Source organism: Streptomyces malachitofuscus (assembly GCF_055571035.1).
The window spans coordinates 1-57,671 of record NZ_JBVIGA010000038.1; the positions used below are offsets into that span (position 1 = coordinate 1).

Annotated in this window: 6 protein-coding genes and 1 pseudogene (1 of these 7 running past the window's edge); 3 read left to right on the forward strand and 4 right to left on the reverse strand. The window is 75.5% G+C overall.

Annotation, left to right across the window (positions count from 1 at the left end; all coding sequences use genetic code 11):
• From ACZ44S_RS36170 to ACZ44S_RS36180, 3 genes and pseudogenes are all read left to right on the forward strand, one after another.
• A partial coding sequence (locus ACZ44S_RS36170) for a type I polyketide synthase (protein WP_466937103.1) occupies positions 1–18,534 on the forward strand: 18,534 nt, incomplete at its 5' end.
• A 210-nt stretch (positions 18,535–18,744) separates the two neighbouring features.
• Complete coding sequence (locus ACZ44S_RS36175) at positions 18,745–28,710, forward strand: type I polyketide synthase (protein ID WP_466937113.1); 9,966 nt, start codon at positions 18,745–18,747, stop codon at positions 28,708–28,710.
• 54 nt (positions 28,711–28,764) lie between these two features.
• Positions 28,765–39,582: pseudogene (locus ACZ44S_RS36180) on the forward strand (type I polyketide synthase); the annotation flags it as partial.
• Between the two features lie 97 nt (positions 39,583–39,679).
• Here ACZ44S_RS36180 and ACZ44S_RS36185 read toward each other — a convergent pair.
• The 4 genes from ACZ44S_RS36185 to ACZ44S_RS36200 all read right to left on the reverse strand — a co-directional run.
• The gene (locus tag ACZ44S_RS36185) at positions 39,680–40,714 is read right to left on the reverse strand and encodes a ketoacyl-ACP synthase III family protein (protein WP_466937105.1); all 1,035 of its coding nucleotides are present in this window, start codon (positions 40,712–40,714) and stop codon (positions 39,680–39,682) included.
• On the reverse strand, positions 40,704–53,138 hold the full coding sequence (locus tag ACZ44S_RS36190; RefSeq protein ID WP_466937107.1) for an SDR family NAD(P)-dependent oxidoreductase: 12,435 nt from the start codon (positions 53,136–53,138) through the stop codon (positions 40,704–40,706). The genes ACZ44S_RS36185 and ACZ44S_RS36190 overlap by 11 nt, the downstream gene beginning before the upstream one ends.
• A gap of 303 nt (positions 53,139–53,441) precedes the next feature.
• Positions 53,442–57,533, reverse strand: a complete 4,092-nt coding sequence (locus ACZ44S_RS36195) for an AMP-binding protein (protein WP_466937109.1) — start codon at positions 57,531–57,533, stop codon at positions 53,442–53,444.
• 10 nt (positions 57,534–57,543) lie between these two features.
• Positions 57,544–57,671, reverse strand: partial view of an ABC transporter permease gene (locus ACZ44S_RS36200; RefSeq protein ID WP_466937111.1) — the final stretch only. It continues 724 nt past the right edge of the window; 128 of the gene's 852 nt are visible here — the last part of the coding sequence; its start codon lies off the right edge, out of view; its stop codon occupies positions 57,544–57,546.

A 57,671-nucleotide genomic window follows, 5' to 3' on the forward strand; every position in this document is an offset into this window, starting at 1 on the left:
GTGGCGGGTGTGATCAAGATGGTGCAGGCGTTGCGGCACGGGGTGTTGCCGGCGACGTTGCACGCGGACGAGCCGTCCTCGCATGTGGACTGGTCCTCGGGTGCGGTACGTCTGCTGAGTGAGCGGCGGGTGTGGCCCGATGTCGATCGTCCGCGCCGGGCGGGTGTCTCGTCGTTCGGTCTGAGTGGCACCAACGCCCACGTCATCCTCGAACAGGCCCCCGAGCACACCGTGGAGCCGGCCGAGCCCGTCGCCATGCCGATGGTGCCCTGGGTGCTATCCGGGCGCACCGCCGACGCCCTCCGTGCTCAGGCCACCCGTCTCCTGCAAGCCGTACGCTCCGAGCCCGAGGCCGACCTCGCCGAGATCGGTGCCGCTCTCGCCACCACGCGTACCGCGTTCGAGAACCGGGCTGTGGTCTGGGGCCGTAGCGACACCGAACTCCACGCCGCCCTCAGCGCGTTGGAGCGGAGCGAGTCCGACCCCCACGCGGTCACGGGCACGGCGGACGAGGGCCGCACGGCGTTCCTGTTCCCGGGTCAGGGTGCGCAGCGGCCGGGTATGGGGCGCGAGCTGTATGAGGCTTTCCCGGTGTTCGCGGAGGCGTTCGACACGGTGTGCGCACACGTCGGGGAAGAGCTGCGGGAGGTCGTCTTCGGTGACGACGCCGAGCGGCTGCACCGCACCGAGTGGACGCAGCCTGCGTTGTTCGCGCTGGAAGTCGCGCTGTTCCGGCTGGTGGAGTCCTTCGGTGTGCGCCCGGACTTCCTGATCGGTCACTCGGTCGGTGAGATCGCCGCCGCGCATGTGGCCGGGGTGATGTCGCTGGAGGACGCCTGTGCGCTGGTCGTGGCGCGTGGCCGGCTGATGCAGCAACTCCCCGCGGGTGGCGTCATGGTGGCCGTCGAGGCGGCCGAGTCGGAGGTGCTGCCGCTCCTGGCGGACCTTGCCGGTGAGGTGTCCCTCGCGGCAGTGAACGGCCCCCGGGCCGTGGTGCTCGCCGGAGCCGAGACGGCCGTCGAGCAGGTGGCCTCGACGCTGAGGGAGCAGGGCCGGCGCACCACCCGTCTCCGCGTCTCGCACGCCTTCCACTCCCCGTTGATGGAGCCGATGCTCGACGCCTTCCGCGAGGTGGCCGAACGCATCACCTACGCACTCCCGGCCCTCCCCGTGGTGTCGAATGTGACGGGCCGGCTCGCCACCGAAGGCGAGTTGGCGTCCGCCGAGTACTGGGTGCGGCACGTTCGTGAAGCGGTGCGTTTCGCCGACGGTGTGGACGCTCTGGCGGCCGCGGGTGTGACCCGTTTCCTGGAGATCGGCCCCGACGGCACCCTCACCGCCCTCACCCGTACCGTGCTCGGTGACGCCGCCGACCGTGTCGTCTGCCGCCCCCTCCAGCGCAAGGACCGGCCCGAGACCGACGCGCTGTACGCGGCCGTGGCCGCGCTGCACACCGCCGGGGTCCCGGTCGGCTGGGACGGCGTCTTCGCCGGGGTACGTCCCGCGCCTCTGCCCACGTACGCCTTCCAGCGCTCCCGGTACTGGCCCGAGCCGCGCCGGGGAGCGGACGCCGCGACCGGTCCGGGATCCGTGGCGACGGCCGGGGAGGAGGCGTTCTGGAACGCCGTGGACCGGGGCGACGCCGAGGAACTCGCCGGTGTGCTGGGCCTCGACGGCGGCGCGCTGGACGGAGTAGTGCCCGCGCTCTCCGCCTGGCACCGTGAGCAGGCGCAGCGGACCGAGGCGGACTCCTGGCGCCATCGCGTACGGTGGGACCGCCTGGAGCCGGCCAACGGACATACGGTTCCCGGGCGTTGGCTGCTGCTGCAGTCCGGTGACGGTCCGGCGCTGCCCGGTATCGAGGAGTTCGTGCCCGGGGTCGAGCGCGTGGACTGCGACGCCGTTGCGGAGCGGGAGACGCTCGCCGGGCTGCTGCGTGCCGCGGCCGCCGACCCGGAGCCCCTGGCCGGTGTGCTCTCCTGCCCGTGGGAGGCCGGGACCGCCCTCGCCCTCGTGCAGGCCTATGCCGACGCCGCGCTCACGGCCCCGCTGTGGCTGGTGACCAGCGGTGCCGTCGCCGTGGGCGGAGGGACCGAGGCGGCCGTCGAGCCGGGGCGGGCCGCCGTATGGGGCCTTGGACGGGTCGCCGCGCTGGAGCACCCGGACGTGTGGGGAGGCCTTCTCGATCTGCCTGCCCGGCCGGACCGGCGCGCGCTCGCCCGGGCCGCCGCGGTGCTCGCCGCCGGGGACGAGGACCAGGTCGCCGTCCGTGGCGGCGACGCCTACGCCCGCCGGCTCGTGACCGCGCCCGCACCCGACGTCACCGCACCGTGGACGGCACCGGATCGCGTCCTGATCACGGGCGGCACCGGCGCCCTCGGGACGAGGATCGCCCGCTGGGCCGTCGAACACGGCGCCCGGGAGCTGGTGTTGACCAGCCGGCGCGGCCCCGAGGCGCCGGGCGCGGACGGCGTGCGGGACGAACTGCTCGCGCTCGGGGCGCGGGTGACCGTGGTCGCCTGTGACATGGGGGACCGGGACGCCGTCGCGCGGCTGCTCGCCGATCATCCCGTCGACGCCGTGATGCACTGCGCGGGCGTCCTCGACGACGACGTGATCGCCGCGTACACCCGCGACCGGCTCACGGCGGTGCTGGCCGCCAAGGCGGACGCCGCCGACCACCTCGACGAACTGACCCGCGACAGCGGCCTGTCGGCCTTCGTGACGTTCTCCTCCATCGCCGGCGTGTGGGGCAGTGGCGGACAGGCCGCCTACGCCGCCGCCAACGCCCACCTGGACGCGCTCGTCGAGCGCCGCCGTGCCCGCGGCCTGGCCGGCACGTCCGTGGCCTGGGGGCCCTGGGGCGGCACCGGCATGGCCGCCGACGAGGCCGCCCGGACGCTGCTGGAACGGCGCGGCCTGCGCCCGCTCGACCCGGATGCCGCGCTGACCGCGCTGGACCGCGCCCTGGCCGCCCGGGACGTCACCGTGGTCGTGGCGGACGTGGACTGGGAGCGGTTCGGGCCCGCGTTCACCACCGGCCGGCCCAGCCCGCTGCTCGCCGCACTGACGTCCCACACGACCGCGCCCCCGGCCTCGGCTCCTGCTTCCGGCGAGGGCGGTGCCCTGCGCGAACGGCTCGCGTCGCACACCGCGGAGGAACGCGACGCCGCCCTGCTCGACCTGGTGTGCCGACGTGCCGCCGCCGCGCTCGGCCACACGGACCCGGCCGCCGTCGCCGTCGGGCGGGCCTTCCGGGAGATGGGCTTCGACTCGCTGACCGCCGTCGAACTGCGCAACGACCTCACCGCCGAGACGGGCGTCGCCCTGCCCACCACCCTGGTCTTCGACCACCCCACGCCGCTCGCCGTGGCCACGCACCTGCGGGACGCCCTGTTCGGGACCGCGGAGGAGCGGCACGAGGTGACCGTGCGGGCCACCGACACCGACCCGGTGGTCGTCGTCGGCATGGGCTGCCGGCTGCCGGGCGGCATCGACGGACCCGACCGGTTGTGGGAACTGCTGGCCGCCGGAGGTGACACCGCCGGCGGATTCCCCGAGGACCGCGGCTGGGACCTGGCGGCGCTGCGGGAGGTCAGTGACACGGCGGCCGGGGGCTTCCTGGCGGACGCCTCCGCCTTCGACGCCGCCTTCTTCGGCATCAGCCCGCGCGAGGCACAGGCCCTCGACCCACAGCAGCGGCTCGTTCTGGAAACCTCGTGGGAGGCCCTGGAGCGCTCCGGGATCGCGCCCACCACGCTGAAGGGCTCCCGCACCGGTGTCTTCGTCGGCGCCGGAAGCTCCGGCTACGCCGCCGGTCTGACCGAGGTCCCGGAGGGACTCGGCGGTCATCTGCTGACCGGTCAGGCGGGCAGCGTGGTCTCCGGCCGTGTCGCCTACGCGCTCGGTCTGGAGGGTCCGGCCGTCACGATCGACACCGCCTGCTCCTCCTCGCTGGTCGCCCTGCACCTCGCCGCGCAGTCCCTGCGGTCCGGCGAGTGCGACCTCGCCCTCGCGGGCGGCGTCACCGTCATGGCCGACCCGGGTGCCTTCGTCGAGTTCAGCGTCCAGGGCGGTCTCGCGCCCGACGGCCGCTGCAAGGCGTTCTCCGAGGACGCCGACGGCACCGGCTGGGCGGAGGGCGTGGGCGTCCTCGTCGTCGAGCGGCTGTCCGACGCGCGCCGCAACGGCCACCGGGTGCTGGCGGTGGTCGAGGGTTCCGCCGTGAACCAGGACGGCGCGTCCAACGGCCTGACCGCGCCCAACGGCCCGTCCCAGCAGCGGGTCATCCGCCAGGCGCTCGCCTCCGCCGGACTCACCCCGCAGGACGTCGACGCCGTGGAGGCGCACGGCACCGGCACCACCCTCGGCGACCCGATCGAGGCCCAGGCCCTGCTCGCCGCGTATGGCCAGGAGCGCGCCGGGGACCGGCCGCTGTGGCTCGGCTCCGTCAAGTCCAACCTCGGGCACACCCAGGCCGCGGCCGGAGCCGTCGGCGTCATCAAGATGATCCTGGCCCTGCGGCACGGCACCCTGCCGCGCAGCCTGCACGCCGGCCGGCCGTCCTCGCGCGTCGACTGGGACAGCGGACGGGTACGCCTGCTGACCGAGGACATCGCATGGGCCCCGGGCGACCGGGTCCGCCGGGCGGGCGTCTCCGCGTTCGGCCTGTCGGGCACGAACGCCCACGTGATCCTCGCGGAACCGGCCCCGACGGCCGAACCGGCCCCGGCGACTGAACCGGCCCCGGCGGCCGACGAGTCCACCCCGGCGGCCCGCACCGCCGGAGACACCGGACCGGCCGCCGCCCTCCCCTGGCTGCTCGGCGCCCGCAGCGCCCCCGCCCTGCGCGACCAGGCCGCCCGGCTCCTCGCCCACCTCGACCGGCACCCGGATGCGGACCCCGCCGACGTCGCCCACGCCCTCGCGTTCACCCGGGCCCCGCTGGAGCACCGGGCCGTCGCCACGGGCCGCGACCGGACCGCCCTGCTGGCCGCACTCCGGACGCTCGCCGACGGCGACACGCATCCCGCCGTCGTCACCGGGAACACCCTCGCCGCGGGCGGCACCGCGTTCCTCTTCGCCGGCCAGGGCACCCAGCGGCCCGGCATGGGACGGGGCCTCCACGACGCGTTCCCGGCCTACGCCGACGCCTTCGACGCCGTCTGCGGTCACTTCGACGGGCTGCTGCCCCGCCCGCTCGCCGAGATCGTGCACGGCGCCGACGCCGAGCCGCTGCACCGCACCGAGTACGCCCAGCCCGCGCTGTTCGCCGTCGAGGTCGCCCTCTTCCGGCTCCTCGAATCCTTCGGGGTGCGGCCCGCCCACCTGCTCGGCCACTCCATCGGCGCGATCGCGGCCGCCCACGTGGCCGGTGTGCTCGGCCTGCCCGACGCCTGTCGGCTCGTCGCCGCGCGCGGCCGGCTCATGCAGGCGCTGCCCGAAGGCGGCGCGATGATCGCTTTGCAGGCCGCCGAGGAGGAGGTGCTGCCGCTGCTCGACGGGCGCGAGGACGTCCTCGGTGTCGCCGCCGTCAACGGACCGCGCTCCGTGGTCGTCTCGGGCGACGAGGACGCCGCCCTCGACGTCGCCGCCCACTTCGCGGCGCAAGGCCGCAGGACGACCCGCCTCAAGGTGAGCCACGCGTTCCACTCCCCGCGCATGGAGCCGATGCTCGAGGAGTTCCGCGCCGTGGCGGCCTCCGTCGCGTACGCGGAGCCGCGCATCCCCGTCGTCTCCGACCTCACCGGCCGCCTCGCCGAACCCGGCGAGCTGACCAACCCCGAGTACTGGGTGCGGCACGTGCGGCACACCGTGCGGTTCGCCGACGGCGTCGCCGCCCTCGAGGACCGGGGCGCCGGCCGCCTGCTGGAACTGGGGCCCGACACCACCCTGACCGCCCTCGCCCAGGGCACCTGGCGGGGCACGGCCCCCGTCGCCGTGCCCACGCTGCGCGAGGACCGGGACGACGCGGAGACGCTGCTGACCGGCATCGGCGCCCTGCACACGCACGGCACCGACGTCGACTGGCGCGCCGTCCTCGGCACCGTCGCCCCCGGCGCCCGTCCCGTCGAGCTGCCCACCTACGCCTTCCAGCACCGGCCGTACTGGATCGAACCCACCCCGTCCGGCGACCCGGCCGCCGCGGGACTCGTACCCGCCCGACACCCCCTGCTCGGCGCGGTCGTACCGTCCGCGGTCGACGACACCCTGCTGCTCACCGGCCGCCTCACCCCGCGCGGCGGAGGCTGGCTCGCCGCCCACCGCGTCGAGGGCACCGCCGTCGTACCGAGCACCGCCCTGCTCGAACTCGCCCTGGCCGCGGGCGCCCACGCCGGCCGCCCGCAGGTCGGCGAACTCGTCCTGGAACGCCCGCTGGCACTGCCCGAGCACGACGGTGCCGCCCTGCACATCCGGGTCGAGGCACCCGACGCCCGCGGTGACCGCGCCTTCGCCGTGCACGCGCGGCCCGCCGGTGACACCACCGCGGAGTGGACCCGGCACGCCACCGGCGTCCTCACCGCCGAGACCGCGCCCGAACCGGCCCACGACCTCACCAGCTGGCCGCCGCCCGGCGCGCGGGAACTGTCCACCGACGGCCTGTACGCCCGGCTGCGCGAGGCCGGACTCGACTACGGGCCCGTCTTCCAGGGCCTGCTGGCCGCCTGGCAGGACGACGCAGCCGTGTACGCGGAGGTCGCGCTGCCCGAGTCGGCCGCCGCCGACGCCGCCCGCCACGACCTGCACCCGGCGCTCCTGGACGCCGCCCTGCACCCGCTGGGCCTCGGCGCGTTCGACGGCCTCGGCGACGGTCGCGTGCTCTTCTCCGCCGGCCCGGCCCGGCTGTTCGCCACCGGCGCCACCACCTTGCGCGTCCGCCTGGAGCGCACCGGCCCGGACACCCTCGCCCTCACCGCCGCCGACGCGGTCGGCGCGCCCGTCCTCACCGTCGGCTCCCTGCTGCTGCGCCCGGCCCAGGCCGGACCCGCCCCGCAGAGCGCCGCCCCGCAGGCCGGCCACCAGGAGACCGCGCCCGCCACCGAGCCCGTACGCCGCCGCGCCGCCGCCCGCACCCAGCCGCCCGGCAGCCTCCTCGAACGCCTGGCCGCCCGGCCCGCCGCGGAACGCGAACGCACCCTCCTCGCCACCGTCCGCGACCGCGTCGCCGCCGTGCTCGGGCACGGCGGACCCGACGAGGTGGAACCGCAGCGCCCGTTCACCGACCTCGGCCTCACCTCGCTGACCGCCGTCGAACTGCGCAACGGCCTCAGCGCCGCACTCGGCGTCACCCTGCCCGCCACCCTCGTCTTCGACCACCCCACCCCGGCGGCGCTCGCCCGGCACCTCGCCGACGACCTGTTCGGCACCGCCGGCGCCGGCACCCCCACCGCCGTACGGCGCCCCGTCGACGACGACCCGATCGCCGTCGTCGGCATGGCCTGCCGCTACCCCGGCGGCATCGCCGGCCCCGAAGACCTGTGGGACCTGGTCCGCGCCGGGGCGGACGGCATCTCCCCGCTGCCCACCGATCGCAACTGGAACCCCGAGCGGCTCTACCACCCCGACCCCGACCACCCGGGCACCGTCTACACCCGCGAGGGCGGCTTCCTGCACGACGCGAGCCGCTTCGACCCGGCCTTCTTCTCCATCAGCCCCCGCGAGGCCCTCGCCATGGACCCGCAGCAGCGGCTGCTCCTCGAGGTGACCTGGGAGGCGCTGGAACGCGCGGGAGTCGACCCGCACGCGGCCCGCGGCTCCGCCACGGGCGTGTTCGCCGGCGTCACCTACCAGGACTACACGAGCATCCTCGCGGCCTCCGACGACAACTTCGAGGGCTACGTCGGCACCGGCAACTCGCCGAGCGTCCTGTCCGGCCGCATCTCCTACGCGCTCGGCCTGGAGGGCCCGGCCGTCACCGTCGACACCGCCTGCTCCTCCTCGCTGGTCGCCCTGCACCTCGCCGCGCAGTCCCTGCGCCAGGGGGAGTGCGAACTCGCCCTCGCGGGCGGCGTCACCGTGATGTCGACGCCCGGTTCCCTCATCGAGTTCAGCCGGCAGCGCGCCCTCGCCGAGGACGGCCGCTGCAAGCCGTTCTCCGCGGACGCCGACGGCGCCAGCTGGGCCGAGGGCGTCGGCATGGTCGTCCTCGAACGGCTCTCCGACGCGCGCCGCAACAACCACCGGGTCCTCGCCGTCGTGCGCGGCTCCGCCCTCAACCAGGACGGCGCGTCCAACGGCCTGACCGCGCCCAACGGCCCGTCCCAGCAGCGGGTCATCCGCCAGGCGCTCGCCTCCGCCGGACTCACCCCGCAGGACGTCGACGCCGTGGAGGCGCACGGCACCGGCACCACCCTCGGCGACCCGATCGAGGCCCAGGCCCTGCTCGCCGCCTACGGCCAGGACCGCGCCGAGGACCGGCCGCTGTGGCTGGGCTCCCTCAAGTCGAACATCGGGCACAGCCAGGCCGCGGCCGGCGTCGGCGGCATCATCAAAATGGTCATGGCGCTGCGCGAAGGCCTCCTGCCGCGCACCCTGTACGCCGACAACCCCACCCCGCACGTCGACTGGAGCGCCGGGCACGTCCGCCTGCTCACCGACGAACAGCCCTGGCCCGACACCGGCCGCACCCGACGGGCCGGCGTCTCCTCCTTCGGCATGAGCGGCACCAACGCCCACGTCATCGTCGAACAGGCCCCCGGCACCGCCGAACCGCCCGCCGCGCGCACCACCCTGCCCGCCGTGCCCGTCCTGCTGTCCGCGCGCACGCCCGCCGCGCTACGTGCCCAGGCCGCCCGCCTGCGCACCCACCTGCGCACCCGGCCCGGAACCCCGCTCACCGACGTCGCCTACACGCTCGCCGTCGGACGCGCCGCCCTCACCCACCGCGCCGCCGTCCTCGCCGACGACGAAGCGCGGCTCGACGAGACCCTGGCCACCCTCGCCGCCGACGCACCACTCACCGCGCCCGTCCCGGTCGGCTGCGCGGTGCCCGGCGGCGCGGAACCCGTCCTCGTCTTCCCCGGACAGGGCGCCCAGTGGGCCGGCATGGCCCGCGAACTCCTCGACGAGTCACCGGTGTTCGCCGACTGGATCGACCGCTGCGAGCAGGCGCTCGCCCCGCACGTCGACTGGTCCCTGACCGCCGTGCTGCGCGGCGGTCAGGACGCCGCCGACCTCGGCCGCGTCGACGTCGTCCAGCCCGCGCTGTGGGCCGTCATGGTCGCCACCGCCGCCCTCTGGCGCGCACACGGCGTCCGCCCGGCCGCCGTCGTCGGCCACTCCCAGGGGGAGATCGCCGCCGCCTGCGCCGCCGGGGCGCTCACCCTGGAGGACGGCGCCCGCGTCGTCGCCCTGCGCAGCCGCGCCATCACCCGCATCGCCGGCACCGGCGGCATGATGTCCGTACCGCTGTCCGCCGACGACACCCGCGCCCGCATGGAGCCGTGGGCCGGCCGCCTCGCCGTCGCGGCCGTCAACGGGCCCGCCTCCGTCGTCGTCTCCGGCGAGGCCGCGGCCCTGGACGAACTGCACACGGCCCTCACCGCCGACGGCGTCCGCGCCCGCAAGGTCAACGTCGACTACGGCTCGCACTCCGCGCAGGTCGAGGCGATCCGCGACACCGTCCTCGAGGCCCTCGACGGCCTCGCCCCGCACGAGGCGGAGATCCCCTTCCGCTCGTCGCTCACCGGGGACTGGCAGGACACCACCGGACTCGACGCCGCCTACTGGTACGACAACCTGCGCGAGACCGTCCGCTTCGAGGAGGCCGTCCGCGGCCTGATCGCCGCCGGACACCGCACCTTCATCGAGGTCGGCCCGCACCCCGTGCTCGCCGTCGGGCTGCGCGACACCCTCGACGCGGCCGGCGTGGACGGCGCCGTCCTCGGCTCGCTCCGGCGCGACCAGGGCGGACTGCGGCAGTTCCTCGCCGCCCTCGCCGAGGCCCATGTGCACGGCGTGGACGTCGACTTCGAGACGGTCTTCGACGGCACCGGCGCCACCCGGACCGACCTGCCCACCTACCCCTTCGAGCACGGGCGCTACTGGCCGACGGTCCGCGAACAGGCGGCGTCCGGCGCCGCCGGCGACCTCCTCACCGCCGACCCGGTGGAGGCACGCTTCTGGGAGACCGTCGAACAGGAGGACCTGGAAAGCCTCACGGACACCCTCGACCTCCCCGCGGACGCCCCCCTCAGCAGCGTCCTGCCCGCCCTGTCCCACTGGCGGCGCACCCGCAGGGAACGCGCCACCACCGACGCCTGGCGCTACCGCATCGCCTTCAGCCCCCTCGACACCGGCCCGGCCACCCTCACCGGCACCTGGCTGCTCGTCACCCCCGCCGACGCGGCCGGGCACACCGCCCTCGCCGACACCGTCGCCGACGCCCTCACCGCGGGCGGCGCCCGCACCGTCCGGCGGATCACCCTGCCCGACGGGGCCCCCGACCGCAGCGCCCTCGCCGACCTGCTCGCCGGCGCCGAGGACTCCGGACGGCCCGCCGGCGTGCTGTCCCTGCTCGCCCTCGACACCCGCGACCACCCCGAACACACCGCCGTCCCGCAGGGACTCGCCGCCACGCTCGCCCTCGTCCAGGCCCTCGGCGACCTCGGCGTCGACGCACCCCTGTGGTGCGCCACCCGCGGAGCCGTCGCCGTCGGCGGCGCCGACCCCGCGCCGGACGCCGGCCAGGCACTCGTCTGGGGCCTCGGCCGGGTCGCCGCCCTGGAACACGCCGACCGCTGGGGCGGCCTGATCGACCTGCCCGCCGACCTCGACGCCCGCTCCGCCACCCGTCTCACCGCCGTCCTCGCCGACCCCGGCGAGGAGGACCAGATCGCGCTGCGTGCCACCGGTGCCCACGGCCGCCGCCTGGTCCACGCCCCCGGCGCGGACATCCCCGCCGAGGTTTGGCAGCCCCGCGGCACCGTCCTGGTCACCGGCGGCACCGGCGCCCTCGGCGGCCACGTCGCCCGCTGGCTCGCCGACCGCGGCGCCACCCACCTGGTGCTGGCGGGCCGCCGTGGCGCCGACGCCCCCGGCGCCACGGAACTGCGCGACGAACTCGCCGGCCGCGGCGTCGAGGTCACCCTCGCCGCCTGCGACGTCTCCGACCGCACCGCCCTCGCCGACCTGCTCGCCGCACTGCCCGCCGACCGGCCCCTGGACGCCGTGTTCCACGCGGCCGGAGCCCTCGACGACGGCGTACTCGACGCGCTCACGCCCGACCGCATGGACCCCATCTTGCGCGGCAAGGCCACCGCCGCCCGCAACCTGCACGACCTCACCCGCGACCTCGACCTGTCCGCGTTCGTGCTGTTCTCCTCCACCGCCGGCGTCCTGGGCGGCGCCGGACTCGGCAACTACGCCCCCGGCAACGCCTACCTCGACGCCCTCGCCGCCGAGCGCCGCGCCGCCGGACTGCCCGCCACGGCCGTGTCCTGGGGCCTGTGGGCCGACGGCGGCATGGTCGGCGACAACGCCGGGGACCGCATGCGCCGTCACGGCGTCCATCCCATGGACACCGCGGCCGCCTGCGACGCCCTCGGCCGGGCCCTCGACCTCGGCGACACCCACGTCGTCGTCACCGACCTCCGCTGGGACACCTACGCCCCGTCCTTCACCGCGCCCCGCCCCAGCCATCTGCTCGACGAACTGCCCGCCGCCCGCGCGGCCCTGGACGCCGGACGCCGGAACGCCGGCACCGCGGTGGACGACGTTCCCTCGCTCCGCGCCCACCTGGCCGACCTGCCCGCGTACGAACGGGCCGACGCCGTCCTGCAGATCGTGCGCGGCCATGTGGCCGGCGTGCTGGGCCATCCCGGCGCGGACGCCGTCGAACCGGAACGCCCCTTCACCGACCTGGGCATCGACTCGCTCAGCGCCGTCGAACTGCGCAACGGCATGAACCGCATCACCGGCCTGCGCCTGCCCAGCACCCTCGTCTTCGACCACCCCACCTGCCGCGCCCTCGCCGACTTCCTGCTCGCCGAGGTCGCCGAGGTCGCCGAGGTCGCCGAGGTCGCCGACGCCACGGCACCCGCCACCGACGTCGCCCCACACCGGGCGACCGACGACGACCCGATCGCCGTCGTCGCCATGGGCTGCCGCTTCCCCGGCGACATCCGCACCCCCGAACAGCTGTGGCGGATGCTCCTCGACGGCGCGGAGGGCCTGGTGCCGTTCCCGGAGGACCGGGGCTGGAACCTCGACGCCCTCCACGACCCCGAGCCCGGCAAGCCCGGCACGGTCTCCACCCGCACCGGCGGATTCCTCACCGACGCGGGCGGCTTCGACCCGGCGTTCTTCAACATCTCGCCCCGTGAGGCGGTGGCGATGGACCCGCAGCAGCGTCTGCTGCTGGAGATGGCCTGGGAGACCTTCGAGCGGGCGGGCGTCGACCCGCGCACCCTGCGCGGCAGCCGCACGGGCGTCTTCGCCGGCACCAACGGGCAGGACTACACGGGCATGCTCGCCGCCTCCGGCGAGGACTTCGAGGGCTACATGCTGACCGGCAACGCCGCCAGCGTCGTCTCCGGCAGGCTCTCCTACACCTTCGGCCTGGAGGGCCCGGCGGTCACCGTCGACACCGCCTGCTCCGCCTCCCTGGTCGCCCTCCACCTCGCCGTGCAGTCCCTGCGTGCGGGGGAGTGCGACCTCGCCCTCGCCGGCGGCGTCACCGTCATGGCCTCACCCGGTCTGTTCGTGGACTTCAGCCGTCAGCAGGGGCTGGCGGCGGACGGGCGGTGCAAGGCGTTCGCGGACGCGGCGGACGGTACGGGCTTCTCCGAGGGCGGTGGTCTGCTACTGGTGGAGCGGCTGTCGGACGCGCGGCGCAACGGGCATCCGGTGCTCGCGGTGGTGCGGGGTTCGGCGGTCAACCAGGACGGTGCGTCCAACGGGCTGAGCGCGCCCAACGGTCCGTCGCAGCAGCGGGTCATCCGGGCCGCCCTGGCGGACGCGGGCGTGCCGGCCGGTGAGGTGGATGCCGTGGAGGCCCACGGGACAGGAACCCGGTTGGGCGACCCGATCGAGGCACAGGCGCTGCTGGCCACCTACGGCCAGGAACGCGCGGGGGACGATCCCCTGTGGCTGGGGTCGGTCAAGTCGAACGTCGGTCACACGCAGGCGGGTGCCGGTGTGGCGGGCGTGATGAAGATGGTGCTGGCGATGCGGCACGGCGTGCTGCCGGCCACTCTGCACGTCGACCGGCCGTCCTCGCACGTGGACTGGGGTCAGGGCGCGGTGGAGCTGCTGACCGAGGCCCGGGAATGGCCTGAGACGGGGGAGCGCCCCCGGCGCGCCGGTGTGTCGTCGTTCGGCATCAGCGGCACCAACGCGCACGTCGTGCTGGAGGCCGTACCCGAGGAGGAGACGGCGGAGGCGGAGCCGCGGGCGTGGGCGGGACCGGTGCCCTGGGTCCTGTCCGCCCGCAGCCGTGACGCCCTGCGCGCCCAGGCCGCCCGGCTCCTCGACCACATCACCGCGCACCCCGGGCTCACCGACCCCGAACTCGGCCTCTCGCTCACCGCGACCCGCGCCGTCTTCGAGCACCGCGCCGTCGTCCTCGGCGCCGACCGCTCCGCACTCACCGACGGACTGCGCCTGCTCGCCACCGGCGACACCGGACCGCACACCGTCACCGGCACGCACCGCGGCGAGGGGAAGACCGCCTTCCTGTTCTCCGGACAGGGCGCCCAGCGCCCGGGGATGGGACGCGGACTGTACGAGGCGTACCCCGCGTACGCGGACGCCTTCGACGCGGTCTGCGCACACTTCGGCGACGACCTGCGCGCCCTCGTCCTCGGCGACGACGCCGAGCGGCTGAACCGCACCGAGTGGACGCAGCCCGCCCTGTTCGCCGTGGAGGTGGCCCTCTACCGCCTGCTGGAATCCTGGGGCGTACGGCCCGACCTCGTCGCCGGGCACTCCGTCGGCGAGATCGCCGCCGCCCATGTCGCCGGAGTGATGTCGCTGCCCGACGCCTGCGCGCTGGTCGCCGCCCGCGGCCGGCTCATGCAGGAACTCCCCTCCGGCGGCGCCATGTTCGCGTTGGAGGCCGCCGAGGACGAGGTGCTGCCGCTGCTGGAGGACCAGCCGCACGCCGGTGTCGCCGCCGTCAACGGCCCCACCTCCGTGGTGGTCTCCGGCGCGGAGGACGTCGTCACCGGCATCGCCGCCCGGCTCGCCGCCCAGGGACGCCGCACCACCCGGCTGCGCGTCGGCCACGCCTTCCACTCGCCGCTCATGGAGCCCATGCTCGACGCCTTCCGCGCCGTCGCCGCCGGCATCTCCTACGAGCCGTCGCGCATGGCCGTCGTCTCCAACGTCACCGGCCGTGCCGCCGCCCCCGGCGAACTGCAGGACCCGGAGTACTGGGTGCGCCACGTGAGGGAGGCCGTGCGGTTCGCCGACGGTGTCGCCGCGCTCGCCGAGCTCGGCGCGGACCGGTTCGTCGAGGTCGGCCCCGACGGCACCCTCACCGCGATGGCGCAGAGCTGCCTGCCGGACGCCGGGCACACACTGTTCGTCCCGGCACTGCGCAAGGACCGCGACGAGCGCGAGACACTCCTCGACACCCTCGCCCGCGCCTTCGCGCACGGGGTGAGCGTCGACTGGCCCCGCCTCTTCGACGGCACCGGCGCCCGGATCACCCAGCTGCCCACCTACCCCTTCCAGCGCCGCCGCTTCTGGCCCGGCCCGCCCGTCCTGCTCGGCGACGTCACCACGGCGGGACTCGGCACGAGCAGCCACCCGCTGCTCGGCGCGGCCGTGGAACTCGCCGACGGGGACACCCAGGTGTTCACCGGCCGCCTCGCGCTCGGCTCCAGCCCTTGGCTCAGGGACCACGCACTCACCAGCACCGCCCTGTTCCCCGCCACCGGCTTCCTGGACCTGGCCCTGCACGCGGGCGCCAGGACCGGCTGCGAGCACGTCGCCGAGCTCACCATCCTGGCCCCGCTCACCCTGCCCGACCGGGGCGGCGTGCAGGTCCAGGTGCGCGTCGAGGCACCGGACGCCACCGGCGCCCGCCCGCTGACCGTGCACGGCCGGCCCGACGACGCCGAGCCCGGCACCCCGTGGACCCTGCACGTCAGCGGCCTGCTCACGGACGCAGCCGAACCGGCCGCCACGCCCTACGACTTCACCGTCTGGCCGCCCGAGGACGGCGAGGAGGTGCCGCTCGACGGCTTCTACGAGGCGTTCGCCGACCGGGGCCACCTCTACGGCCCCCTGTTCCAGGGCCTGACCCGGGTATGGACGCGCGGAACGGAGGTGTTCGCCGAGGTCGCACTGCCCGACGGGGCGACCCCTGCCGCCGACGACTTCGACCTGCACCCCGCCCTGCTGGACGCCGCCCTGCACGCGGTGATGTTCGTGCCGATGGAGGACGCCGGACGCCTGCCGTTCTCGTGGAACGACGTGCGCCTGGACGCCGTAGGAGCCTCCGCGCTGCGGCTGCGCATGGTCCAGGAGGGCCCGGAGGCCATCGGACTCGCCCTCGCCGATCCCGAAGGCCGCCCGGTCGCCTCCGTCGGCTCGCTCACCCTGCGCGAACTGACCGGTGACCTCGCCGGCTCCACCGTCGGCGCACCCGCCCTGCGGGGCCTGCACGAACTGGAGTGGCAGCCGTCCACCACCCAGGACGCCCCCGCCACGACGACCGCGTGGACCGTCGTCGGCGCGGCCGAGGCGGACCAACTGGCCGCCGCGCTGAACGCCGCCGGGCACACGGCCCACTCCGTGCCGGACCTGGACACCCTCGCCGAGGCCGAAGCGGTCCCCGACACCGTCCTGTACGCCGTACCGGTCGCCGCCGTCGATCCGGAGCCCGAGGCGTCCCCGGGCGCCCTCGCCGACACCGCGCGCACCACCGCCGGCCACGCGCTGGACACCGTGCGGCGCTGGCTGGAGGAGCCCGCATTCCTGCATGCCCGGCTCGCCGTGGTGACCCGGTGCGCCGTCCCCGCCCCGCCCCGGCCCGCCGACCCGGCGCAGGCCGCCGTGTGGGGCCTGGTGCGGGCGGCCCGCACCGAGAACCCCGGCCGGCTCGTCCTCGCCGACACCGACGGCACCGCCCCCTCCCTGGCGGCACTGCCCGCCGCGCTCGGCGACACCGCCTTCGAACTCGCCGTGCACGACGGCACGGTGAGCACCCCGCGCATCGTGCCGCTCGCCGCCGACGGGGCCCTCACCCCGCCCGACGGCACCGGGGCCTGGCGCCTCGCCATCGAGCGCAAGGGCACCCTGGAGAGCCTGCGGCTCGCTCCCTGCCCGGAGGTCACCGCACCGCTCGCGCCGAACGAGGTGCGCCTCTCGATGCGCGCCGCCGGCGTCAACTTCCGTGACGTCCTCACCGCGCTCGGCATGTACCCCGGCGACGCCACCGCGATCGGCCTGGAGGGCGCGGGCGTCGTCACGGAGGTGGGCGACGCCGTGACCGGACTCGCGCCCGGCGACCGGGTGATGGGCATGTTCGCCGGGGCCTTCGGACCCGTCGCGATCGCCGACGCCCGCATGGTCGCGCCCATCCCCGAGGGCTGGAGCTTCGCCGAGGCCGCCACCGTCCCGATCGCCTACCTCACCGCCTACTACGCGCTGGTCGACCTCGGCGGGCTCCGGCCCGGCGAGCGCCTGCTGGTGCACGCGGCGGCCGGCGGCGTCGGCTCAGCCGCCGTCCACCTCGCCCGCCACCTCGGGGCCGAGGTGTACGGCACCGCGTCCCCCGCCAAGTGGGACGCCCTGCGCGCGGCCGGCCTGGACGACGCGCATCTCGCCTCCTCCCGCGACCTCGGCTTCGAGGAGCGGCTGCGCACCGCCACCGACGGCCGCGGCTTCGACGTCGTCCTCGACTCCCTGGCCCGGGAGTTCGTCGACGCCTCCCTGCGACTGCTGCCGCGCGGCGGCCGGTTCCTCGAGATGGGCAAGACCGACGTACGCGATCCCGCACGGGTCGCCGCCGAGCACCCCGGAGTCGTCTACCGCGCCTTCGACCTCGTCGAAGCCGGACCCGACCGGATCGGCGAGATCCTCACCGACCTCGTCGGCCTCTTCGGGCGCGGGGTGCTCAAGCCGCTGCCGATGGCCGTGTGGGACGTGCGCCGGGCACCGGAGGCGTTCCGCTTCCTCAGCCAGGCCCGGCACATCGGCAAGGCGGTCCTCACCCTGCCGGCCGAGCTCGATCCCGAGGGCACCGTCCTGCTCACCGGCGGGCTCGGCGGGCTCGGCCGGATCACCGCGCGCCACCTCGTCGCCGAACACGGCGTCCGGCACCTGCTCATCGCCGGCCGGCGCGGCCCGGACGCGCCCGGCGCCACCGAGCTGCGGGCCGAACTCGCCGCCCTGGGCGCCGAGGTGACCGTCGCGGCCTGCGACGTCGCCGACCGCACCGCGCTCGCCGCGCTCCTCGCGGACATCCCCGCCGAGCGGCCGCTGACCGCCGTCGTGCACACCGCCGGTGTCCTCGCCGACGGCGTGCTGTCCTCCATGACGCCCGAGCGGCTCGCGGAGGCGATGCGTCCCAAGGCGGACGCGGTGGTCGCCCTGCACGAGCTGACCCGCGGCCTCGACCTGGCCCGCTTCGTGGTCTTCTCCTCCGTCGCCGGCACCTTCGGCGGCGCGGGACAGGCCAACTACTCGGCCGCCAACGCCTTCCTGGACGCCTTCGCCCACCACCGGCGCGCCCAGGGACTGCCCGCGACGTCCCTCGCCTGGGGCACCTGGCTGCCGGACGCCGGCATGACCGGGGAACTCGGCGACGCCGACCGCGAACGCCACGCCCGCACCGGCATGGTGGCGCTCGACGCCGCCCACGGCATGCGCCTGCTGGACGCGGCCGTCGGCTCCGACCGGGCCGCGCTGCTGCCGATGGACCTCGACCCGGCCGCGCTGCGCGCCCACCACGACGTGCTGCCGGTGCTGCTGCGCGGCCTGGTGCGCACCCCCGCCCGCCGCCGCGCGCACACCGCCGCGGCCGCGGCGCCCGCCGCGCACGCGCCGCGGACCCTGGCCGAACGGCTCGCCCCGCTGTCCGCGGCGGACCGCGAGCAGCTGCTCCTGGAGGTGGTCGCCGAACAGGCCGCCGCCGTCCTCGGACACGGCTCGGCCGCCGAGATCGACCCCGAACAGACCTTCAAGGAGCTCGGCTTCGACTCGCTGACCGCGGTCGAGCTGCGCAACCGGCTCGCGTCCGCCACCGGACTGCGGCTGCCCGCCACCCTGGTCTTCGACCACCCGACCGCCCTCGCCCAGGTACGGCATCTGCTGGGCGAGCTGCCCCTGCCCGAACCGCCCGGCACCGCACAGGCGCTGCTCGGCGAGATGGACCGCCTGGAGAACGCCCTCGACGGCTCCGGCGTGGCCGGCGAGGACCGCGACAAGGTCACCGCCCGGCTGCGCGATCTCCTCGCCCGCTGGCAGGGCGAGCCCGTCGCCCCGGCCGTCGGCACCCCCGCCGACGAGGACGAGGAACTGGCCGGGGTGGAAAGCGCGGGCGACCTCTTCGACCTGATCGACCGCGAGCTGGGCGACGCATGAGCACACCGCCGGTCCCCCGCACGCACCCGAAGCCCCGGCCCCGCCCGGTTCAAGGAAGTGACACACGTGGCTGACGACGACAAGTACGTGGAATACCTCAAGCGGGTCACGGGCGAACTGCGGCAGACGCGCCGCAGGCTCCGCGAGGTCGAGGACCGCGGCCGTGAGCCCATCGCCGTCGTCGCGATGAGCTGCCGGTTCCCCGGCGGCATCCGCACCCCCGAGGACCTGTGGCGGCTGGTCGACGAGGGCGGCGACGCCATCGGACCACTGCCCGAGGACCGCGGCTGGGACATCGCCGACCGCTACGACCCCGACCCGGACCGGCCCGGCACGTTCTCCACGCGCGAGGGCGGCTTCCTCGAGGACGCCGCCTCCTTCGACGCCGCGTTCTTCGGCATGAGCCCGCGCGAGGCGCTGGCCACCGACCCGCAGCAGCGCATCCTGCTGGAGGCGTCCTGGGAACTGCTGGAGCGCGCCGGGATCAGGCCTGCCACCCTGCGCGGCAGCGCCACCGGTGTCTTCGTCGGCGCCGCAAGCTCCGGCTACGGGCAGGGCCCGGTCGAGGTGCCCGAGGACGTGCACGGCCTGATGCTCGCCGGGAACGCCACCTCCGTGGCCTCCGGCCGCATCTCCTACGTCCTCGGCCTCGAGGGCCCCACCGTCACCGTCGACACCGCCTGCTCCTCCTCGCTGGTGGCCCTGCACTGGGCGGTGCAGGCGCTGCGCGCGGGGGAGTGCGATCTCGCACTGGCGGGCGGCGTGGCGGTGATGGCCACGCCGGGCTTGCTGTTCGAGTTCAGCCGGCAGCGCGGACTGGCGCCCGACGGCCGGTGCAAGGCGTTCGCCGACGCCGCCGACGGCACCGGCTGGTCCGAGGGCGTCGGCCTGCTCCTGGTGGAACGGCTCTCCGACGCCCGCCGCAACGGGCACCCCGTGCTGGCCGTGGTCCGCGGCTCCGCCGTCAACTCCGACGGCGCCTCCAACGGCCTGACCGCCCCCAACGGGCCCGCCCAGCAGCGGGTCATCGAACAGGCCCTCGCCAACGCCGGGATCACCGCCGACGGCGTCGACGCCGTCGAGGCGCACGGCACCGGCACCACCCTCGGCGACCCCATCGAGGCCCAGGCGCTCCTCGCCACCTACGGCCGCGCCAAGGACGCCGAGCACCCCCTCTTCCTCGGCTCCCTCAAGTCCAACCTCGGCCACACCCAGGCCGCCGCGGGAGTCGCCGGCGTCATCAAGACCGTCATGGCGCTCCGGCACGGCCGGCTGCCGCGCACCCTTCACGTCGACACGCCGTCCCGGCACGTCGACTGGGAGGCCGGCCATGTCCGGCTGCTCACCGAGCCGGTCGACTGGCCCGCCACCGAGGGCCGGCCGCGCCGCGCCGCCGTCTCCTCCTTCGGCATCAGCGGCACCAACGCGCACACCGTCCTCGAAGCCGCCCCCGACGAGCCCGCCGACGCGGACCCGGCCCCCGCCACCCCCGCACGACTGCCGCTCGCCCCCTGGCTGCTGTCCGCGCGCGGCGCCGAGGCCCTGCGCGGCCAGGCGGCCCGCCTCCTCGACCACGTCGACGCGCACCCCGGCGACGACCCGCACGTCACCGCGCGATCGCTCGCCACCACCCGGCAGGCGTTCGAGCACCGCGCCGTCGTCCTCGCCGAGGACACCGCCACGGCCCGCGACGCCCTCGCCGCGCTCGCCGCGGGCGAGGAGCACCCGGCCGTCGTCACCGGCCGCACCCTGCGCGGCGCCACCGCGTTCCTGTTCTCCGGGCAGGGCGCCCAGCGTCCCGGCATGGGCCGCGACCTGTACGCCGCGTTCCCCGCCTTCGCCCGCGCCTTCGACGAGGTCTGCGCCCACCTCGATCCCGAGCTCGGCCTCTCCCTCAAGGACACCGTCCTGGACGCCGGCCCGGACGACGAGGCACTGCGCGGGACCGGCCTCGCCCAGCCCGCCCTGTTCGCGTTCGAGGTCGCCCTGTTCCGGCTCCTTCAGTCGTGGGGCATCACACCGAAGTACGTCCTCGGCCACTCCCTGGGCGAGTTGTCCGCCGCCCATGTCGCCGGCGTGTGGTCGCTGCCCGACGCCTGCCGCCTGGTCGCCGCCCGCGGCCGGCTCATGCAGGCGCTGCCCGAGGGCGGCGCCATGGCCGCCGTGGACGCCGCCGAGGACGAGGTGACCGCGCTGCTGGCCGCGCACGGCGACGCCGTGGCCGTCGCCGCCGTCAACGGACCGCGCGCCACGGTGATCTCCGGCGACGCCGCCGCCGTCGAGGCCGTCGCCGCCGAGCTCGGCGCCCGCGGCCGCACCGTCCGCAGGCTGCGCGTCTCGCACGCCTTCCACTCGGCGCACATGGACGCCGTCCTGGACGACTTCCGCGCGGTCGCCGAGACCGTCACCGCACATCCGCCGCGCCTGACCGTCGTCTCCAACCTCACCGGCCGCCCCGCGACCGCCGAGGAACTGGCCTCCGCCGACTACTGGGTGCGCCACCTGCGCCACCAGGTCCGCTTCGCCGACGGCGTCGACTGGCTCGCCACCCACGGCGTCACCCGCTTCCTGGAAGTCGGACCCGACGCCGCCCTCACCGCACCGGCCCGCACCTGCCTGCCCGACGACACCGCCGGCCGGGTGTGCGTGCCGCTGCTGCGCCGCGACCGCCCCGAGGCCGCCACCCTCCTCGCCGGTGTCGCCGCCGCCCACGCCCACGGCGTGTCCGTCGACCTCGACGCCCTGCTGGGCGCCGACCCCGCAGGCCCGCGCATCGCCCTGCCCACCTACGCCTTCACCCGGGAGCGCTACTGGCTGCGCCCCGCCGCGGCCGCCGCCGACGTCGGCGGGGCGGGACTGACCGCCACCGGGCACCCGCTGCTCGGCGCCGTCGTCAGGGTCGCCGACGACGACCGGGTCCTGCTCACCGGCCGGCTGTCCACGCGCACCCAGCCGTGGCTCGCCGACCACACCGTCTCCGGTGCCGTCCTGCTGCCCGGCACCGCGTTCGTCGAACTCGTGCTGCGCGCCGGGGACGAGGTGGGCTGCGGCCTCCTCGACGACCTGACCCTTCAGGCACCGCTCGTCCTCCCGGACGACGGCGGCATCCAGCTCCAGATCGCCCTCGGCGCGCCCGACCCCTCCGGCCGCCGCCCGGTCACCGTCCACGCCCGGCCCGACGCCGACGACGACAGCCCCTGGACCCGGCACGCCACCGCCGTCCTCGCCTCCGCGCCCGCCGAGCCCGGGACCGGTCTCACCGCCTGGCCGCCGGCCGACGCCCGGCCGGTCCCCCTCGACGGCCTCTACCCGGCCCTGGCCGACCGGGGCTACCAGTACGGCCCCGTCTTCCAGGGCCTGCGTGCCGTCTGGCGCTCCGGCGACACCTGGTACGCCGAGATCGCGCTCCCCGAGGACCAGCACCGCGACGCCGCCCGCTACGGACTGCACCCCGCCCTCCTCGACGCCGCCCTGCACGCCCAGCTGGCCGGTGACGACACGGACGGCGACGGCGAGGCCCGCGGCACGGGGCTGCCGTTCGCGTTCGGCGACGTCGCCCTGCACGCCGTCGGCGCCACCGAACTGCGCGTCCGTCTCGACCGCGGCCCCTCCGGCTCCGTACGCCTCACGCTCGCCGACGGCACCGGACAGCCCGTCGCCACCGTCGGATCCCTGGTCAGCCGTCCCGTCGCCGACGGAGCCCTGCAGACGGCCCGCCCCACCGACGCAGCCCTGTACGCGGTCCGCTGGACCGGCGCCGAACTCCCCGACGCGCCGGACACCGACGGCTGGCGGCTCGCCGGTCAGGACCCCGCCGACGGCCTGGTGCCCGCGTGGCCCGCGCTCGGCACCGGTGCGACCCCCTGTGCCGCCGCCGTCGTGCCGTACGCCTCACGGCCCGGGGAGCGGCCCGCCGACGTGGCGGCCCGTGCCCTGGCCGACCTCCAGGCCCTGCTGAGCGACCCGCGCACCCAGGACGCGCCGCTCGTCGTCGTGACGCGCGGCGCCGTCGCCGCCGACGGCGAGGACGTCACGGACCTGCCCGCCGCCGCCGCGTGGGGCCTGGTGCGCGCCGCCCAGACCGAGAACCCCGGCCGTCTCGTCCTCGCCGACGTGGACGACACCGAGGCGTCACGCGCCGTGCTCGCCGCGGCCGTCACCGCGGGAGCACCCCAACTCGTGCTCCGAGAGGGCCGGTTGCTGACGCCGACGCTCGCCCGCACGCCCGCCGCCCCCGGCGCGCCCGCCTGGGACACCGACGGCACCGTCCTGATCACCGGCGGCACCGGCGCACTCGGCGCGCTGGTCGCCCGCCACCTGGTCACCACGCACGGCGTACGCTCGCTGCTGCTGCTCTCCCGCCGCGGCAGCGACGCCCCGGGCGCCGACGGCCTGGCGGCCGAACTCACCGCCCGAGGCGCCGCCGTACGCATCGAGGCGTGCGACGCGACCGACCCCGACGCCCTCGCCGCCGCCCTGGCCACGGTGCCCGCCGACCGGCCGCTGCGTGCCGTCGTGCACACCGCGGGCGTCCTCGACGACGGCGTCCTCGGCTCCCTCACCCCCGAGCGGCTCGCCGCCGTGCTGCGTGCCAAGGCGGACACCGCGCTCGCCCTGCACACCGCGACCCGCGACGCCGGCCTCACCGCCTTCGTGCTGTTCTCCTCCGCCTCCGGCCTGCTCGGAGGCGCCGGGCAGGCCAACTACGCGGCCGCCAACACCGTCCTGGACGCCCTGGCCCAGCACCGGCGGGCCACGGGCCTGCCCGCCACCTCCCTCGCCTGGACCCTGTGGGACCACGACGCCGGCATGACCGGCGGACTCGGCGAGGACGACCGCCGCCGCATCGCCGCCTCCGGACTGCCCGCCCTCGACCCGGCACGGGCCCTGGACCTGCTCGACGAGGCCCTCGCCACCGGCGAGCCGCTCCTCGCGCCGCTGCGCACCGACCCCGCCGCCCTGCGCGCGGCGGCCTCCGCCGGACGGCTGCCCGCCCTGCTGCACGGCCTCGTCCCCGCGCCCGCCCGCCGCGCCGCCCGCGCCGCCGGCACCGACGCCTCCGCCCTCGGCCGCCGGCTGGCCGGCCTGACCGCGCCCGAACAGGAGCGACTGCTGCTGGAACTGGTGCGCCGGCACGCCGCCGTCGCCCTCGGACACGGCTCGTCCGGCGCCGTCGACGGCGAACAGTCCTTCAAGGACCTCGGGTTCGACTCCCTCACCTCCGTCGACCTGCGCAACCGGCTCAACGCCGAGACCGGGCTGCGGCTGCCCGCCACCCTCGTCTTCGACCACCCCCGGCCCAGCGCCCTCGCCCGCCATCTCGCGAGGCAACTCGCCGGATCGACCGAGCAGTTCACCGCCACCACGGTCGCCTCCGACGCGGACGACCCGGTCGTCGTGGTCGGCATGGCCTGCCAGTACCCCGGCGGCGTCACCTCCCCGGAGGAGCTGTGGCGGTTCGTCTCCGAGGGCGGCGACGCCATCGGCGCCTTCCCCACCGACCGGGGCTGGGACCTCGACCGGCTGGCCGGTCTGGAGGCCGGATTCCTCCACGGGGCCACCCACTTCGACGCCTCCCTCTTCGGCATCGCGCCCCGTGAGGCCCTCGCCATGGACCCCCAGCAGCGGCTGCTGCTGGAGACCTCGTGGGAGACCTTCGAACGCGCCGGGATCGACCCGCTGTCCCTGCGCGGCAGCGACACCGGCGTCTACGTCGGCGCCATGGGCTCCGGCTACGCCTCCGGACTGGCCGACATCCCCGAGGGCATGGAGGGCTACATCGGGCTCGGCGTCTCCGGCAGCGTCATCTCCGGCCGCGTCGCCTACACCTTCGGCCTGGAGGGGCCGACGATGACCGTCGACACGGCCTGCTCCTCCGCGCTGGTCGCCCTGCACCTCGCCGCCCACGCGCTGCGGCAGGGCGAGTGCTCGATGGCCCTGGCCGGCGGCGTCACCGTGATGGCCACCCCCGGCACCTACACCGAGTTCACCGCACAGAACGGCCTGGCCGCCGACGGCCGGTGCAAGGCCTTCGCCGCCTCCGCCGACGGCACCAGCTTCTCCGAGGGCGTCGGCATGCTCCTGCTGGAACGCCTCTCCGACGCCCGCCGCAACCACCACCCCGTCCTCGCCGTCGTCCGCGGCTCCGCCACCAACCAGGACGGCGCGTCCAACGGACTGACCGCGCCCAACGGTCCCTCCCAGGAACGCGTCATCCGGCAGGCCCTCGCCTCCGCCGGCCTGTCGCCGGCGGACGTCGACGCCGTCGAGGCGCACGGCACCGGCACCACCCTCGGCGACCCCATCGAAGCGCAAGCCCTGTTCGCCACCTACGGCAGCGAACGGCCCGACGGGCAGCCCCTGTTGCTGGGCTCCGCCAAGTCCAACTTCGGGCACACCCAGGCGGCCGCCGGAGCGGCCGGCGTGATCAAGATGATCATGGCGATGCGCCACGGTGAACTGCCCCGCACCCTGCACGTCGACGCGCCCTCCCCGCACATCGACTGGTCCAGCGGCACCATCGACCTGCTCACCGAGGCCCGCCCCTGGCCCGCCCGGGACGGCCGCCCGCGCCGGGCCGGCATCTCCTCCTTCGGCATCAGCGGCAGCAACGCCCACGTCGTCCTGGAGGAACCGCCCGGCGACGGAGCCGCCCCCGAACGGCCGGCGCCCGCCGCCGTACCGCGCGTGCACCCCGTCTCCGGACACACCCCCGAGGCGCTGCGCGCCCAGGCCGCCCGCCTGCGCACCCACGTCCTCCAGCACGACGACGACGCCCGCGACCTGGCGCACAGCCTCACCACCGTCCGCCACCCGCACACGCACCGGGCCGCCGTCGTCGCGGCCGACCGGGACGAACTGCTCGCCGGACTCGCCGCCGTGGCCGCCGGCGAACCGGCCCCGCACGTCACCACCGGCACCGCCGACGGCGGCGGGCTCGCCGTCCTGTTCAGCGGCCAGGGCGCCCAGCACCCCGGCATGGGCCGCGCCCTGTACGCCGCGCAGCCCGTCTTCGCCGACACCTTCGACACCGTCTGCGCCGAACTCGACCGGCACCTCGACGGACCGCCGCTGCGCGACGTGGTCTTCGCCGACGAGGGCACCGCCGAGGCCGCGCTGCTGGACCGCACCGCCCACACCCAGGCCGCCCTCTTCGCGTTCGGCACCGCCGCCCACGCCCTCGCCACGTCGTGGGGTGTCCGCGCCGACGTGCTCGGCGGTCACTCCATCGGCGAGCTGACCGCCGCGCACGCCGCCGGGGTCTTCGGCCTCGCCGACGCCTGCGCCCTCGTCGCCGCCCGCGGCCGGCTCATGCAGAACCTGCCCGAGGGCGGCGCCATGACCGCCCTGGAGGCCACCGAGGAGGAGGTGCTGCCCCTGCTCGACGGCGGCGCCGGACGCGTCGCGATCGCCGCCGTCAACGGGCCCGCGTCCGTCGTGGTCTCCGGTGAGCGGGAAGCGGTGGAGGCCGTCGCCCGCGAGTTCGCCGGGCGCGGCCGCAAGACCCGTCGCCTGCGCGTCAGCCACGCCTTCCACTCGCCCCTGATGGACGCCATGCTCGACGACTTCCGCGCCGTCGCCTCCCGCGTCGGCTACGACGCCCCGACGGTACCGGTCCTGTCCAATCTCACCGGAGCCCTCGCCACCGGCGACGACCTCGTCACCGCCGACTACTGGGTCCGCCACGTGCGCCAGGCCGTCCGTTTCGCCGACGGAGTCCGCGCACTGGAGACCGCGGGCGTCACCCACTGCCTCGAACTCGGCCCCGACGCCACCCTCACCACCCTCGTCCTGGACGGCGTCACCGACCCCGCCGCGGTCACCGCCGTGCCCCTGCTGCGGCGCGACACCGCCGAGGACCGGTCCGCGCTGCTCGCCGCCGCCGAACTCCACGTCCACGGCCGCGCCGACGTCCCCGCCGCACCCGCCGACACCGGGGCGCGCGCCGTGCCCCTGCCGACCTACGCCTTCCAGCGGGAGCGCTTCTGGCTGGAGCCCTCGGCGGCGCCCACCGGGTCAGGCGAGGACTCGGCGTTCTGGGACCTCGTCGAGGCTGCCGACCCCGCCGCGCTCGCCGCACGGCTCGCCGTCGATCCGGACGCCCCGCTCAGCGCCGTACTGCCCGCCCTGGCCGCCTGGCGGGGCGAGGACCGCAGGCGGGAGGAGATCCAGGGCTGGGAACACCGCGTGGTGTGGCGGTCGGCCGCGGAGGGCGGCCCGGCCGCGCTCGACGGCACCTGGCTCCTCGCCGTCCCCAGCCGGCTCGTCGGCGGCACCTGGGCGTGCTCCGTCGCCGACGCCCTCGCCGTCCACGGCGCACACGTCCGCGTCCTGCCCGTCGACTGCGGCGCCGCGGACCGCGCCGACCTGACCACCGCCCTCACCGACCTGCGCCGCGAGGGAGACCCGGCCTGGGCGGGCGTGCTGTCCCTGCTCGCCGTCGACACCGATCCGCTGCCCGCGCACCCGGCCGTCCCCGCCGGACTGGCCGCCACCACCGCCCTCCTCCAGGCGCTCGCCGACGGAGCCGCGGGAGCGGACCCGGCCCGCCTGTGGGCGCTCACCGCGGGCGCCGTCGGCGCTCTCGGCACCGAGGCACCCGCCGTACCCGAGCAGGCCGCCGTCTGGGGACTGGGCCGCACCGCGGCCCTCGAACACCCCCAGCTGTGGGGCGGCCTGGTGGACCTGCCCGCCGGCACCGCCACCGCCCTCGCCCCCGACGTTGCCCGCCGCCTGGCCGCCGCCCTCACCGGCACCGCGGACGAGGACCAGATCGCCGTCCGCCCCGCGGGCACCTTCCTGCGCCGCCTCGAACACGCCCCTCCCGGCGCGCCGACGACGGACGGCCCCGACTGGACCGGCACCGTCCTGCTCACCGGCGCCACCGGCGCACTCGGCCTGCGCACCGCCGCCTGGCTCGCCGGGCGCGGCGCCACCCGCATCGTGGCCGTGAGCCGTTCGGGCGCGGGCTCCGACGGCGCCGCCCGCCTCAAGGACGCCCTCGCCGACACCGGCACCGAACTCGTCCTGGCCGCCTGCGACACCGCCGACCGGGACGCGCTGGCCGCGCTCCTCGCCGAGCACCCCGTCGACGCGGTGGTGCACACCGCGGGCGTCCTCGACGACCGGCTCCTGGACGGCATGGACACCGCGGCACTCGACCGCGTCCTGCGGCCCAAGCTGGCCGCCGCCCGCAACCTCGACGAACTCACCCGCGACCGCGACCTCACCGCGTTCGTCCTGTACTCGTCGGTCTCCGGCACCCTCGGCACCATAGGGCAGGCCAACTACGCGGCCGCCAACGCCTTCCTGGACGCCCTGGCCGAGGCCCGCCGCGCCGCCGGACTGCCCGCCACCTCCGTGGCCTGGGGCCCCTGGGACGGCGGCGGCATGGCCACCGCCGACACCGGCACCGAGAACCGGATGCGCCGCGGCGGCATCAACCCGCTCGACCCCGCGAAGGCCGCCGACGCCCTCCGCCGGGCCACCGCCCGCACCGACGCCGTCCTCGCCGTCGCCGACATCGACTGGGCCCGCTTCGCGCCCGGCTTCACCACCTCCCGGCCCAGCCCGCTGCTCTCCGGCCTCCCCGAAGTACGCGACCTGCCCGCCACGCGCCCCGAGGCGGCCGCGGGCGCCGCGGAAGCCCTGCGCGAGCGGCTCGCCGGACAGTCCGCCGCCGAACGCGAACGCACCCTGACCGCGCTCGTCCGCACCGAGGCCGCCGCCGTCCTCGGCCACACCGGCACCGACCGGGTCGGCGCCACCACCGCCTTCAACGCGCTCGGCTTCGACTCCCTCATGGCCGTCGAACTGCGCAACCGCATCGGCGCCGCCACCGGACTCGCCCTGCCGGCCACCCTGCTGTTCGACCAGCCGAGCGCCACCGCCCTCGCCGGGTACCTGCGCGACCGGCTCACCGAGGACACCGACACGGCCGCCGCCGTTCTCGCCGGGCTCGACTCCCTGGAGGCGGCCCTCGACGGGCTGCCCGAGGACGACGCCCGCCGCGACCGCATCGGCGCCCGCCTCCAGACGCTCCTCGGCCGGCTCGGCACCACCACCACCGTCGTCCCCGCGCCCGCCGACGGCGGCGACGACGTGGGCGACCGGATCCGGTCCGCCGGCGCGGACGAGATCTTCGACTTCATCGAGAACGACCTCGGCATCTCCTGACGCACGGCCACGGGACCTGAGAACGGGTGAGAACACATGACCGATGAGGACAAGCTCCTCGGCTACCTGAAGAAGGTCACGGCCGACCTCCACCAGACGCGGCAGCGTCTGGCCGCGGCCGAGGCCCACCGGCACGAACCCATGGCGATCGTCGCGATGGGCTGCCGCTTCCCCGGAGGCGTCACCGGCCCCGACGACCTCTGGCGGCTGCTCGACGAGGGCACCGACGCCATGACCGAGTGGCCGCGCGACCGCGGCTGGGACACCGACGCCCTGTACGACCCGACGCCCGGCACCCCCGGCCGCAGCTACACCCGCACCGGCGGATTCATCGACCGCGTCGGAGACTTCGACGCCGGGTTCTTCGGCATCTCACCGCGCGAGGCCGTCGGCACCGACCCGCAGCAGCGCATCCTCCTGGAGATCTGCTGGGAGGCCCTGGAGCGCGCCGGCATCGACCCGCTGTCCCTGCGCGGCAGCCGCACCGGCGTGTTCACCGGCACCAACCTCCAGGACTACACGACCCTGCTCAGCCACTCCGACAACGCGGGCGACGACGGCGTCGGCAACGCGCCCAGCGTCCTGTCCGGCCGCATCTCCTACACCCTCGGCCTGGAGGGCCCGGCCGTCTCCGTCGACACCGCCTGCTCCTCCTCCCTGGTCACCCTGCATCTGGCGGCCCAGGCCCTGCGCGCGGGGGAGTGCGACCTCGCCCTCGCCGGCGGCGTGACGGTCATGTCGACGCCCACCGTCTTCCTGGAGTTCAGCCGCCAGCGCGGTCTGTCGCCCGACGGCCGCTGCCGCGCCTTCGCCGACGCCGCCGACGGCACCGCGTGGGGCGAGGGCGCCGGCGTCCTCGTCGTCGAGCGGCTCTCCGACGCCCGCCGCAACGGCCACCCCGTCCTCGCCGTGCTGCGCGGCTCCGCGGTCAACCAGGACGGCGCGTCCAACGGCCTGACCGCGCCCAACGGACCCTCCCAGGAACGGGTCATCTGGCAGGCCCTGAAGTCCGCCCGGCTCGCCCCCGCCGACGTCGACGCCGTCGAGGCGCACGGCACCGGCACCACCCTCGGCGACCCCATCGAGGCCCAGGCCCTCCTCGCCACCTACGGCCAGGACCGGCCCGCCGACCGCCCGCTGCTGCTCGGGTCCGTGAAGTCGAACATCGGCCACACCCAGGCCGCCGCCGGAGTCGCCGGCGTCATCAAGACCGTGCTCGCCCTGCGCGAGGGACGGCTGCCCGCCACCCTCCACGTCGACCGGCCCAGCCACCACGTCGACTGGTCCGCCGGACACGTCGAACTGCTCACGGAGTCCCGCTCCTGGCCCGGCACCGGCGACCGGCCGCGCCGCGCGGGCGTGTCCTCCTTCGGCGTCAGCGGCACCAACGCCCACGTCATCCTCGAACAGGCCCCGCAGCCCGAGCACGACGACACCGCCGAACCCGCCGACGACACGCCCCGCCCCCGCGCCTTCACCGTCTCCGGCCGCACCGCCGCCGCGCTGCGGGCCCAGGCCGGCCGCCTCGCCGCCCACCTCCGCGCCGCCCCCGACGGCACACCGCGCCCCGCCGACCTCGCCTGGTCCCTCGCGGCCACCCGCCCCGCCCTCGAACACCGTGCGGCCGTCGTCGCCCCCGACCTCGACGTGCTGGTGCGCGGACTGACCGCGCTGGCCGACGGCACCCCCGACCCGGCGGTGGTGCGCGGCGTCGCCGACACCGAGGGCGACCCGGTGTTCCTCTTCCCCGGCCAGGGCCCCCAGTGGGAGGGCATGGCCGTCGAACTGCACGCCGCCGACGCCCGGTTCCGCGCCCACTTCGACGAAGCGGCCGCCGCCGTCGAGGCGTTCACCGACTACCGCGTCCTCGACGTCCTGCGGGGCACGCCCGGCGCCCCGCCGCTGGAGCGCCTCGACGTCGTCCAGCCCACCCTGTTCGTCGTCTGCGTCGCCCTCGCCCGCCTGTGGATGGCCTGCGGGATCCGCCCCGCCGCCGTCGCGGGACAGAGCCAGGGCGAGATCGCCGCCGCGCACATCGCCGGCGTCCTCACCCTCGAGGACGCGGCCCGCGTCGTCGTCACCCGCTCCCGCGAACTGACCGCCGTCACCGGCCGCGGCGGCATGGTCGCCGTCCCCCTGCCGCTCGCCGAGGTCGAGGCTCTCCTCGCCCCCTACGAGGGCCGCATCTCCGTCGGCTCCGTCACCGGCCCGCGCTCCGTCACCGTCTCCGGAGACGCCGCACCACTCGCCGAACTCCTCACCCGCCTCACCGCCGACGGCGTCCGGGCCCGCCGCGTCCCCGTGGACTACGCCTCCCACTGCGCCCAGGTGGAGGACGTCAAGGACGCCCTGCTCGCCGGGTTCGCGCCGGTCCGCCCGCGCCCCGCCGAGATCCCCTTCCACTCCACCGTCACCGGCGCCCGGGTCGAGGACACCACCACCCTCGACGCGGCCTACTGGTACGAGAACATCCGCCGCACCGTCCGCTTCGAAACCACCGTGCGCGGACTCGCCGACGCCGGACACCGTGTCTTCGTCGAGGCGGGCCCGCACCCCGTCGTCACCACGGCCGTCGACGACATCCTCGACGACCTCGGCATCACCGACGGAGCCGTCCTCGGCACCCTGCGCCGCTCCGAGGGCGGACCCGAACGGTTCCTCTCCTCCGTGGCCGCCCTCGCCGTGCGCGGCGGACCGGTCGACTGGGCCGCCGTCCACGACGAGCCCGCCCGCCGTGTCGACCTGCCCGTCTACGCCTTCCAACGCCGCCGCTACTGGCCCGGGTTCAGCACCGGCGATCCCTCCGGGGCCGCCCCCGCGGACACCGCAGACGCGCCCTTCTGGCAGGCCGTCGACTCCGGTGACCTCACCACCCTCGCCACGGCCCTCGGCCTCGACGAGGCCACCGTCGCCACCCTGGCCCCGGCCCTGGCCGACTACCGGCGCCGCAGCAACGACCACGCCACCGCCGACCGCTGGCGCTACCGCATCACCTGGTCCCCGCTCCCGGCCGACGACACCCCGTCCCTCGGCGGGCGGTGGGCCCTCGTCGTCCCCCGAGGCCACGAGAACGGCCCCGAAGCCGCCGCCGTACGCGACGCGCTGACCCGCGCCGGCGCGGAATGCCTCCCCGTCGTCGTCGACGCCCCCCTCGACCGGGCCGGCGCCGCCGCCGTACTGGCCGAAGCCGCCGCCGGTGCCCGCGGCCTGCTCTCCCTGCTGGCCCTGGACGACACCCCGCATCCCGGACACCCGCAGCTGCCCGCCGGGTTCGCCGCGACCGTCGCGCTGGTCCAGGCGCTGGACGACCTCAACGCCCGCCTCCCGGTGTGGTTCCTCACCCGGGGTGCCGTCGCCACCGGAACCGACACCGCCCCGGCGCACCCCGCCCAGGCCCTCGTCTGGGGCTTCGGACGCGTCGTCGCCCTGGAACAGGCCGCCTGCTGGGGAGGCCTGATCGACCTGCCCGAGCAGTGCGACCGGCGCGCCGCCGACCGCGTCGTCGCGGTCCTCGCCGGAACCGACCACGAGGACCAGGTCGCCGTCCGCGCCACCGGCACCCTCGGCCGCCGTCTGGAACGCGCCGCCGTCGGCGGGCTGCCCGCCCGCCGCCGGTGGACGCCGCACGGCACCGTCCTGGTCACCGGCGGCACCGGCGCCCTCGGCCGCCACGTCGCCCGCTGGCTCGCCCGCACGGGCGCCCCCCACCTCCTGCTGGTCAGCCGCTCCGGCCCCGACGCCGAAGGCGCCGCCGAACTGCTCGCCGAGCTCACGGCCGCCGGCGCCCGGGCCGACCTCGTCGCCTGCGACATCGCCGACCCGGCCGACCTCGCCGCCCTGCTGGCCGGCATCCCCGAGGACCGGCCCCTGAGCGCCGTCTTCCACACCGCCGCCGTCCTCGACGACGGCGTCATCGGCTCCCTCACCCCCGACCGCCTCGCCGAGGTCCTGCGGGTCAAGGTGGGCGGCGCCCTCAACCTCGACGCCGCCACCGCGGACCTGGACCTGTCCGCGTTCGTCCTCTTCTCCTCGTCCTCCGGCGTCTTCGGCAGCTCAGGACACGGCAACTACGCCCCCGGCAACGCCTACCTCGACGCGCTCGCCGAGCACCGCCGCGCCCGCGGCCTGCCCGCCACGGCCGTCGCCTGGAGCGGCTGGGCCGATGGCGGCATGGCCTCCGGCACCGTCGGCGAACGCCTCCAGCGCCACGGCGTCCGCCTCATGGACCCCGCCGTCGCCGTCACCGCCCTCCAGGACGCCCTCGACCAGGACGACACCACCCTCGTCGTCACCGACATCGACTGGGAGGTCTTCGGCGCCGAACTCGACAAGGGACGCCCCCGCCGCCTCTACACGGGGCTCCCGGACCTCGAACGGCTGCGCGCCCGCCGAGCCGCCCAGGGCACCGGTGACGAGGACGACGACATCCTCGCGGCCATCACCGCCCTCGGCGAGGCGGACCGGCGCCACGCCCTCCTGGAACTGGTCCGCGCCCACATCGCCTACGTCCTCAACCATCCCGGTCCCGAGGACGTCGAACCGGCCCGCGCCTTCCGCGAGCTCGGCTTCGACTCCCTCACCGCCGTCGAACTGCGCAACACCCTCGGCGAGGCGACCGGCATGCGGCTGCCCGCGACCCTCGTCTACGACTACCCGACACCCGCCGCCCTCGCCGAACACCTCAGTGAACGCCTGGCCCCGGCGTCCCCGGCCACATCCGCCGACACCGACACCGCGACCCGGCACCACACGTCCGAGGATCCCGTCGTCATCGTCGGCATGGCGTGCCGCTTCCCCGGTGACGGCGACAGCGGTGACGCCGACACCCCCGAGCGGTTCTGGCGGCTCCTGGCCGACGGCGCCGACGCCATGGGTCCCTTCCCCGAGGACCGCGACTGGGACGTCGCGGCCCTCTACGACCCCGAACCCGGCCGTGCGGGCCGTACCTCCACCCGCACCGGAGGCTTCCTCGACGGCTTCGCCGACTTCGACCCCGGCGTCTTCAACATCTCGCCCCGTGAGGCGGTGGCGATGGATCCGCAGCAGCGTCTGCTGCTGGAGATGGCCTGGGAGACCTTCGAGCGGGCGGGCGTCGACCCGCGCACCCTGCGCGGCAGCCGCACGGGCGTCTTCGCCGGCACCAACTACCAGGACTACACGTCCCGTCCGATCGCCCCGGGCGACGACGTCGGCGCCCACCTCGGCACCGGCAACTCCGCCGCCGTCCTGTCGGGACGCATGTCCTACACCTTCGGCCTGGAGGGCCCGGCGGTCACCGTCGACACCGCCTGCTCGTCGTCCCTGGTCGCCCTCCACCTCGCCGTGCAGGCCCTGCGCGCGGGCGAGTGCGACCTCGCCCTCGCCGGCGGCGTCACGGTGATGTCGACCCCCGGTCTGTTCGTGGACTTCAGCCGTCAGCAGGGGCTGGCGGCGGACGGGCGGTGCAAGGCGTTCGCGGACGCGGCGGACGGTACGGGCTTCTCCGAGGGCGGTGGTCTGCTACTGGTGGAGCGGCTGTCGGACGCGCGGCGCAACGGGCACCCGGTGCTCGCGGTGGTGCGGGGTTCGGCGGTCAACCAGGACGGTGCGTCCAACGGGCTGAGCGCGCCCAACGGTCCGTCGCAGCAGCGGGTCATCCGGGCCGCCCTGGCCGATGCGGGGGTGGCTGCCGGTGAGGTGGACGCCGTGGAGGCCCACGGGACCGGTACACGGCTGGGTGACCCGATCGAGGCGCAGGCACTGCTGGCCACCTACGGCCAGGGGCGTACGGCCGACCGGCCGTTGTGGCTGGGGTCGGTCAAGTCGAACGTCGGTCACACGCAGGCGGGTGCCGGTGTGGCGGGCGTGATGAAGATGGTGCTGGCGATGCGGCACGGCGTGCTGCCGGCCACCCTGCACGTCGACCGGCCGTCCTCGCACGTGGACTGGGGTCAGGGCGCGGTGGAGCTGCTGACCGAGGCCCGGGAATGGCCGGGGACGGGGGAGCGCCCCCGGCGCGCCGGTGTGTCGTCGTTCGGCATCAGCGGCACCAACGCGCACGTCGTGCTGGAGGCCGTACCCGAGGAGGAGACGCCGGAGGCGGAGCCGCAGGCGTGGGCGGGACCGGTGCCCTGGGTCCTGTCCGCCCGCAGCCGTGACGCCCTGCGCGCCCAGGCCGCCCGGCTCCTCGACCACATCACCGCGCACCCCGGGGTGCGGCCGGCCGACACCGCGCTGGCCCTGGCGACCACCCGGACGCCGTTCCCCCACCGGGCCGTGCTCGTCGGCACCGGACACGAGGAGTTCACCGACGGGCTGCGGGCGCTGGCCGACGGTGCCCCGCTGCCCGGCACCGTCACCGGCACCGCCCGCTCCGGCGGCCGGACGGCGTTCCTGTTCACCGGACAGGGCGCCCAGCGGCCCGGCATGGGACGCGACCTGCACGCCGCCTTCCCGGCGTTCGCGGAGGCCTTCGACGCCGTGTGCGAGCGGATCCCCGGACTGCGCGAGGCGGTGCACGGTGACGACACCGACGCGCTGAACCGCACCGATCACGCCCAGCCGGCGCTGTTCGCCTTCGAGGTGGCCCTCTACCGCCTGCTGGAGGCCTGGGGCCTGCGGCCCGACCTCGTCGCCGGGCACTCCGTCGGCGAGATCGCCGCCGCCCATGTGGCGGGCGTGTTCTCCCTCGACGACGCGTGCGCCCTGGTCGCCGCCCGCGGTCGGCTGATGCAGGTGCTCCCGCCCGGCGGCGCGATGGCGTCGATCCGGGCAGCCGAGGACGAGGTGCTGCCTCTGCTGGCGGGCCGCGAGCACGAAGCGGGCATCGCCGCCGTCAACGGCCCCCTCGCCACCGTCGTCTCCGGCACCGAGGCCGCCGTCGCGGAGATCTGCGACCACTTCGCGGCGGCCGGACGGCGCACCACCCGGCTGCGGGTCGGCCACGCCTTCCACTCACCGCTGATGGACCCGGTGCTCGACGACTTCCGCGCCGTCGCCGCCGGCATCTCCTACGCCGAGCCGACGCTGTCCCTGGTCTCCGGCCGGACCGGCGAGACCGCCACACCCGGCCTGCTCACCGACCCCGAGTACTGGGTACGGCACGTACGCGAACCGGTCCGGTTCCACGACTGCGTGGCACGGCTGTACGGTCTCGGCGCCCGCCGTTTCCTGGAGGTCGGCCCCGACGGCCCGCTCACCGCGCTCGCCGAGGCCGCCCTCGCCGAGCCGGAGCCGTCCGCGGCGGAGGAGCCGGTGTGCGTTCCGGCCGCCCTGCGCGACAAGCCGGAGACGGACCAGCTGCTGACGGCCGTCGGCACGCTCTTCGCGCACGGCGTCGCACCCGACTGGGCGGCACTCATGCCCGGCGCCCGCGTCGTGCCCCTGCCCACCTACGCCTTCCAACGGCGGCGCCACTGGCTGCCCACCGCGGCCTTCGCCGGCGACCCGGAGGCCGCCGGACTGCGCACCGCGGAGCACCCGTTCCTCGGCGCCGAGGTCATCCGGGCAGGCTCCGACGACCTGCTGTTCACCGGGCGGCTGTCGCTGCGCAGCCACCCCTGGCTCGCCGACCACACCGTCCTCGGCCAGGTCATCGTGCCCGCCACCGGCCACCTCGACCTGGCCGTGCACATCGGCGACCGTACCGGCTGCGGCCACCTGAGCGAACTCACCCTGCTCAGCCCGCTCGTCGTACCCGGCGAGGGCGCCGCCCTCATCCAGGTGGCCGTCGACGGCGCCGACGCCGACGGCCGCCGCGCCTTCACCGTGTGGTCCCGGCCCGAAGGGGACGACGGCCCCTGGCAGCGGCACGCCCAGGGCGTCCTGGCCCCGCAGGCGCCGCCCGCCCCGGCCGACGACCTGGCCGCCTGGCCCCCGCCGGGCGCCCGGACCGTCTCCGACGAGGACCCCTACCCGGCCTTCGCCGCCGCCGGATTCGACTACGGCCCCAGCTTCCGCGGCCTGGGCACCGTGTGGGAGCGCGACGACGAGGTGTACGCCGAGGTCACGCTGCCGGAGCCGTACCGGCAGGACGCCGCACGGCACGCGCTGCACCCGGCGCTGCTGGACGCGGCCGTGCAGGCGTTGCTGGTCCGCCGCCCGGGCGTGCGGGACGAGGAGGCCGCCGCGCCCATGCTGCCGTTCGCCTGGTCCGGACTGACCCTGCACGCCACCGGCGCGACCGCGCTGCGGGTGCGCCTCACCCCGGCGGGCCACGACCACGGCTTCCGGGTGCTGGTCACCGACACCACCGGCCGGCCCGTCGCCACCGCCGAGGCGATCACCCTGCGCACGGTGTCCGCCGCCCCGGCCGCCGGCACCGGCCGGCCCGAACTGCTGCGTCTCGACTGGCGGGAGAGCCGCCCGGCCCCGGGAACCCCGCGGCCGCGCGCGGTGCGCTGGATCGTCCTCGGCGAGGGCGACGACCGGGTGGCCGCCGCCCTGGACGCGGCGGGGGTCCACCTCGAGGCGTATGCCGACCTCGAGGCCCTCGGCAAGGCCGTCGACACCGGGATGACCATGCCCGACGTGGTCCTCGTCGCCCCCGAGCCGCAGCCCTCCGACGCCCACGCCGCCCTGCCCGAACGGGTCCGCGGCCGACTGGCCCGTGCCCACGAGCTGATGTGCGGCTGGCTCGCCGACGAGCGGTACGCCGACTCCCGGCTGGTGTTCGTCACCCGCGCGGCGGTCGACGCCGGGGACGCCGGGACCGACGCCACCGGTGCCGCCCTGTGGGGCCTGGTCCGCTCCGGCCAGGCCGAACACCCGGGCCGTTTCCAGCTGGTGGACCTGGCAGCCGACGTCGCGGACGACGGCGATGCCCTCGCCCTGCTCACGGCGGTATCCTCCGGACGCCCGCACGGCGCGGTTCGCGACGGCCGTGTCCTGCACCCCGACGCCGCGCCCGCCGAGGCCGGCGCCGCACCGGCCCTCGCCGACGGCACCGTGCTGATCACCGGCGCCACCGGCACCCTCGGCCGAGCGGTCGCCCGCCATCTCGTCACCCGGCACGGCGTACGCTCGCTGCTCCTGACCGGGCGGCGCGGACCCGCCGCCGACGGGGCCGACGCCCTTGTCGCCGAACTGACCGAACTGGGCGCCCATGTAGACCTGGAGGCCTGTGACATGGCCGAACGGGACGACGTGCAGCGGCTGTTGAATCGCCTGCCGGACGAACTGCCGCTGACCGGCGTCGTCCACGCGGCCGGCGTCACCGACGACGCCGTCCTCACCGCTCTCGACGGCGGGCGCTTCGACACCGTGCTGCGGCCCAAGGCCGACGGGGCCTGGCATCTGCACGAGCTCACCGTCGGCCGGCCACCCGCCGCGTTCGTGCTGTTCTCCTCCGCCGCGGGCACCTTCGGCGCCCCGGGGCAGGCCAACTACGCCGCAGCGAACGCCTTCCTCGACGGGCTCGCCGCCCTGCGGCACTCCCTCGGGCTGCCCGCCACCTCCGTCGCCTGGGGCCTGTGGAACGACGACAGCGGCATCACCGGCCGGCTGTCCCACGCCGACCGCGGCCGGCTGGCCCGCGGCGGACTGCGCCCCCTGGCCACCGAGGACGCCCTCGCCCTCCTGGACGAGGCGCTGGCCACGACCGACTCCGCGGTGATCGCCGTCGCCACCGGCTCCGGCCGCTCCGGCGTCCGGGCGATGCTGCGGCCCGCCGCCCCGGCGGTCACCCGCAGGACCGTGGCGGGCGCCGACCCGGACGCGGGAGCGTCCCTGCTCGCCGGACGCACCCCCGAAGAGGGCCGCGCCCTGCTGCTGGGCCTGGTGCGCGAACGGGCCGCGACCGTCCTCGGCCACGCCGGCCCCGACGAGGTGGAGCCCGACCGGCTCTTCACCGAGCAGGGCTTCGACTCCCTCACGGTGGTCGAACTGCGCAACCACCTCGCCATCGCCACCGGCCTGAAACTCGCCCCGACCCTGCTCTTCGACCACGCGACCCCCGAGGCGCTCGCCGCCCATCTGCACGGCAGGCTCGGTGACCGGGGCGCCCCGGACACCGGCCGGGGAGAAGCGGCACCGGCCGCCGCCGGGGCGCGCGCCGGGGACACCATCGGTGCCCTGTTCAAGCAGGCATGTCTGGACGGCCGGGTCGACGACGGCTTCACCCTGCTCCAGGCAGCGGCGGCACTGCGTCCCACCTTCGCCTCGCCGGACGAACTCACCGCCGTTCCCGGGGCGATCCGTCTCTCGGCCGGTGACACCGCCGCGCCGCTGGTCTGCTTCAGTTCCTACGTGGCCCTCGCCGGTGTCCACCAGTACGCCCGGTTCGCCTCCGCCTTCCGCGGCCGGCGCGACGTATGGGCCCTGCCGACCCAGGGCTTCGGCACCGGAGAGTCGCTGCCGGCCACCTTCGAGGCGGTCGCCGACCTGCACGCCGACGCGGTGCACCGCACCGTGGGCGACACCCCGGCGGTCCTGCTCGGATCGTCCTCCGGCGGCGTCCTCGCCCTGTCCACGGCCCGGCGGATGCAGGAACGCGGCGCCGCGCCCGCCGCCGTCGTCCTGCTCGACACCTACATGCCGCGGGCCGACTCCCCGTTCCTCCGGTTCTCCCAGCAGATGCTGGGCGGCATGTTCGACCGGGAGTCCATGTTCGCGCACATGGACTCCGACCGGCTCACCGCGATGAGCTGGTACGTGGCGATGATCGGTGAGTGGGAGCCGGGTCCGCTGGACTGCCCGGTCCTGCTCGTCCGCTCCACCGAGCCCCCGGTGCCCGCGGGTCCCGGCGAGGAGATGCGGCCCGAGGAGTGGCAGACGTCCTGGGACCGGGCGCACACCGTGCTCGACGTCCCCGGCAACCACTTCACCATGATGGAGGACCACGCCCGCTCCACCGCCGAGGCCACCCACGCCTGGCTCACCTCCCGGGGCGCCTGACCCGGGACCCCGCCCACGCCAAGGGCCTGCCCCCTCTCCGGAGAGGGGGCAGGCCCTTGGCGTGGAGCGAGGACGCGACGAGGCCCGTGCGGCCCGGTCAGACCGCCCAGGCGGGAAGGTCCAGGACGGTGACGACACAGGCCGTGCACATCCAGCCCGGACCCTGCGAGATCAGCAGCACATGGTCACCGGGCGCCACCTCGCGGTTGCGGACCAGATGCTCCAGGGTGATGATCACATCGGCGCCGCCCACATGCCCGATGCCCTTGCCGTAGTCGAACGTCGACCGGTCCATGGGCAGACCGAGCGGCATCATGACCGAGTACTCGACCATGCGGCCGTCCATGTTGATCGGAACCACCTTGGCGAGGTCGCCGGCGTTCAGATCGGCGCTCACGAGCGCCCGGCGGATGACACCGAGGTTGAAGAGGGTGAGCTTCTCGAGGGTCTCGGAGAGCGGTGTCTCGGTCTCGCTGTACCGCGTGGCCCGTTCGGCCATCTCCTCCTCGCTGCGCTGTCCGTCGCCCGGCAACAGGGGTCCGTCACCGCGGTGCCACCGCTCCAGTTCCGGGAGGATGCCGGTACTCAGCGACCTGACCTGCGCGAAGCCCTCGTCCGCGCTGACCAGGACGCAAGCGCCGCCGTCGGAGAGGAAGTAGGCCTGCCCCAGTCCCGAATAGCGGTTCAGGCCCGTCGCGGTGAAGTTCTCACCGGAGGTGATCAGCACGGCCTCGGCCTGCGCCGCACCGGTGATCTGGCCGACGGCCACCTCCAGGGCGCCGAGCATGCCGTTGCAGCCCTGCCGCAGGTACAGCGAGCTCGTCGGCTCCAGCTCCAGCTCGCGCAGCACGTAGCCCGGCGGATAGGAACCCTGCGGGCCCTGGTAGTAGACGCCACTGTGGACATGACTCGTGAGGGACTCGGGGTCGATCTTCGAGCGGTCCAGAGTGATGCGTGCGGCGGCGATCGCGAGTTCCACGGCCGGGATGTCGTGAGCGAGATGGGTCCCGGTCAGGCCGTTCGCGTCCACGACGTCCTGCGCGATCAGTCCTTGCGCCACGGCCCGCTCGACGGGCTCGAAATCGTGCAGCACGACCCCCAGCGAGTCGATGAACACGTTCTCAATTCTCATCCTGGATCCTTCCGTTGTCGTCGAGAGGCGAGGCGGCCGGGGCGAGGAGCCGCTCGATCAGGTGCCGGGCGAGATCCAGCGGCGTCTCGAAGTCGAACGCCACCCCCGCCGGCAGCCGGAGCCCCGTCGCCTCGACGAGCGCCGTACGCAGTTGCAGCGCGGTGAGCGAGTCGAACCCGAGATCCTTCAACCGGGCGTCCTCCGGCACGCCGCCCGGTGTCGTGTGCCCCAGGACCGCGCCCGCCCGCTCCCGCACGAGGCCGGTCACCACGGTCTCCCGTTCCTCCGGACCCATCGCCGCCAAGCGGTGCGCGAGGCCGCCCTGCTCCTCGGGGGTGTCCTGGGCCATGCGGCGCGCGGAGCCGGACACGAGGGACCGCATGACGGCCGGTACGGCACCGGACCTGGCGTCGTCGGCCAGCGCGGCGAAGTCCGGGCGGGACGCGACGACCAGACCGCGCCCGGCCGCCCACGCCGCGTCGAACAACCGGAGGCCGTCCTCGGCTTCGAGCGGTCGCGTTCCGTGCAACGCCGCCGGCTGCCGGTCCGTCGCGGCGGAACCCGCCAGACCGCTGGCCCCGGCCCACAGCCCCCAGGCGACCGACGTCGCCGGGACGCCCCGGGAGCGCAGATGGTGGGCGAACGCGTCCAGGAAGGTGTTGGCCGCCGCGTAGTTGGCCTGTCCGGGGCCGCCCGTGATGCCGGCGACGGAGGAGTACAGCAGGAACTGCCGCACGCCCGCCTCGCGGACCAGCTCGTACAGGTGCACGGCAGCGTCCACCTTGGGCCTCAGCACCTCGGTCAGCCGCTCGGTCGTGAGGGAGGGGAGAATGCCGTTGTGCACCGCGCCGGCGGTGTGGACCACGGCACCGATCCGCCGGCCGGCGAGCAGCGCGGCCAGGGCGTCGCGGTCCGTGACGTCACAGGCTGCCACTCGGACCCGGGCGCCGAGCGCGGAGAGCTCGGCCTCCAGAGCCGCGGCACCCGGCGCGTCCGGACCCTGACGACTCGTCAGCAGCAGCTCCTTCACCCCGTGCTCGGTCACCAGGTGCCGGGCGACCACGGAGCCCAGGGTGCCCGTACCGCCCGTGATCAGTACGGTGCCGTCCGGGCCGGCGTCGAATGCCGGGAGGGCGTCGGCGGGGGCGAGGCGCGTCATCCGCGGCACCCGGGCCGTCCGCCCGCGCAACGCCCACTGCGGTTCCGGGGAGGACACCGCACGGTCCAGGGCACGCCAGGTGGGCTTGGCGATGTCGGTGTCCACGAGCACGAAGCGGCCCGGATACTCCGACTGCGCGCTGCGGACGAGCCCCCAGACCGCGGCCACCGCGAGATCCAGCGGCGACACGTCATCGGGACCGCTCACCGCGGGCACGGCACCGCGGGTGAGGAACACCAGCCGGGAGTCGTCGTACAGGGGCGTCGTCACCCAGGCGCGCGCCGTCTCCAGGGCCCGGGCCGTCGTGGCGTGGACGGCGTCCACCAGTTCCCGGCCGGAGAGATCGACGGGCTCCCGCAGGAAGGGCACCACGACGACATCGGGCACATCGCGGCCCGCCTCCACGGCGGCGGTGAGCGCCGCCAGATCGGGATACGCCTCCGCGTACCGTCCCGCCGCCATCAGCGAGGACCGCGCCCGTACGGGGTCCTCTCCCACGATGGCCCAGGTCGCGCCGGCGTCCGCGGTGAGGTGCCGCGTGCCGGTCTCGGTCCATTCGATGCCGAACAGGCCGTCCTGCTGCGCCGCATCCGTGGCTCTGCGCACCCCGCGCGGGACGGCCTCCGGGCGGAGACACACCGTCGACAGGACGGGGCTGCCGGCCGCGTCGGAGGCGAACAGCGCAACGGAACCGTCGGCGCGGGGGGAAACCCGGACGCGCAGGACCGAGGCGCCGAACGCGTGCAGGGAGACGTCCTGCCAGAGCCCCGCCCGCCAGGAGTCCCCGACCTGGGGCAGGGCGCCCTCGACGCCCACCAGGCCGAGCGCGGCCTGGGCCAGCAGCGGGTGCAGCCCGAACCCCCGCGCCTCCTCGCGCAGCGTGTCCGGCAGGGCGACCTCGGCGAACACCTCGGTGCCGCGACGCCACACGCCCCGTACGGCGGGCTGCACGGGCAGGTGCCGCAGGTCCGGTACGGACCCGGGGGCCGGGGTGGCGTCGGCGGGCGGCCAGACCTCCAGGTCCCAGTCCGGCCGGTCCGCCGCCGCGGCCAGCTCGCCCGTAGCGTGGCAGATCCACGGCAGGCCGAGAACCTCGTCGGAGTGCCGGGAATGCACGGACACCGTGCGCACGCCGGGCTCCGAACCCCCACCCACGGTGACGCGGATCTGCAGCGAGCCGGCCGTCGGCACCGCCAACGGCGCCTGCGGCGTCAGGGCGGGCAGCCGGCCGAGGCCGAGCTGTTCCCCGGCCGCGAGTGCCAGCTCGGCGACCACCCAGCCGAGGGCTGCCGGGCGCTCGTTCACCAGCCACGGGTGCGTCGTCGCCGAGAGACGGCCGGTGAAGACCACGGTCTCGGTGCCGGGCAGCTCGACGGCCGCGCCCAGCAGGGGATGCGCGGCGGCGACCGTCCCCAGGCCGGACGCGCCGCGCGCGGAGTTCGCGGAGGGGGTGAGCCAGTGGTGGGTGCCCTGGAAGGGGTAGGTGGGGAGGTCGGGGTGGACGGGTACGGGGGTGGGGCGTACGGCGATGCCGTGGGTGAAGGCGGTGGCAACGGACTCGGTGAAGTCCTGTGCGTCGCCGCGGTCGCGGTGGAGTGTGCCGAGGACGACCGGTTCCGCACCGGAGAGTTCCTGCAGGGTCTGCTGTACCGGCAGGGTGAGTACCGGGTGCGGGCTGACTTCGATGAAGGCGCCGGCACCTGTCTCCGCTGCGGCGCGTGTGGCTGCTTCGAAGGCGACGGTGTGGCGGAGGTTGCGGTACCAGTAGTCGGCGTCGAGGTCGCTGCCGTGGATGAGGTCGGCGGTGAGTGAGGAGTAGAGGGGTGTGTCGGTGTCGCGTGGTGTGATCGGGGCGAGTGCGTCGAGGAGTTGGTCGCGCATCACTTCCACGAAGGTGGAGTGGGAGGCGTAGTCGACGGGGACGCGTCGGCATCGTATGTCGTGCTCGTCGCACCAGGCGGTGAGCCGGTCCAGCGCCTCGACCGGACCGGCGAGGACGGTGTTGTCGGGGCTGTTGACGGCGGCGACCTCCAGTCCGAACAGTACGGCCGCTTCCTCTGCCTCTGCCCGGGGGAGGGCGAGTGAGGCCATGCCTCCGCCGCCGGCGTGTTGGGCGATGAGGCGGGAGCGCAGGGCGACGACGCGTGCGCCGTCGGAGAGGGAGAGGGCGCCGGCCACGGTGGCGGCGGCGATTTCGCCTTGGGAGTGTCCGATGACCGCGGCGGGGCGTACGCCCACGGCGTGCCATTGTGCGGCCAGGGACACCATGACCGCCCACAGGGCGGGCTGGACCACGTCGACCCGTTCGAAGTCGGGCTGGTCGGGCTCGCCCCGGAGCACGCCCAGGAGGTCCCAGTCCACGAACGGCTCGAGAGCCCGTGCGCACTCGGTCAGCCGCTCGGCGAAGGCCCCGTTCTCCTCCAACAGTTCCACGGCCATGCCGGGCCACTGGGCGCCCTGGCCGGGGAAGACCCATACCGGATCACCTACCGGGCGGCCCGCACCCCACAGGGCGTGGTCCGTTGCGCGCAGGCGTTCCACCAGTGTCTCGCGGTGCGTGCCGGTGGTGGGGAGGGCGGCGCGGTGTTCGAGCACCGTGCGTGACCCGGCGAGCATCCGTGCCACCGCGCGCACGGGCACGTCCGGATGCCGTTCGACGAAGTCCCCGACGCGCTCCAGTGCCGCCCGCACCGCGCCCTCACTCCGCCCCGACACCAGCAGGGGCAGCAGCGTGTCATCACGGTCGGCGTCGGCCCGGGGAACCTGCTCGACGGGCGGCGCTTCCTCCAGGATCAGGTGGGCGTTGGTGCCGCTGATGCCGAAGGAGGAGATGCCGGCGCGGCGGGGTGTGGCCGTGTCGGGCCAGGGCTGGGTCCGGGTGACGAGGCGTACGTCGCCGGTGTCCCAGTCGACGTGGGACGACGGCTGGTCCACGTGCAGGGTGCGGGGGACGGTTCCGTGCCGCATGGCCAGCACCATCTTGATCACACCGGCCACGCCCGCGGCCGCCTGCGTATGGCCGATGTTGGACTTCACCGATCCCAGGAGCACCGGCCGGTCCGACGGCCGTCCCTGCCCGTAGGTGGCCAGCAGTGCCTGCGCCTCGATCGGGTCCCCCAGCGACGTGCCCGTACCGTGCGCCTCGACCACATCCACCTCGGCGGCCGGAACACCCGCCTGGGCCAGCGCCGCGCGGATCACCCGTTGCTGTGATGGGCCGTTCGGGGCCGTCAGGCCGTTGGACGCGCCGTCCTGGTTGACGGCCGACCCGCGCACCACGGCCAGCACCGGATGCCCCAGCCGCCGTGCCTCGGACAGCCGCTCCAGCAGCACCAGCCCCACACCCTCGGCGAACCCGGTGCCGTTGGCCCCGTCCGCGAACGCACGACACCGCCCGTCGGGGGACATCGCACGCTGCCGGCTGAAGGCGGTGAAGGTGCCCGGGGTGGCGATGACGGTGGCGCCGCCGGCGAGTGCGAGGGAGCACTCCCCGTTGCGCAGCGACTGCGCCGCCAGATGGATCGCCACCAGCGACGACGAACACGCCGTGTCCACCGTGATCGCCGGACCCTGCAGACCCAGCAGGTACGAGAGGCGGCCGGAGATGATGCTGGTGGCGGTGCCCGTGAGGAGCATGCCGTCCAGGCCCTCCGGGGCTTCGTGGAGCAGGGTCGACCCGTACTCCTGGGCGATGGCCCCGACGAACACGCCGGCCGTGCTCCTGTCGAGTGACGTGGGGTCGATGCCGGCGCGCTCGAAGGTCTCCCACGCGGTCTCCAGCAGCAGCCTCTGCTGAGGGTCCATGGTGAGCGCCTCACGCGGCGAGATGCCGAAGAAGGCCTCGTCGAAGCGCCCGGCGCCGTCCAGGAAGCCACCGTTGCGGGTGTAGGACGTGCCCGGCTTGTCCGGGTCGGCGTCGAACAGGGTGTCCAGGTCCCAGCCGCGGTCGGTGGGGAACTCGCCGATCGCGTCCGTCCCGGACCGCAGCAGGTCCCACAGGTCCTCGGGTCCCGTGACCCCGCCGGGCAGCCGGCACCCCATGGCGACGACGGCGATGGCGTCGTCGTCCGGCGGGATGTCCGTCCGTACCGGTGGCGGGGACGTGACGGCCTCGGTCCCGGCGCGGCTCTCGTTCAGGTGCTCGGCCAGGGCGTGCGGGCTGGGATAGTCGAAGACGGCGGTCGGGGCGAGCCGCAGACCCGTCGCCGCGTTGAGCCGGTTGCGCAGTTCGACCGCGGAGAGCGAGTCGAAGCCGATGTCCTTGAACGCGCTGTCGGCGCGCACGGCATCCGGCGTCTCGTGTCCGAGGACCGCGGCGGCATGCCGGAGCACCATGGCGAGCAGAACGCGCTCGGCCTCCTGCGGCGACAGTCCGGCCAACTCGGCTCCGACGCCGTTGTCCTCGCCCGCGTCGGCGGCGGTACGCCGCGTGGCGGCGCGCACCAGTCCGCTCAGCAACACGGGCACCCCTTCGGGGCGGCGGCGCAGGGCGGCGGGGTCGAAGCGGGCCGCGACGCAGGTGGCCGCGTTCCGGGTGACCGCGGCGTCGAGGAGCGCCAGTCCCTGTTCGGCGGTCAGCGGCCGGACCCCGTTGCGGGCGATGCGGTCGCGGTCGACGGCGCCCAGGTGCGCGGTCAGGCCGCCGTCCTCCCAGAGGCCCCATGCCACCGCGGTGGCGGGCAGCCCGAGCGAGCGCCGGTGCTCGGCCAGGCCGTCGAGGAAGGCATTGGCCGCCGCGTAGTTGGCCTGTCCGACGCCGCCGATGGTGCCGGCGATCGAGGAGAAGAGCACGAAGTGCGCAAGATCCGCGTCGCGGGTGAGATCGTGAAGGTGCACGGCCGCGTCCACCTTGGGCCGCAGCACCGTGTCGACCTGTTCCGGGGAGAGACCGGTGACCATGCCGTCGGCGAGGACACCCGCACTGTGCACGACGGCGGTCAGCGGACGGTCGAGACCGTCGAGGACGGCGGCCAGCGCGTCGCGGTCGGCCACGTCGCACGCCTCGACGCTCACGGAGGCGCCCATGGCGGTGAGTTCGTCGACGAGGTCGCCGACTCCTTCCGTTTCGCGTCCGCGCCTGCTGAGCAGCAGCAGATGGCGGGCTCCGTGCGCGGCGACCAGGTGACGGGCGACGAGCCGGCCCACGCCGGTGGTCCCGCCGGTGACGAGGACGATCCCCTCGGGGTCCAGTCGGCGCGGCGCACCGGATGCCACGTCCGTGGCATGCGTCAGGCGGGGGACGCGCAGTTCACCTGCGCGGACGGCTGTCTGCGGTTCTCCGGATGCGGCCGCGGCAAGAAGCCCTGCCACGTCCGCGGCGCCGTCCCCGGCATCGGTCCCGGGTTCCAGGTCGACCAGGACGAGGCGTCCGGGGTGCTCGGCCTGCGCCGCCCTGACCAGGCCCCAGAGCGCCGTGCCGACCGGGTCGGTGACATCGCAGGCACCGTCGGCCGGCACCGCGCCCCTGGTGGCGACGATCAGGCGCGTCGCCGCGTACCGCTCGTCGGTCAGGTGACGCTGTACCTGCGCGAGCGCGTCCCGCACCCGGGCACGGGCCTCGGATGCTTCGTCCGCGGCTTCCGGCGTCGGCCGGTCGTGGAGCAGGAGCAGCGTGTCGGGGGCGGGGCCGGAGACGTCCGCCGTCAGGTCCGCCACCCCGTACGCGTCCACGCCGGCGTCGGCCAGGTCCCTGGCGTATTCGGCGGCCCGGCCGCCCACCAGAAGCCATCGGCCCGAGGGCCGCCGCTCGGGAGAGGACGTGAGGGACCGCCACTCCGTGCGCAGCAGCATCCGCCGGACCGTCTCGCCCGACGCGGTCACCGGTCCGTCGGCCACCGGCCGTGTCAGCAGCTTGCTCACGGAGACGACAGGGGCACCCGAGGGGTCGACCGCGAACAACGAGACGGCCCCGTCCTCCGACCACGTCAGCCGGACCCGCAGAATCGTGGCACCGGACGCGTGCAACTCCACGCCCTGCCAGGAGAACGGCAGACTGAGCGGGCCGGTGGCGTCCTTCTCGACCTCGTTCAGCACATCGGCGTGGAGGGCCGCGTCGAGCAGCGCCGGGTGGACGCCCCAGCCGTCGCTCTTCTCCCGCTCGGGCAGCGCGACCTCGGCGAAGAACTCCCCGTTCCGGCGCCAGACCGCCCGCAGGCCCCGGAAGGCCGGGCCGTAGCCGTAGCCGGCGCGGGCCATCCGCTCGTAGGCGTCCGCGACGGGCACCTCCTCGGCACCCTGCGGCGGCCAGGGGGCGAGCGCCCCGGCCTGCCCCGAGCCGGCGGGCGCAGGCGGGGGGACCAGGAAGCCGCGGGCGTGCCGGGTCCACAGCGGGCTGTCGGCCGGCTCGCCGCTCCTGGGCGCCGAGTGGACGCTCACCGCCCGGCGCCCGGAAGTGTCCGGGGCTCCGACGGTCACCTGGACGCTGAGGGTCTGCCGCGCGTCGACGACGAGCGGGCTCTCCAGAACCAGCTCCTCCAGGGTGGACGCTCCCACCTCGTCCCCCGCCCGGATCGCGGCCTCGACGAAGGCCGTGCCGGGCAACAGGACGGCCCCGTTCACCACATGGTCGGCGAGCCACGGCTGGGCGGCCATGGAGATCTGCCCGGTGAGGACCAGGCCGTCCTCCTCGGCGCGATGCACCGCCGCGCCCAGAAGGGGGTGGCCCACGGCATGCAGGCCGAGCGACTGGGGGTCACCGCCGGTGGAGGGGGTGAGCCAGTGGTGGGTGCCCTGGAAGGGGTAGGTGGGGAGGTCGGGGTGGACGGGTACGGGGGTGGGGCGTACGGCGATGCCGTGGGTGAAGGCGGTGGCGACGGACTCGGTGAAGTCCTGTGCGTCGCCGCGGTCGCGGTGGAGTGTGCCGAGGACCACGGGTTCCTGGTCGGACGCTTCTTGCAGGGTCTGCTGTACCGGCAGGGTGAGGACCGGGTGTGGGCTGACTTCGATGAAGCCGGTGACGCCCGCTTCGGCTGCGGCGCGTGTGGCTGCTTCGAAGGCGACGGTGTGGCGGAGGTTGCGGTACCAGTAGTCGGCGTCGAGGTCGCTGCCGTGGATGAGGTCGGCGGTGAGTGAGGAGTAGAGGGGTGTGTCGGTGTCGCGTGGTGTGATCGGGGCGAGTGCGTCGAGGAGTTGGTCGCGCATCACTTCCACGAAGGTGGAGTGGGAGGCGTAGTCGACGGGGACGCGTCGGCATCGTATGTCGTGCTCGTCGCACCAGGCGGTGAGCCGGTCCAGCGCCTCGACCGGACCGGAGACGACCGTGCCGGCCGGGCTGTTGACCGCCGCCACCTCCAGCCCGAACTCCTCGGCGGCTTGCTGGGCTTCGGCGCGGGGGAGGGCGAGTGAGGCCATGCCTCCGCCGCCGGCGTGTTGGGCGATGAGGCGGGAGCGCAGGGCGACGACGCGTGCGCCGTCGGAGAGGGAGAGGGCGCCGGCCACGGTGGCGGCGGCGATTTCGCCTTGGGAGTGTCCGATGACCGCGGCGGGGCGTACGCCCACGGCGTGCCATTGTGCGGCCAGGGACACCATGACCGCCCACAGGGCGGGCTGGACCACGTCGACCCGCTCGAGGTCGGGCTGGTCGGGCTCGCCCCGGAGCACGCCCAGCAGGTCCCAGTCCACGAACGGCTCGAGAGCCCGTGCGCACTCGGTCAGCCGCTCGGCGAAGGCCCCGTTCTCCTCCAACAGTTCCACGGCCATGCCGGGCCACTGGGCGCCCTGGCCGGGGAAGACCCATACCGGATCACCTACCGGGCGGCCCGCACCCCACAGGGCGTGGTCCGTTGCGCGCAGGCGTTCCACCAGTGTCTCGCGGTGCGTGCCGGTGGTGGGGAGGGCGGCACGGTGTTCGAACACCGTGCGTGACCCGGCGAGCATCCGTGCCACCGCGCCCACGGGCACGTCCGGATGCCGTTCGACAAAGTCCGCGACGCGCTCCAGCGATGCCCGCACCGCACCCTCACTCCGCCCCGACACCATGAGCGGGACCATGCGGTCGTCGTCGAGGCCGGCGGCCTCCTGCGGAACGTGCTCGAGGATCAGGTGGGCGTTGGTGCCGCTGGCGCCGAAGGAGGAGATGCCGGCGCGGCGGGGTGTGGCCGTCTCGGGCCAGGGCTGGGTCCGGGTGACGAGGCGTACGTCGCCGGTGTCCCAGTCGACGTGGGACGACGGCTGGTCCACGTGCAGGGTGCGGGGGACGGTTCCGTGCCGCATGGCCAGCACCATCTTGATCACACCGGCCACGCCCGCGGCCGCCTGCGTATGGCCGATGTTGGACTTCACCGATCCCAGGAGCACCGGCCGGTCCGACGGCCGTCCCTGCCCGTAGGTGGCCAGCAGTGCCTGCGCCTCGATCGGGTCCCCCAGCGACGTGCCCGTACCGTGCGCCTCGACCACATCCACATCCGTGGCCGACAGGCCGGCGGACGACAGCGCGGCCCGGATCACCCGTTGCTGTGCCGGGCCGTTCGGGGCCGTCAGGCCGTTGGACGCGCCGTCCTGGTTGACGGCCGACCCGCGCACCACCGCCAGCACCGGATGCCCCAGCCGCCGTGCCTCGGACAGCCGCTCCAGCAGCACCAGCCCCACACCCTCGGCGAACCCGGTGCCGTTGGCCCCGTCCGCGAACGCACGACACCGCCCGTCGGCGGAGAGGGCGCCCTGACGGCTGAACTCGACGAGCGCACCGGGCGTCGACATGACGGTGGCGCCGCCGGCGAGTGCGAGGGAGCACTCCCCGTTGCGCAGCGACTGCGCCGCCAGATGGATCGCCACCAGCGACGACGAACACGCCGTGTCCACCGTGAGCGCCGGACCCTGCAGACCCAGCGAGTAGGAGATGCGGCCGGAGGCCACGCTGACGGCGGCGCCGTTGCCGAGGTAGCCCTCGAGGTCGCGCGGGGAACGGTCGTAGAGCCCGGGGCCGTAACCTCCGTGCATCACACCGGCGAAGACGCCGGTCCGGCTGCCCTTCAGCGTGGCCGGGTCGATGCCGGCGCGCTCGAAGGTCTCCCACGCGGTCTCCAGCAGCAGCCGCTGCTGCGGGTCCATCGCCAGCGCCTCGCGCGGCGATATCCCGAAGAACGCGGCGTCGAAGGTCCCGGCGCCGTCCAGGAAGGCGCCCTGGCGGGCGGACGACTTGCCGCCGCCGGCGCCTTCGTCGTCGAGCAGCCGGTCGAGGTCCCAGCCACGGTCCTCCGGGAGCGGGCCGACCGCGTCGGTCTCCGCCAGGAGCAGCTGCCAGAACTCCTCCGGCGTCCGGGTGCCGCCCGGCAGGCGGCAGCCCATCGCCACGACGGCGATGGGCTCGTCCCGCTCGGTCGGCGCGGCCCCTGACTCCGGCGCTGCCTCCCCAGGGGCCGGACCGCCCTGGGCCAGCCCGTCGAGATACTGGGTGAGAGCCTGTGGAGTCGGGTGGTCGTAGGCCACGGCGGCCGTGAGACGGTGCCCGGTGGCGGCGGACAACCGGTCGCGCAGGGCCACGGCGGACAGGGAGTCGAAGCCGAGCTCGTGCAGGGGCCGGTCGGGAGGCACGTCCTGGACGGACGCCAGACCGAGGATGTCGGCGATCACGGAACGCACCAGGGTGAGCAGTTCGTGCCTGGCCGCGGACGGACCGGAGGGGCCGGACGGGCCCGAGCCGCCGGTCGCCGCGGGCGACGCGGTGGGTGCCGTGCCGGGGCGGACGTTCACCGCCGGGTTGACCAGGAGGAGCGTCGAGGTGAGCGCCGCCAGGCGTCGGCGGGCGGTCTTGCCGCTCGACGTCCGCGGGATGGCGTCGACGAGACGGAACTCGTCGGGCACCTTGAAGTAGGACAGTTCACGGCGGCATGTCTCCAGGAGCTGTCCGGTGTCGATGCCCTCGGGGCCGTCGGGCCCTGGCACCAGATAGGCGACGGGCACCTCGCCGAGTACGGCGTGGGGTGTGCCGGCCACTGCCGCTTCGGCCACGCCCGGCACCCCGGCGAGCACCCGCTCCACCTCGCCGGGATGGATGTTCTCGCCCCCGCGGACGATGAGCTCCTTGGTCCGCCCCGTGATGCCGAGTCGGCCCGCCGGGTCCAGCCGGCCGAGATCGCCGGTGCGGTACCAGCCGTCCGCGAGGACGGCACGGGTGGCCTCCGGGTCGTTGTGGTAGCCGACCATGGTGGCCGGGCTGTGCACCCAGATCTCGCCTTCCTCGCCCGCGGCCACCTCCTCGCCGGTCCGGGGGTCGGTCAGGCGCAGCCGCAGGCCGGGCAGGGGAGTTCCGCAGGAACCCGGGACGCGCTCCCCGGCCGGCTCCTGGGTGGTGATGGCGCCTCCGGTCTCACTGCTGCCGTAGCTGTCCACGAGCCGTACGCCGAAGGCCGCCTCGAAGTCGTGGTGCAGTTCGGGCGGGCAGACGGAGCCGGCCGCCATGCACACCCGCAGCCCGGGCAGTTCCATCCCGTCCTCGCGCGCCAGCTCCACCATGCGGCGGTAGGTGCTGGGGGAGTTGACCAGGAAGGAGGCGCGCTCGCTGCGGACGGCTTCGACGATCTCGTCCGGGGCCGAGCCCTCCAGGATGTACGCGGACGCGCCGACGGCCAGCGTGGCGAGCACGCCGATGTTGTGCGAGGCGGCGTGGTGGAGCGGCATGGGCCACACCACCCGGTCGTCCGCGGACAGGCCGAGGATCGTCGCGGTGCAGGCAGCGGTCGCCCACAGGGACTTGCGCTGTGTCGACACCACACCCTTGGGGCGGCCGGTGGTGCCCGACGTGTAGAGGATCCAGGCGGTCTCGTCGAGTCCCAGGTCGTCCCGCGCGTCGGCGGCGGGCGGGGTGACGGCGAGCTGCTCGAAGTCGACGGTGCCGGGAACGGGTTCCGCGGCGCCGACGACGATCGGAGCGCCGTCGAGTGCGCCCCTCGACGTCCGTTCCACCTGCGGCAGTTGCGCCACGCCGGTGATCACCGTGCGGGCACCGCTGTCGGTGAGGTGGTGGGTGAGTTCGGCGTCGGAGGACTTCGGGTCGACCGGAACACCGACGGCTCCCGCCCGCGCGACGGCGAGGTAACTCTCCACCATCTCGACCCGGTTGCCCATGCGCAGCAGTACGCGGTCGCCACGGCCGACTCCGCGCGCGACCAGATGGCCGGCCAGAAACCGCGTGCGGCGATCCAGAGAGCCGTAGGTGACGGCACGGCGGCCGTCCTGGAAGGCCCGCGCGTCCGGACGTTCCCGGGCGTGGTCCGCGAGGATCTCATGCACCGGCCGGACCAGCGCAACACGGGGCTTCTGAGTCACGACGCTCGACTTCCAATCACCTTGGCAACGGAGACGCACGACTTCGGCGGTCCGGGCCGCCGGGCACGCGAACGGCGGGGATCTCCCAACCCCGGCCTAGGGGGCCAGTATGGGCGCGGGCGGGTTAGGTCTTTCTCTAGTTCCGGCAGGCGCCGTGACCGGCAGGAACGCGTCGCGCGCACCCCCGCGCGCACCTCCGCGCCCACACCTGTCGGGTGCCGGGACGGCCGCCTGTGCGGCCGCGGTCACGACGGGGGGCGGACGCACGGGCGTGTGGGGCCGCACACCGACCGCCCGCTGTCGTCAGGCGCGTCCGCCGCCCTCGTCGGCGACCAGTTCCCTCTTGAGGTGGCGGGCCAGTCCCGCCGGTGTGGAGAAGTCGAAGACGACCGACGCGGGCAGGGGGAGTCCCGTCGCCGACTCCAGCGCGTCGCGCGCGGTCAGCGCGGTCAGCGAATCGAACCCGAGGTCGCGGGTCTCCGCCTCCTCCGGGATCCGCCCGGGCGTGGTGAGCCCGAGCGCCGACGCGAACCGGTCGCGCACCAGGCGCAGCAGCGTCTCCTCCTGCTCGGCGGGGGTGAGCGCCGCCAGCCGGCGGCGCAGCCCCGTGGGATCGGCCGCCGCGTCGCGCGCCGTTCGGCGTAGAGCCCCGCCCGCCGTGTCCCGCAGCAGCGCGGCCGTCGCGGTGACGGGACCCGTCGGGTGCGGGACGGACAGGTCCGGCCGCTGCGCGGTGAGTGCGGTCCGGCCCGAGGCGACGGCCCAGGCGAACAGGTCCGCCGCCTCGTCCGTGGCCCCCGCGGGGCCGCGCACGGACACCGCCGCCACACCCGCCTGCCGCAGGGTGCGGGCCCATACGTCGAACACCGCCGCCACCGCCGCGTCCGCCGGCCCGGCCGTGGCGGGCGGCGGCGTCGCGAACACGACGGAGGCGATGCCCCGTCCCGGCGCCGACCGCACGAGCTCCAGCGCCGGGTCGACCACCGGACGCAGCGCGGCGTCCACGTCGGCCTGCGTGTCCGCCGACGGGCCGTCGGCGGACACCGCCGCGGTGAACACCACCGTGCGGGGAGCGCCGTCGAGCAGCGCCCGCACCGTCGTGGCCGGGTCCATCGGGTCCCAGCGCAGCAGCTCGGCCGTCCCGGCGGACGGAGTGAGCCGATCGGCGACGTTCTTCGCGAACGGCCCGGTCAACAGCGGCCCTTCCGCCGTGGGCCCCGTGCCGTCACCGGCCCGGGCCAGGAGTGTCTCGGCCGGTCCCTCCGTCTCGACGCCGGCGAACAGGGCCGTACGCCCGGCGGAGGCCGTCACGGGGAGTACGGCGGAGACACGCACCGCACGCGGAGCGAGCACCCTGCCGTCGCGCAGGGCCAGTTGGGGTGCGCCACCGGCCACGGCGTCCTCCACACGGCCCCAGGAACGACGCTCCTCGTCAATGTCGAGCAAGACGAAGCGCCCCGGTGCACGGTCCTGCACCGCTCCGACCAGACCCCGGACGGCCGCCGCGGCCACGTCCGGCAGCCGTGCGCCGTCCGTGGCCACCGCGTTCCGGGTCACGACGACCAGCCGGGCCCGCGCCAGCCGGGGATCGGCGAAGTGCCGTACCCACGTGAGGGCTTCACCCACCGCGGCGCGCACCGCTTCCGCCGGGTCCGCTCCGTCGCGCGGCGTCGGACGGACCACCACGACGTCCGGGACCTGCGCGCCCTGCCCGACCGCGCGCAGCAGGGACGGCAGATCGGGATGCACCTCACTGCGGCGGCCAGCCGAGAACAGGGCTTCGCGCACCCGTGGCGCGTCCGGACCGACCACCGTCCACCTCGACGGGCGGCCCGATGCCCGGGGAGGTTCGCAGGGCCGCCAGGATTCCTCGAACAGGGCGTCCTGCTGTGCCGCCGACGCCGCGCGTACGGCGTCGCCGCGCAGCGGCGCGCAGGTCACCGCACGCGCACTCAGCACCGGATCCCCGGCGCCGTCGGCCGCCTCCAGGTCCCAGGAACCGTCTGCCCTCTCCCGCAGCCGCACCCGCAGCACGGAGGCGCCGGTGGCGTGCAGGGTCACGTCCCGCCAGCGCACCGCCACCACGGGTTCGGCGCCGTCCGGGGACGCCGCACCGGCCGCGCCCAGCGCACCCGCCAGCGCCCCGTCCGCAAGCGCCGGATGCAGCGCGTGACGGTCCTGGCCGGTCACCCAGTCGGGCAGCGCCACCTCGACGAACACGTCGTGCCCGCGCCGCCACACGGCTCGGGGTGTCCGTGCGGCGTCCGGCCGCCCGGCACCCCGGTCCCGGGGAAGCCGTCGGGCGCCCGGCGGAGGCCACGCGGACCGGTCCGCGTGGGATGCTGCGGTGGGGGCCGGTGCCACCGTCGCGGTCGCGTGCCGGACCCACGGTCGGCGCGCGGACCCCCGCGTGTCCCGCCGCCCGTGCACCGCCACTTGCCTGATCCCGTCCGCCTCCGGCGCGCCGACCGTCACCCGGAGCTGCACGCCGCCGTGGCGCGGCAGCACCAGCGGCTCGTCCGCCGCCACGTCCAGCGCCCGGTCGCAGCCGGCTCGGCCCGCCGCGTGCAGCACCAGGTCCAGCAGGCCCGCTCCGGCGAGCACCTGCCTGCCGTCGGCGCGTTGCGGCAGCGTCGGGTCGCCTCCGGCCGCGGTGATGCGGCCGGTGCACACCAGTTCGTCGCGCCCGGGCAGTTCGACCACCGCCGGCAGCAGGGGATGGGCCGCCTCGTCCAGTCCCAGACCGGCCACGGCGGAGGAGGCGGGCCCGGGCCCCTGCCCGTTCCGTCGCCACAGCGGCCTCCGCGACAGCCCCGCCAGCAGGGTCCGGGCGACCTTCCCGGCCGGGTTGCGGGGCACCTCGGTGACCTCGTGGATCTCCTCGGGAAGTTTGAACGCCGACAACCGCTGCCGGCAGAACGACAGCACCGCCTCCACGTCGAGCCCGCCGGCCGCCGGAACCACATGGGCGACCGGCACCTCGCCGAGCGTCTCGTGGGGGACGCCCGCGACAGCCGCGTCCGCGACCCCGGGCGCCCGGGCCAGAACCTGCTCGACCTCACCCGGGTGGATGTTCTCCCCGCCCCGGATGATCAGCTCCTTGAGCCGGCCGGTGATCGTCACATGTCCGTCCGCTTCCTGGCGGGCCAGGTCACCGGTGCGGTACCAGCCCCCGGAGAGCACCCTCGCGGTCTCCTCCGGCCGCCGGTGATAGCCCAGCATCAGCGCCGGACTCGACACCCACACCTCTCCCTCGGCACCCCGCTGCGCCTCCTCGCCGGTACGCGGGTCCACCAGCCGCAGTGCCAGGCCGGGCAGCGGCACACCGCACGAACCGGGCACGTACGGCCCCTGCGGCAAATTTGTGGTGATCGCGCCGCCCGTCTCCGTCGAGCCGTAGCTGTCCAGCAGCGGGAAGCCGAACGTGGCACGGAACGCCTCGTGCAGGGACTGAGGGCACGACGAGCCCACCACCATGCACACCCGCAACCGCGGCAGCGGCCCGGCCGCCCGGGACCGGGCCAGCTCCACCATCCGGTGGTACATCGTCGGCACGCCCACCAGGAAGGTCGCGTCCGTCTCCGACGCCAGCCGCAGCACCTCGTCGGCGGCCGCACCGTCCGCGATGCGGACCGTGGCACCGACCGCCACCCCGCCGAGCACGCACACGCTGTGCGCCACGGCGTGGAACAGCGACATCGGCCACACGATCCGGTCCTGCGGCGACAGCCCCAGCAGCGGCGCGGTGCAGGCGGCCGTCGCCCACAACGACGACCGCTGCGTGGACACCACCCCCAGCGGACGCCCGCTCGTCCCGGACGTGTAGAGCAGCCAGGCCGGATCGTCCAGGCCGAGGTTGTCGCGGGGCGGATGACGCAGCGACCACGACGACGCCAGCTCCTCCCAGCGCGGCAGCGCCTCGCCGGATCCCTCCGCCTCGGCGGCCGCCTCCGCGAACCCCGGCTCGGAGTCCTCACCGACGAGGATCACCGTGGTCCCCGGCCGGTCCGCGAGCACCCGGCGCACCTGCGGCAGCTGCGCGGCCCCGGTGATGACCAGCCGTGCCGCGCAGTCGTCCAGCAGACGGGCCAGCTCCGCGTCGGCCGACCCCGGGTCGAGTGGCACCGCCACGGCGGCCGCCCGGGCGACGGCGAGGTAACTCTCCACCGCCTCCACCCGGTTCGGCAGCAGGATCACCGCCGACGCGCCGCGCGGCAGCCCCAGCTCCACGAGATGCCCCGCCACCCGGGCGGTACGCCGGTCCAGCTCGGCCCAGGTCACCGCGCGGCGGGAGTCCTCGAAGGCGATCCGGCCGGGCTGCCGCGACGCGTGCCCGGCGAGCAGTTCGTGCACCGGGCGGACCAGCTCCGCCCGGAACGTGGCGTCCGCGGTCACGAGTCTCTCCTCAGGAGCCGGCCGAAGCGTAGCGGCGCACCGCCAGCGCCCTGCACACCACCGCGATCAGCAGCGACCACGCCACCGACACCAGCACGGGATGCTCGGCGGGCCAGGCGCCCGTGGCGTGGAGCCCGG

Excerpts from the sequence above, each read along its gene's own strand:
- ACZ44S_RS36185 (WP_466937105.1), bottom strand. The coding sequence starts at position 40,714 with ATGAGAATTGAGAACGTGTTCATCGACTCGCTGGGGGTCGTGCTGCAC.